This is a genomic window from Pseudoalteromonas sp. C2R02 (assembly GCF_018860845.1).
In the GTDB taxonomy this organism is placed as follows: domain Bacteria; phylum Pseudomonadota; class Gammaproteobacteria; order Enterobacterales; family Alteromonadaceae; genus Pseudoalteromonas.
On the sequence record NZ_JAHKQC010000019.1, the window covers coordinates 1 to 50239 of the forward strand.

The following is a 50239-nucleotide window of genomic DNA, read 5'->3' on the forward strand; positions in this document are numbered from 1 at the left end:
TTTTTTGCTTTTTGGGATTTGAGAATAATATAGTTCGTGGCTAAAGCCAACTCCTACAAATAAGCCCTCTGCATGTAGATTGAATCTGTAATACCGCCTATAGGAGCAAGCTTCAGATGCGAAGGTGGAAATTCAATAGCATCATATTCAACTAAAACTGTTCGTGGCTAAAGCCAACTCATACAAATAAACTTCTGCATGTAGGTTCAATCTGTAATACTAGCTGTAGGAGCCAGCTTCAGCTGTAAAGGTGAAAACTCAATAGAATCATATTTAACTCAGAGTGTTCGTGGCTAAAGCCAACTCATACAAATAAACTTCTGCATGTAGGTTTAATCTGTAATACAAGCTGTAGGAGCCAGCTTCAGCTGCAAAGGTGAAAACTCAATAGAATCATATTTAACTCAGAGTGTTCGTGGCTAAAGCCGACTCCTACAAATAAGCTTCTGCATGTAGGTTTAATCTGTAATATAGCCTGTAGGAGCCAGCTTCAGCTGCGAAGTTGAAAATTCAATAGCATCATATTTTACTCAGACTTTTCATGGCTAAAGCCAACTGCTACAAATAAACCTTCACTGGCTGGTTTAATTTGTAATACAACCTGTAGGAGCAAGCTTCAGCTGCGAAGGTAGAGTATTTGATTTCATCATATTTAACTCAGGCTGTTCGTGGCTAAAGCGGACTCCTAAAAAAGAAGCTTTTATTTGTAAGTTCATGTAATAAATTATAGCAATGGAGTTAAAATAGAAGTTCAGATATTTTTAATAAATATTGAAATGTATCATTCTAAATTTAAATACGTTTGGTGAAATTCATTCACTTTTATACTTGCTTGTTCTAAAGAAAGGGAATTATCTAATACATCATCAGCAAGGCTGAGTTTATCCTCTCTACACATTTGAGAGGCTATTATGCTTTTGACTTGATCTGTGTTGACATTATCTCTTGAAGTTGTTCTTTGGATTTGAACTTCCACAGGCACATCAATTAATAAACAGCGATTACATAGTTTATTTAAATTATTTTCAAATAATAACGGTGCAACTAATATCACATAAGGGCTTGTTGCTTGATTTAATTGATGAACTATTTGCTCACGGATCATGGGGTGAAGTAAGTTATTTAACCAAGTTTTTTTATTATAATCTTTAAAAATGATTTCTCGTAACTTAGCGCGATTAAGGGTTTTATCAACATTGAGAATATCAGAACCAAAGTGGTTACTAATTTGATTTAGGCCATCAGATCCAGTGGCAACCACTTCACGTGCTACAATATCGGCATCAACTATGTTAATGCCTAATTGTTCAAACTTATTGCTTACGGCAGATTTACCTGAACCGATACCACCCGTTAATCCAATAATTATTTTAGGCTTCATATTTAAATTAATGGCCTAAAGCAAATTGATAATAAGCGGATGTGATTTTTTCACCCCAAATCATCGCAATCCAGCCTGCAATGGCTATATAAGGGCCAAATGGAATGGGTGTCGCTTTATCCTTGCCTTGAATACTTAATAACGTAATGCCAATTACAGCGCCAACTAGACTAGATAAAAGTATTATCATAGGTAGCGATTGCCAGCCAAGTAAAGCACCAAATACGGCCATTAATTTAAAGTCACCATAACCCATACCTTCTTTGCCTGTTACCAGTTTAAATATCCAATACACAGACCAAAAACATAAGTAACCGACAGCAGCACCTATAATTGCTTGTGCTGGCTCTATAGTAAAACCTAATACTGATGCAAGTAGCGCTAACCAAAGTAAAGGTAGGGTGATTTGATCAGGCAATAACATGTGATCAATATCAATGAATATCAGTGCAACTAAACACCAAGTAACGATTAAATAAGTAAAACCAAGCGCTGTAGGGCCAAAATAATGGGCAATAGCAACACTAGCAATCGCAGTGAGTAGCTCTATACTAGGGTAACGAATAGAAATACTATTATCACAACTACCACACTTACCTTTTAAAAATAACCAACTGAGAACAGGTATATTTTGCCAAGCTTTAATTTTACTTTTACATTTAGGGCAAGTAGAAGCAGGTGTAGCCAAGTTAAATACTTTTGGTTCATCTTGAGTATAAGATTGCTTTAAATCATCAGTTAATAATAACTTACACTCATGATTCCATTCATTTTGCATCATCACAGGTAAACGGTAAATCACCACATTTAAAAAGCTCCCTATGGATAAACTGACTAAAGCAATAGTAAATAAGAAAAATAACGGACTTTGATCAAAAACTAAATTCATTTCTTGTAATAAATTATCCAACTACAGCTCCTAATTGGAATATAGGTAAATACATAGCAATAATTAAACCACCTACAAGAACACCTAAAACAGCCATAATTAAAGGTTCTAACAAAGATGATAAACCATCAACAGCATCATCTACTTCTGCTTCATATATATTGGCTACTTTCTCTAACATACCATCAAGAGAACCTGACTCTTCACCAATAGCAACCATTTGAATTACCATAGAAGGGAATATATTTGAATTTCGCATTGCAAAGTTCATTTGATTACCTGAGCTAACCTCTGCTTTTATTTCTAAGATGGCATCTCGGTAAACTGCATTACCGGAAGCGCCGGCCGCTGATTGTAAAGCATCAACTAAAGGCACACCTGCGGCAAAAGTAGTGGAAAGAGTACGGGCATAACGTGCAACAGCTGCTTTGTTTAAAATCATGCCTATAACTGGTAATTTTAAAATAGTTTTATCTGTATTATCGCGTACCTTTTTACTGCCTCTATGAGCTTGCCGAAAGGCGTAGCCTCCAGCCCACATTGCACCAAGCACTACCCACCAGTACTCTTGCATAAAATCAGATATACCAATTACGAATAAAGTAAATGCGGGAAGCTCAGCACCAAACCCAGCAAAAATATCCTGAAATTGTGGCACAACAAATATCAATAATATGGAAGTTACTATGCCTGCAATTGTCATAACAGCAATAGGATAAAACATGGCTTTTTTAATTTTAGACTTTAATGCTTCAGTTTTTTCTTTATAGATAGCAACACGGTCAAAAATACGATCTAAAGCGCCTGAAGACTCTCCTGATTCAACTAAGTCACAGTATAAATCATCAAAATAGAGTGGGTGTTTACGTAGACTATCGCTTAAAGGTTGGCCTGATTTTATTTCAGTGCCAATATTGTTAGTGAGCTTTTTCACTGATTTTTTTTCAGATCCAGAGCCTATCATATCGATTGCTTGTACCAGTGGTACACCAGCTAAAAGCATAGTTGCTATTTGCCTTGTTAATAAAGCGATGTCTTTTGCTGTAATCTTTGGGTCTGCAGACAACCCTAAAAAAGGTTTTGCTTTCTTTTTTACTTTAGAGGGAACTATACCTTGTTGGCGAAGTTTTGCTTTAACACGGGCAAGACTATCTTCACTTATTTCACCTTCGAGTTTTTTACCTCGGTTATTTACACCGATCCATTGGTAAATGTCTTGCTCTACTACTTTTGCTTTCTTAGTGGCCATAATTTAGCTCTTTGTATTAGCTCTTTATAGTTATTGTATTTAAGTTCTTAGCTGATTGAAGTTGTATTATAGTTTAATAACTTCAATAATAAGCATGTAAATAAAAATTGGCTGTAATCATTAATATAACATCAGTCATCTCCGAAGTGTTCTATCGGAGATCCTGTTTTAAGGTTCTAAGTCTAATTTTAGAAAGATTCCCGATAAAACACTTCGGGAATGACGCATATTTTTATATTTCACAACACTCTATAATATAGCTTTGGTGATATTAGAAATACTTTATTTATATTAAAAGCTCGTTACACGGTTTATTTCAACTAGGCTAGTTACACCGCTTGCTGCTTTTTTTAAACCTGACTTTCTTAAGTTGTTAATACCTTCTTTTTCGGCTGCTTCAGCTATTTCTAATGAGTTGCCTGCGCGCATAATGATTTGTGCTATTGCGGGAGTTATTGGCATTACTTCATATATACCTACTCGGCCTTTATAGCCTTCGGTACAATGTTCACATCCAACTCCTTTGAAGAGCTTTAAGTTTGGGATGTCATCTTCAAGGTAACCCAAACGAATAAGTTCTTCTTGGGGTAGCGTTTCAGGTTCTTTACAGTGATGACATAAACGGCGCGCTAAACGTTGAGCTATAATTAAAGTTACTGAGCTGGCAATATTATAACTCGGTACGCCCATATTCATTAAGCGAGTTAATGTTTCTGGTGCTGAGTTTGTATGCAAGGTAGATAATACTAAGTGACCAGTTTGTGCCGCTTTGATTGATATTTCAGCAGTTTCTAAATCACGAATTTCACCTACCATTACAATATCGGGATCTTGACGTAAAAAGGCTCTTAAAGCATTGGCAAAGGTCATATCTGCACGAACATTAATTTGTACTTGGTTTACGCCCACTAAGTTAATTTCTACAGGGTCTTCGGCTGTAGATATATTTCGCTCAGGTTTATTAAGTATATTTAAACCGGTATATAGTGATACTGTTTTACCTGAACCGGTAGGACCAGTAACTAATATCATGCCTTGCGGTTGTGCTAAAGCGGTTAAATAAAGCTCTTTTTGTTCTTTTTCGTAACCTAAAACATCTATGCCCAACATGGCGCTTGATGAATCAAGAATACGCATTACTACTTTTTCGCCCCAAAGGGTAGGTAAAGTACTGACACGAAAATCAATGCTTTTCTTTTTATTTATTTTTAATTTTATTCTGCCATCTTGCGGTTTTCGCTTTTCAGCTAAGTCCATTTGCGACATAACTTTTATACGTGCGGATATCCTACTTTCTAAGCCTATCGGTGGATTGGCTATCTCATGTAAAACACCATCTATGCGAAAACGAATTCGATACATATGCTCGTAAGGTTCAAAATGTAAATCAGACGCGCCACGTTTAATAGCATCCATTAATATTTTATTAATATATACAATAATTGGCGCATCATCTTCTTTGCTATTCACATCTGTGGATAAATTACTATTTTTACCACCATCGGGTGATTCGCCACTGAGTTCAGCCATTTGTGCATCAGTAAGCTCTAATGCAGATGTAGTGTCAAATAAAGACTCGATTGCTAACTCAAGTTGATCATAACTAACAACAATAATTTCACTTTGCATGCCCGTATTGAATTCATAATCCTCGAAGGCATCAAAATTTGTAGGATCGCTAGTCGCTAAATAAAGGGTTTTTCCTTTTACTGAAATAGGTAATACATGATGCTTTTTTATTAGTTTTTCATTCAGGATTTTTTCATCAGGTAAAAGCGTAGTATCAAAGTCAGTTAAATCGAATAGCGGGGCGTGAAATAATTGGGATGCACGTTGTGCAAGCTCCGGTGCAGTTAAATTAGACTCCCTGCAAATCAGCTCTGCCACTGATATATTTTCAGTATTTTCAGCTTTACTGATTTTTTCAAAATCAAGTGCACCTAAGTGAACTAATTTTCTGATTAAAGGGGAGTTCAATAACATTATTATCGCTAATTATTTAATTTATAATTCATATAGCCATTTCAATAGAAAAATGCTGTTAAGTCAATCAAATAGTAGATTAATATTGGTCTATAGGCCATAGAAAAGCTAAAAAGGTTTAATTTAGTTTTTATTTAATTAAGGCTCTGTACAGCCTTGAGGGGCGAAACTACTTTCCCAAGTCGTAGGTCGGTCAGCTATATTGCAATTCCAAACACCTGTAATAGCATCTCTAACTAGGTTGATGGTAGCACCATTTACAGGGTTACTACCTTGGATTACTCCTGATATGGTCGTTGCTGTTAAACTATGACTTGCACATGATATTGCACTGGCAACATTTATTTCAGCTAAATTAGCCGCAGCTGAAGGTGGAGTACCTGCGTTTGATTTTATTTCAAATAATACTCTGCCGGACTGTATCTCTTTAAAACAGCTTGAAACATCTGATTTTGCAACATAGCTCTGATATTCAGGTAACGCAACCGCTGCCAATATTCCAATGATAGCAACCACAATCATTAACTCTATTAGAGTAAAGCCTTTTATCGAATTCACCATAAGATTATCCATTAAAAAGAAGCGCATAAATAATGGGCTTCTTTTAAATTATTTAATATTAGTTTGTGCAACCTTTTGGTAATAAATCTAACGGTGCAGTTGACGTACAAGTCCATATACCCGAAGTAGCATTACGTGTTAGCGTAATTGTTTTAGTATCTACTGCTGCAGCCCCTTGAATTGCACCAACAATAGTTGTTGCTGTTAGTGCGTGAGTAGCACATGCTTGTGCACTAGGTAAACCAACGGTTACACCACCTGTTGCACCAGCGGCGACAGCTCCTACTACACCATTAGTACCTGAACCTGTAGCTGTTACGGTTAGTACTTCAAATTGTGTTTTACCAGGAATTATTTCTTTATAACAAGAGCTAACTTGCGAGCCAGCTGTATAGCTTTGGTATTGCGGTAATGCTACAGCGGCCAAAATACCAATGATTGCTACTACGATCATTAATTCAATTAATGTAAAGCCCTTTTGAGCCTTCAGTTTTAAATTATTCATTGTTACTCTCCTAACGGGGGGTGGGGGTAAAATTAGTTAAATTTTTTAATGTACTACTTTATAAATCGCACGATATTCAATCTAAGTGAATTAGCTTGAATTACAAATATACTCTGATCATTTTTCGAGCGTTCATTTCAGTATAGTTAACAATTTTGAATTGAGAAAGGCGGTTTATATTAATTTGGGCTGATTGTTTTATAAGCTACTGAAATAAATAAAATCAAAAAAAAATTATTGTTTGTAATGAGTGTTTTTAAGACGGTTTAGCTAAAGTCTGCATAATTTATGGAAGTACTTTGATTGGCATTGTTTAATGAAAACAGGTGTTTTGTGAGTTATCTCCTATCATCAGGGCATCATTTAAATAATGAAATTGGCTTTAATTAAAAATAAAGCTACTTTATCATTATTTTTAAGTATTAAATTTCGATGCAGTCTGATGGTAAATATTTACTATTCCATGTAGCTGGTCGTTTTGTAATGTTGCATGTCCAAACACCTGTGTTTGAATCTCTAGCTAGATTAATATTTGCACCACTTACGGGGCTACTACCTTGTATTACTCCGGTTATTGTTGTTTCTGTTAAGCTGTGGCTTAAACATGAAGCTGCACTGGCAACATTGATTTCTGATAAATTAGCTGCATTTTTGGGAGGAGTACCAGAGTTTGATTTTATTTCAAATAATACTCGACCTGATTGTATTTCTTTATAGCAACTAGTAACATCTGCTTTTGCAACATAGCTTTGGTATTCAGGTACCGCTACAGCAGAGAGTATACCTATGATAGCGACAACTATCATTAACTCTATAAGAGTAAAACCTTTTACCGAATTCGCCATAAGATAAACTGCCTATAAAAAACAAAAAAGCTCATAAAGAATGAGCTTTTTAAAAAATATAAATTAAACTTTTGTACAACCTTTAGGTAATAAATCAGCCGGAGCAGTTGATGTACAAGTCCAGACTCCAGTGCTAGCAGCACGAGTTAGAGTTATAAGTTTTGTATCCACAGCTGCAGCACCCTGAATTGCACCAATAATCGTTGTAGCAGTTAATGCATGAGTTGCACATGCTTGAGCTACAGGTAAGCCAACGCTTACACCACCGTTAGCATCTGCTGCTACTGTTCCTACTACACCTTTTGTACCTGTGCCTGTAGCAGTTACTGTTAAAACTTCAAATTGTGTTTTCCCTGGGATGATTTCTTTATAACAAGCACTTACTTGAGAACCTGCTGTGTAGCTTTGATATTGTGGTAATGCAACTGCAGCTAAAATACCGATAATTGCAACTACAATCATTAATTCAATTAGTGTAAAGCCTTTTTGTGCTTTTTGTTTCATGTTTTTCATCTTACTCTCCAAACGGGGGCTTATAATATATAAGTAAAAAGATTACTTTATATTATTGAAAATTAAAATTCTCTAATGAGAAAGTGTGTCTTTGAGTTTTTATTTAATTCCGTTTTAACTCATTGATACAATTATAAACTCAGAGTAAATTATTTTTTGACTTTATTACTAAACTCAAGAAATTAATCTAACCCTTTATCATTAGAGGTATCTCCATGTACCCCTCAATTGTTATTAGATGCTATCATGCAAAAATGAATATTGGTAGTTTATTAGTTACCTTTTTATAACAAACTTGTGTTTTAGGCTATATTTAGCTTAAATATACTTTTTAAAACACAAATTATGTTATTTCTGATACTTAGGAGACTCTCTTTGTGGAAACAAAATAGGTATTTTGTATTAGTTGTTGCTAAAGCGCATTGATAAGTCAACGGCGTTTACATGTTTTGTTAACGCGCCGCTAGAAATAAAATCAACACCTGCTTGCGAGTATTGTTTTAAAGTTTCGATAGTCATATTGCCCGAAACTTCTAATTTAGCTCTTTTATCTGTAAAAGTAACTGCTTGTTGAATTTGTTCAACAGTAAAGTTATCTAACATGATAATGTCAGCGCCTGCGTTTATCGCTTGCTCAAGTTCGTCAAAGTTTTCAACTTCAACTTCTACTTTTATGCTTGGGTTATTTTGCTTAGCGATACTTTGTTTAGCAGCTGTTACTGCTTGGTTTATTCCGCCACAGGCTGCAATATGGTTCTCTTTAATTAAAAACGCATCAAAAAGGCCAATTCTATGATTTTGTCCACCACCACATTTAACTGCATATTTTTGTAATTGTCTTAAACCAGGAAGGGTTTTACGGGTATCAAGTAATTGTGTGGTTGTGCCTTCAAGCTCTTTTACACACATAGCTGTAGTCGTTGCTGTACCTGACAAGGTTTGTACAAAGTTAAGTGCAGTACGTTCGGCAGTTAAAATAGCTCTTGCGCTACCAGTAGCAATAAATAATATGCTATTAGCTTTTACTGAGTCGCCATCGTTTACTAAAAATTCAAGTTCTACGTTTGAATCTACTTGTTTAAATACTTCTTCAACAATAGCCTTACCACAAAATACGCAATCTTCACGTGTGATCACGATTGCATTGGCTGTTTGTGTTTGGGGAATTAATAACGCAGTGATATCTCCAGTGGTACTTAGGCCTGATGAAGTATCATCTTTGTTTGTATTTAAATCTTCGTCTAATGCAAGTTTAACAAGTTGGCTGATTAAGTCTGGTGAGAGTGACATTTTTAATTCTCTTTACAAAGTATTGTTTGAATATTGGAGTCAATTACTCAGGTTTATACCTAAGATAAGTTTATGGTTAAATTTTACCTGTATTTAAACTGTGATGCTAGGCTTAGCTTCTAGTTGGTAAATATCTTTTGCGTTATCAAAGCTGATAGCTTGCCAAATGTTATTAGGTAAATTTAAATCATAATAACTCTGCCATAAATCTGCGTAGCTTTTACTAAACAAACAAAGCGGAAAGTTACTTGCTAATATAATTCGGTTTTCGCCAAATTGAGATAATAAATGATTAATGATTTGTTTTAACCATAGCTGTTTATATTGCCTATTATGCATTTCCCAGCCTGAACATTTTATATGGATGTTGTGAAAGGGAGATAAAATATCAATTGCTTGCTGCCACTGTTGGTATTTATTTGCTGTTGGAAAACCACAGTGGTTTATCAGTATGTTTAAACTAGGTAAACTTTTAGTGTATTTAGCTAACTGTTTAGAGGCATTGAGGTTGTGGATTTCAAATTGTGCTTCAAAGATTAAATTGAGTTCAGCCAATAAAGTTAAGTTGGTTAATATGTTCTCATGAAACAATAAATCATTATCAGTACCTTCCATTATGTGTCGAATACCTATTAGCTGATTATTACTTTGTAGCTGAAGCTTAGATAGCTGCAGTTTGAACGTTTCATTAGATAGTGTCATATCAAGAAAAGAAACCGCTTTAAAAGGTATATTGCTAATTGTAGAGCGTAAAAAATTAATCTCTTCAATTGGGGACTTATTATCAAAGCCTGCTTCAATATGTACTATACCTCCTAGGTTAAAGTTATCATTTAACTGGAGATCTTGCTCGGTGAAGTTTTTTTGAATGATGTGCTTATCTGGCCAAAAGGGTGGGTTATTAGTTTGTAGCCATTGATATTGGCCTTTTACTAAATCAAATAAGTGAATATGTGGATCTATTATTTTATGTTTCATTTTTTTTTCATCGCTTATTGATTTGTTATTAAGAGCCTTGAGAGGCGATTATAACTGCCTTGTTTTCAGATGACGATATTCCCGATAAAAGACTTCGGGAATGAGTATGTTGGTTAATCGTGTTTATCCATAAAAATAATAAGAGAGGTCTTACAAATTCAGCTCAAAATAAAAGCGAATGTAATATTCGCTTTATAAAAAGAATTTAAGGTTTGTTAAAATTTTTTAATGGCCACAACCGCCGGCACCGTGTACATGGCCGTGAGATAGTTCTTCTTCAGTTGCTTCTCTTACTGTGCTTATTTCAATCGCAAATGTAAGTGTTTTACCTGCTAATGGGTGGTTTAAATCACAATCAGCATTAAATTTACCTACTTTAAGGATTGTCACTTGGCGGCGGCCTTGATCTGTTTCAACAAAAGCGTTCATGCCCGGTTTCCAGATATTTGCTTTTTTCTTAGTTGGTGCACCAGAACCGTCTAATAAATGTTTTAATGGAATTCTTTGTTGTAAACCATCTTGAATTTCACCATAACCATCTTCTGGTGTTAAAGTGATTTCAAATTTATCGCCAGTTGCTTTGCCTTCAATTGCGTTTTCTATACCCGGTAACATGGCATTATGTCCATGCAAGTATTGTAGTGGCTCAGATGAATGGCTATTTTCAATCTCTACATCATTTTCAGTAAGAGTGTAATGGAATTCAACAACAGAGTTTTTGCTTATAGACATAATATTTCAGTTTATTTATAAATTTTTATAATTGTACTGGAATATATCGCTTTAAAACAAATTAATTAGAAATATCCGTGTTTTGTATGATGATCAAAAAAATTAGTTAAAAATTCAAATACTGCATATAGCGATAAAACAAATTGATTAGAAATAAAGATACTGAATTTTGGGTTATATAAAATTAATTAGGAATAGTGGTATTTATATTTAATATATCTAAAAACTGATTGTTAACTGTCGCTTTTGGTTTGGCTTCAAGTGGAGCGGGATCTTTTTCTAGCCAAATGATCATTTTTTTACCTAGCTTTAAAATTGCATTTTGATCTATTTCATTCCAAACAGCTAAATCTTTAAAAGATACACCATATAGCTGGCTTATATCCCATAAAGTATCGCCTTTTTTAACAATATAAGACGTACTTACTTTAACTTTATCAGGTATCTTTTTACGTTGTAAATAGGGGCTTATATGGTATTCCACTGTGAGCTCTGAGTTTTTATATGCCGGTAATGCTAATACTTGACCTATTTTAATTAAGTCGCCATTTAGTTGATTGATTGCTTTTAACTTATTTACAGTAGTATTAAATTTCTTTGATATTTTAAATAAAGAGTCTTTGGCTTTCACCTGATAACGACCATAAACAAGTTTGCCATCAATTAATTGATAATGAGAGTCGAAGTAATGTGCTTGACTAATGGGTACTAGTAATTGATGTGGCCCATATTTTGGGCTTGAGTTGCTTATATAGCCTGGGTTTAATTGATATAAGGTCTGCATTTTTATTTTTGCAATCTTAGCGGCAATTAACATATCAAATTGCTGGCCTATATCTATATTAATTGTAGTTGCTTGGTTTTTTAATTTAGGCCAAAAGTGATATTTATCTTGTTGCTTTAAAATTGATGATAAAGCAAGCAGTTTTGGTATGTAGTTAGTTGTTTCTGATGGTAGATTTAATGACCAAAAATCAGTTTTTTTACCTAAACGTTTATTTTCAATAATAGCTTGTTTTACACGACCTTCGCCCGAATTATATGCAGCAATGGCATGTAGCCAATTTTTTGAAAACTTAAAATGTAGATACTCTAAATAATCTAAAGCGGCAGTGGTTGCTGCTAGCACATCATAGCGGCCATCGTACCAAGCATTTTTTTGTAAGTTGAAATGTTTTGCGGTAATTGGCATAAGTTGCCAAATCCCCGTTGCACCTTGTGCTGATAACGCTTTTATTTCAAAGTCACTTTCTACTATGGGTAACAAAGCCAGCTCTAATGGTAATTTTCGTTGTTCTATTTGATTTACAATATGATAAAGGAAAGGTTCGCTGCGTTTTGTTATTGTATGCATGTAATAGGGGTGTTTTAAGTACCAAGCAATTTTTTTATCAATCTCTTTATGTTTAATGCTAGGGAACTTAAGTTGCATGGCGATTCTAAGCCATAAGTCAGAAACTTCAGCGGGCTTTTTAATCGTTATTTTTTTTACTTTTGCTTTATTTGCTATTTTTGTAATTACTGGTGTCGGTTCCGCTTTATTTGACTTAGTAGGTGAGTGATTACTTTTAACTTTAAGGCTTGATTTGTTAACCGCCATGTTATTTGATTGACAGCCGATAAGAGCAAGTATTATTAATATTCTAAGCTGCGCCATACAGATTGTAATCCGAGCTGATGAATATTTTGAGTGTAGACTAGTTTAAAAAATAGCTGTAATAAAAAGGTTAACTAATGACTTGTAAAACCATATAAGGAGACTTAATGATTATGAAAGGTAAAAATATAAAAACAACAGCCATAATTAAATAAATTGCTGAATGAATATAATGCGTTTTTTTAATTTTTAATAATGAACAACCCGCTATTAATCCGCCAGCAACAATTAAAAAGCCCCATAACTGTAAAAGACTGGTACTTTGAGTTTGTTGAATTTTAAGTAAGGTTGCAAATACATGCGCATCATTAATTAAAACAGCAAGCAAAGTAATGCTTACTAAAATAAATTTAATGCCTAATATTCTACTTTTTGAAGCCATAAAGTTTTCATGTTTACAAAAGTGGAGTGTATTATGGTTATAAAAGGGTATTAATTACCAGAGGTTTATGCGAAATAACGCACTATTTATTATTGAGTGCGTTATTTACTGTAGAAATTAAGGCATTGAGTTCTTGCTGATTTTGCTCTAATTTTTGATTTGCCAAAGCGAGTTCGTGACTTAAATTTAAAGCTGTCATCAAAAGTGCTCTGTCATTATTTCGAATACCACTACGCTGTTTGATATCCCAAAATAACTTATCTAAATGTTGCGCTGCTTCATTTAAAGCGGGCTCTTGTCCATCTGGGCAAGCAAACTGGTGTTGCTGCCCCATGATTTCAACCTTAATACCTTTTGGGTTGGTTGGAGACATTAATTAGCCTGCTGAACACTTTGTAATTTAGTTAATAAACCTTCAAGAGTTGTTGCAGCATGCTTTTGTTTTTCATCTACTTCTAACGCTTCAAGTTGTAGTGTTTCATTTTCATCAGTAAGTTTGTGGTTTTGATCTTTTAACTCAGAAACAGTTTGTTTTAACTGGTTGTTTTGTTCAATAAGTTGATTGATCAGTTGTTCGAGTTGAGGAAGTGTTTCGTTTAACATAAGGCGCTCTTATAACTGGTTTAATAATAACTGCAAATTTAATCTAAACTTGTACATATTGCTACTGTTTACGCACGAATAGCTGAAATAAGTTAGCTTTTTAAGTAAAATAGCGAAAGCTACCTCTTTATTAAAAGAAAAATAGGATTTTAAATGCTTAGTTATCGTCACTCATTTCATGCTGGAAACCCAGCCGATGTGTTAAAACACTTAGTATTGTTTGAAGTATTAAAGTACCTCACAAAAAAAGATAAATCATTAGAGTATATTGATACGCATAGTGGAGCTGGAATGTATGCGTTTTCCTCAAGTGAAGCACAAAAAACGCAAGAATTTGAACAAGGTATCGCTAAATTATGGGCGTACTCAGGTGATAATCAAGCAATTATAGATTACTTAGATTTAATCAAAGGTTTTAACCAAAATGAATTGTCATTTTATCCTGGTTCTCCTGCGGTTGCCCATAAGGTATTAAGAGCACAAGATAAGTCTTGGTTATTTGAATTACACCCGCAAGATCATGGCCATTTATCTAATAATTTTAGACCAACAAGAAAAAGAAAAGTAAGAAAAGAAGATGGTTTTCAGGGGTTGTTAGGTCTATTACCGCCTTTATCCCGTCGTGCTTGTGTTTTAATTGATCCGCCTTATGAAATTAAATCAGACTATGAATTAGTTGTTAAAACAGTTGCTACTGCATATAAAAAGTTTGCAACAGGTACTTATATGATTTGGTATCCAGTTGTAGATAGAGAGCGAATTGAAAAAATGGAAGCGTCACTGATTGAATCAGGTATTAAAAATGTTCACCTTTATGAGCTAGGCACTTCAAAAGATACCGAAGAACATGGCATGACAGCATCAGGAATGATAGTGATAAACCCACCGTGGAATCTAAGTAATACTATGGATTCAGTGATGCCAGAGTTAGTTGAATTACTTTCAAATGATGATGGTTTTTATCGCTCAGTAGAGCTTGTTTCTGAGTAGGTAAGTATAAAATAACGTGAAATAAATTCCTAAACCATTGACTTATACGATAAGTTTCGTATATTACTACGAGTTCTATCGTATAAGGAGATGGGGAATGAATAAATATAATGTTGTTATCGCCAGTGCAAATGAAAAAACACGCCTTAATATAAAGCAGTTATTAGAGTTTCATTTTGACTTTGAAGCCGTTGCTTTGACAAGTAATAAAGACGATGTACTAGGTGTATGTTTATCTGGTGAGATAGATGTTTTATTTATTGACTCAAATCTGCTTTCAGATGAAGAACAAAGCCATTTAATAGAAAAACTTTCCTCAAACATCAGAATCGTATATTTATCTGAAAATTCAATTCAAGCTGCTAATGCTTTTGATTTAGGAGTTATTGACTATTTAATTACGCCTTTTTGTAGTGAGCGATTCCAAAAGTGCATACGTAAATTGTTAAGAGAATTAAATCGTGTTGTTGAAGCTCCTATGGCACACATTCAAAATTTATTGAGTCAATTTCAATTACCTAATACGGCAAAAGACCCCATCGTTGTTAAAGATACTGGCAAAATTCGCATAATAGATACCGATGATATTTTATGGGTTGGCAGTGCTGGCAACTATGTTGAACTACATTTATCCGATGAAGAAAGACCTATTTTACACAGAGAAACCTTATCAGCTATGTTAGATAAATTAACATCACATGGGTTTATTCGTATTCATAGATCTTCACTGGTGAAAAAACAGAGTATTACTGAGCTAAAACCAACAGATAATGGCGATTATTTAGTAACATTAAAAAATGGTGATTTACTTAATTTGTCTCGGCGTTATAAACAAAGCATGTCAGGCATTTTGACTTAATAGTATTTCCGTTAATTTACCAGTCACTCAGCGTAAATTCAAAGCGCTTTAGGGAATATATTGATTGTAGACAATGACTTTTCTCTTATGAAAATCATGTATTAAGCTTTTTATTCAATTGTTTTCCATTTACTATTAGGTAAATAATTCGTAAAACTTATTGATATTATATGCTGATTGTCTGATGTTCATTAAGCTTATGTTAAGTTTATACTGGGTATCTTAGTTGCAAATATTTTAAGTTGTTTTTTCTCTTGGAGATGGCGTAATGAAAGTAATTAATAAAATAGCAGCAGTATTGGTTTTATCTATACCTCTTCTGGCAAATGCTTCTGATAGTCCTGGTGATTTTAAATCAAAAGTAACTTGGGGTGATTTTAACGACTTTACGGACGTGAGACCAAATGGCGGACCTAAAGGATCTTTTCATAAACAGGTTAAGAAATCATTTGAAAAGCATTTTGCGAAATTAGCTAAAAAATTACCTGATGGATATAAATTAAGAGTTAAAGTTAATGACTTAGATTTAGCGGGTGATGTGCGTTTTGGTGGTATGAACGAAATGCGCGTTGTAAAACCTATCTACTTCCCTAAAATTAAATTTAGCTATGTATTAACCGACAGTAAAGGCAAGTTAATAAACAAAGATGATGTAAAGCTAAAAGATATGGGTTTTATGGATAAAATTAAAAGTGGCAGAGATGGCTCTTTTTACTACGATCATAAGTTAATATCAGAGTGGTTTAATAAACAATTATTAACGCAAATTAAATAAAGCGATACTACAAATAAATACAAAAAAACCTCATTTTTAATGAGGTTTTTTGTTTTGAAAAGGTTAAAGTGTTTTATAAAATAGCAGCAATATCTTTATAAAGTTGTGTTGCTTGTGTTTGCGTTAAATTGCTTATTGATTGCGACTTGCCAATTGTGCTACTTACTCTAACCGATTCATTTGATGTACTGACTGAGGTTTCAGTTAGCTTTTCACTTAACTGTTTTTGTAAACCTAACTCCGATATTTTAATAACATCATCGGAAAACGCACCAAATTGAGAGCTCGATGATTCAGAGCCTTTTTGTTTTTGAAGTGCGCCCGCCTTTTGTATTTCACTACCGGCAGTTAAAGGGAGTGCTATCGACATAATCCCTCCAAATAAATGGTATTAGATTAAGTATAGCTTAAATTAACCGCCTGGTTGAATAATGTACGTTACTTGCTGTTGAAGTTAGCGAGTAATTGGTGAATTTTTTGTAATTTCACAACTGTTGATTCTAATAACGCTGTATCTAAATCATCTTGTTTACTTAATGTTTCAACTGCAGATGCAATATCTAATATATAAGGCTTAAAACGTTTTGCATCAAACGAAAAAGCAGGATCTTTTAACAGAGCACTAAATTTAGCATGGCCATTTTTTTGTAATGTGTCTAGTTGATTATCTGCATCAAGGGCTTGTCTGTATAATACTTTTAAGTTGTTATTTAACTGCTCTATTACTGGATTCATTTTTATCTAAAGGTTTTTTGAAAATTGCCGCTATAATATCATTAATGCTTGATTTCTAAAATGGAGAATTAGATGGATATTTCTAGTGGAGGTTTACCTTCAATTGATAACTCTCAAGGTTCACAAGTATATTCAGCCGCATTGGCAAAGTCACACCAAAAGCTAGAAGGCGAGGCTGCATTAGCTTTAATTCAATCAGCAGCCAGTAGTTCACAAATAGTAAGCAATCAACCTTCAGCTTCTTCTGTGACAGCAACTTTAGGGCAAAATATTAATATACGCGTCTAGTTGTATATTATTGTAATGCTAAATCAATAGGTGTTTTGCTTTTTTCGCCGCCTATTTCTCTTACCAATTTTGGCACTAAAAACCCAGGTAACTCATTTAAGATGCCTTTTTGAATTGTTATAGCGTCTTTTTCTGCAATTTCAAAGTGTGCAGCACCTTGTACTTTGTCTAAAACATGTAAGTAATAAGGTAAAACATGCGCACTAAATAACGCTTCACTTAAATCAACTTGCGCTTTAACTGTATCGTTTATATTTTTTAAAAGTACTGCTTGGTTTAATAAAGTGACATCTGCTAACTTTAATTGTTGTAGTTTTTGGCTTAATGCGACGTCAATTTCATTAGCGTGATTAATGTGGGTTACTAAGATAACTTTTAATCGTGAAGACTTAAAACGGCTACACAATTGATCTGTGATCCGATTAGGGATCACCACGGGAAGTCGGCTATGGATCCTTATTCTTGTTATATGTGGTATTTTTTCAAGCTCTGTCATAAACCAATCAATCGCATCATCTTTTGCCATAAGCGGATCGCCGCCACTTAAAATCACTTCATTAATATTTTTATCGTTAGCGATATATTTTAAAGAATCGATCAGTGCTTTTTTGTTTAAATGATTATCTTGATAAGGAAAGTGGCGTCGAAAACAATAACGACAATTTATGGCGCAACCTGTTTTAAAAATGATAAGTACACGAGATTTGTATTTATGTAATAAACCAGGGATTTGATTGTTTTGTTCAAGTAAAGGGTCGTGATCAAAACCTTTTTTGATTAAAAATTCTTGATGTAAAGGCAGTACTTGTAATAATAAGGGATCATGACTATCACCGACTTTCATTTTTTTTATAAAAGGTAAAGGCACACGCATCGCAAACAGTTTTCTTGCTTTTATGTCTTCAGAAAAAGCTTTTTCATCAATTTTTAGCATTTTTAGCAATTTATTTGGCTCAGATACGGCCATTGCTAATTCTTTTTGCCAGTTAGTATGCAAATTTGCTTCAATTGTTTGTATCATAGCTTAGTAAATAACTCGAATTGATTAATAGAGGATAAGATGGCGAATTATAGCACTAATGAATTCAAGGGAGGCCTAAAATTTATGATGGACGGCGAACCTTGCAGTATTATCGAAAATGAAATGGTAAAACCTGGTAAAGGCCAAGCTTTTAACCGTGTAAAATTACGTAAATTGATCTCTGGTAAAGTATTAGAGAAAACATTTAAATCAGGTGATACTGTTGAAGCTGCTGATGTAATGGATACAGAGCTTGCTTACCTTTATAATGATGGTGAGTTTTGGCACTTCATGAACAACGAAACATTTGAGCAAGTTGCTGCAGACGAAAAAGCATTAGGTGATGCACTTAAGTGGTTAGTTGAAAATGATGTGTGTACACTTACAATTTGGGATGGTCGTCCTATTGTAGTGACTCCGCCTAACTTTGTAGAGCTAGAGATCACAGATACAGATCCTGGCCTTAAAGGTGATACTGCTGGTACTGGTGGCAAACCTGCTACTTTATCAACAGGTGCTGTTGTACGTGTTCCATTATTTGTTCAAGTAAACGAAGTAATTCGTGTTGATACTCGTACTGGTGAATACGTGAGTCGTGTTGCTAAATAGATCTGCTTCGCATTTCTATTAAGGCCACTGCGTGGCTATCTCCGTGGGTATGTAGTTAAATGACTCTCAAAGTCGTTTGGGTACATATCCCACTTATCTGCATTGCTAACTTCCCTATTTTAATTTCCTTAAGGTCTTTTTGTGAATTCTCCTCTTTGGCAGCCAAGCGCCAGTATAAAAAATTTAAAAAAACGTGCTGAAATTATTCGTAGTATTCGAGAGTTTTTCTACCAAAGAAATGTAATGGAAGTTGAAACTCCAAGCCTATCTCAAGCAAGTGTGACAGACATTCATTTAATCAGTTTTAATACTGAGTTTGTAGGGCCAAATTATAGCAACGGTGTACCGCTTTATTTGCAAACATCACCTGAATACGCAATGAAAAGGCTATTAGCTGGTGGCAGTGGCGCTATTTTTCAAATAAGCAAAGCTTTTAGAAATGAAGAGTCGGGCAAGCATCATAATCCGGAATTTTCAATGTTAGAATGGTATCGACCTGGTTTTGATCATTTTGACTTAATGGATGAAATTGATTCTCTCATGCAAGCTATTTTAAAGTGCGAAAAAGCACAGAGAATAACCTATCAAGCTGCTTTTGGCTCTATATTTAATACAAACCCATTAACAGCTTCATTAGAAACACTGAAACAGATTTGCGAACAACATGGTTTTGAAAACATAGCTAAAGACGAAACAGACAAAGATACCTTGTTACAGCTATTGTTTAGTATGGTTGTTGAACCAACAATAGGGCAAGAACAACCCTGTTTTATTTATGACTTTCCTGCATCTCAAGCAGCGCTTGCTAAAATAAACAAAGATAACCCACAAGTAGCTGATAGATTTGAGCTGTATTTTAAAAATATGGAATTGGCTAATGGTTTTAATGAACTAACAGATGCCAATGAGCAGTTAAGCAGGTTTGAAAGCGATAACTTAAAAAGAAAAGATATGGGCTTAGCTCAGGTGCCTGCGGATCTTAATCTAATAGATGCCTTAGCTTCTGGTATGCCTGAGTGTGCAGGTGTGGCTTTAGGTATTGATAGATTAATCATGCTAGCGCTAGAGCAGAGTCAAATCAAAGATGTGATTAGCTTTGATATAGAGCGTGCTTAGATTTATTTAACCGGTTGATTAGTCAGATCTTGAATAATGCCTTTGGTTGTTGCTGGGTAATTAGTAAAAATACCATCAACACCTAAGGTCAGCATGGCTTTGATATCGTCTACTTTATCTAGAGTATAAGCGTAAACCTTTAAACCTCTTTTGTGAGCGTCAGAAACAAAATCCTGATTAATAAAATCTTTATCTAAATGGATACTAAAAGCATTTAATGTGTGAGCAAACTTAGCATACTCAAGTGGGATACTTGAGGTAAGCGCACCTATTTTAATCCAAGGTAATTGCTGTTTTATAAATCTTAATTGGTGATGATCATAAGATGAAATGATTAAATTTTCTTGTGATATTTTGCCTTTTTGAAGGTTGTTTTTAATATCTTCAACAAGTTTAGTTAAATCAAATGTATGTTTAAGCTCAATGTTTAATAAAGTTTGATTATTATTCCAATTTATTAGTTCTTGTAGGCTAGGGATTTGTTCGCCCATGCCAGCATCAAGTCCTTTTAATTGGCTTAAAGTGTAATTACTCACTTTACCTTGGCCATTGGTTGTTCTGTCTAACCATGAGTCATGAATAATGACATAGGCATCTTTAGCACTATGTAAATCGACTTCAATGCCATCTACTTCTATCTCTAAAGCCGCTTTTATCGCACTTTTGGTATTTTCAGGATAATTTCCACTGGCACCTCTGTGAGCAAATACTTTCATTTAACAATCAACTCCTTTTATTTAAACCCGCCTACAGTAGCCTCTGGGGATTTACACTTCGTTGTTATGTTATCTTTTAAGGGAGTAACCATTACTGCGATAACATGCCTAGAATTGGAAAACCCCAATCCATCTGAGTGGGAACTTACTTAATACAACTGGTATTATTACTCGCTTTAGCTTTTTTTGCTTTATTAACCGACCAAGTTTCATAAAAAGCCGCACTGACAACTAGAAAACCACCAATAAAGGTTGTTAAGCTTGGTCGCTCACTTAATAAGATAAAAGATAAAATGCAGCCGTATAGCGGTTGTAAACACGAGATTAAACCTGCGGTTGTTGCAGATAAATTTTGTAAACTTGAAGCAAATAATGAATGTGGTGCTGCCGTAAATATCACGCCAACTAACAGTATTAATAACCAATCAGTTTGTGTTACTTCAGCTGGAGGCACTTCAACAAATAAACATAACATTAAACAAGCCACTAAAGTTTGATAAAGCATAGTGTGCGGGCCAGAATAATGCACAAAGTAATTTTTATGTAATACATTTCTTAAGGCAAAAAATACCGCAGATATCACACCGATTATTATGCCAATTGTTACTTGGTTACCTAAACTGGCTTCTGGGATAAGTAAATAAATACCAAAAACAACCACACACGCTAGCATTAAATCTTTTAATTTAGGGCGCGTTTTATTAAATAATGGCTCTAAAAAAATAGTGAAAACAGGGTAAGTAAAAAAAGCGATAATACCGATGGTTACGCCAGCCTTTTGCATGCCAGTAAAATAAGTAACCCAATGAATGCCAACAACAATACCTAATAAGATAGCAATGCCATAATCTTTTTTATTAGCGAGCTTTATTTTCTTTTTTGTTAGATATAATAAAATGAATAAAGTAATAGCAGCGACTGCTGTGCGATAGACTGTAATATCTAAAGCAGGCATGCCTATTAGTTTAGAAAATAAAGCGGTACCACCAAACAAAAATACGGCAATGTGTAAATATATGAGGCTTTGGTTATGTGAATGCATTAATAAATAAATTTTTTTTCTTATCTTATGGGAGTCTAAATTACATAACAAGATGAAAATTCATATATTTATTTAAATTTTATATCTTTATAAAAAGGAAATTCTTTAAGTAGCCACCAAGCATCTTGAGTAGCTTGTAGATCTTGTTGATCGTTTTTTAATAAAAATAGCCTTTTACCGCCCCATTTACTCAATGGAAACAAGTGACTTGTAATAGGGTGATTTTCAAGTTTTGTTTTAAAGCTACCATCTTTTATTGCTTGCTTGAGACCATAACTGATTTGGCTTGCTAAGGCATAGTTTTTATTATCAACATAAAACCACATATTAAATGGATAAACTAATAAAAACTCGTCAAATATAACCAATTTATTGCCCCACATTATTTGATACTTTTCTATTTCGCTGTAGCCTTCATGTATGCCCCTTGGAAAATAGTCACAACGTCCTTTTTCTAGCATTTTGAAGTTAATTTCAAATTTATTAACCTTTAAAATTTTTAATCCCGCATTTTCTAAAATGGTGGTATCAGGCCAATGCTCTGCTTGGCAGGCGGTTAATGTTTTTAATTGTTCCATAGTAGTGATGTTTGAAAACTTTTTTCTATCTGCTTTTCTGATAATGAGTGCGCGAACACCTAAAATACCACCAAGCAAATCTATTGGAATGGCGGTAAAGCTCTCTTCTCGTTCTCTATTAGCTCCGCCCCAAATGATATCAAGATAAATACTATTTTTTAGCATTCTGAACCAGCGACCCTGAGTCATAGAAATTGTGCTTAATACCAGTTGTGATTGGCCGTATTTGTCTTGAGATTTATCAAGTGCTAATTGGATGATGTCAGTAAAAAATAAGTGGGCAGTATCTGTATCAGATTGAGGTGCTATGGTTCGAACAATATTAAGCTTTTTATCAGCGGCATTATTATTTAAAGGTATTAAAAGCAATAAAGCACATATCAAGGCAATTGAGAATTTCATAATTGAAATAACAAAAGACAAATTTATTATTAAGTATAGGTGTTTTTTAACAGAGTATTACTAGATTTTTTGGAAGTGTATATATTTATTTGATGGAAAGTGGTGGAGCTATGCGGGATCGAACCGCAGACCTCCTGCGTGCAAGGCAGGCGCTCTCCCAGCTGAGCTATAACCCCACATTCCATCATTCAAGGTTACTGGTTGCCTTGAACGGGGCGTACTTTATGTTTATTCATAACTTTGGTCAAGCACTTTTTATTATTATTTGTTTGAATGTTTAAAAATAAAACAAAACCTTTACTTTTCTTGACAGTCCAAGCGTTTTTTACTGTTAAAATATAAAAAAACAAAGGAAATATCATGAAAGTTATATTTTTAAGCTTAGCGGTCGCTATCGTTTTATCTGGATGTTCAACAGCAAGTAATAAAAAAAATGAAGAACAATCTTCAAAAACAACCTTAATAAAAGAAATTGATGTGGATGGCATAGAGCGCTTTTCTTTTTCAGCCGATTTTACGATCCAAGAAAATGACACATTAAAACCAAAACAAGCAAAAAAACGTAGGAGACTGAATCCACAAAGAGTTCAAGGGTCTTCAAAGCAAGAGCCCGTTGAGCAAGAATCTAAAAATCAGAGCTCTTTGGAGCAAAAAGCTTTAAGTATGTTAGATAAAAACTTAAATCAAAAAAAATGGTGCAGTTATGGTTATGAGCTTGATGAGAAATATTGGCAAAATACCACTTTTAGAATATTAGGGCATTGTATAGATTAGCGCTAAGGGTTAATGTAGTTAATGAAATCATAAGTTAAATTTAAAAGGGTTATTCAATGAAAAAGGCTTTGCCGATAATATTATTAGCTTTGTTATCTGGGTGCGCCAGTAAATCAGACATGCCTGCTTATGAAATTAATAATGAAAAGTTTATCGCTTCAACTGAAAATAAACAAAAAGCGTTTTCATATACGGTCTCAGTTAAACCTACGGGGGCAGTTGACCTGACCCCAACAAAAAATATGTCACGCAGTGCTTATAAAAAATTACTGCTCACAGAGAGCTTTAGTGATTCTGGTGCGTTAAAATTAGAGCTAGAAGATAAAGCCGCTAACATGTTAGAAAAAGAACTTAAAAAGCGCCGTTATTGTGATAAAACTCATTCGATAGATGATGTCGTGTGGCGTGATTATAGTGTAAAATTAAGTGGTAAGTGTTTATAGTAAAACAACTCAGCTATTGGTCAAACTGTAGCTGAACCTTTCTTGTAAAAGTTATTCATAATCCAATAGTTGCTTATTTGATTTTAAATAACCTGAATATACTAATCCCAGTCCAAATATACACACCAATAAAATAACCATTAGAAAAGCTGTTTTACCATGGCTTTGATAAATTAATCCGGGTAAAAATGACCCTAGCGCACCGCCAGAATAATAAAAAGAGACATAAACACCATTTGTGACGCTAGCTGGTGCTTGGCTTATTTTGTTTACTAGCGGTGCTGAGATTGAGTGAATAATAAACATAGCGCCGCAAAAGAGTGAAAAAGCGGTAAAAAAGACAGGGAACTGATTTGGCATCATTAATATAATTGCGCTGCAATAAATGATGAAAATAATGCTCAATAATTTAAAAGGTATCTGGAATATTTTAACTAAGAATGGTGTTAATAATGATGCAATAGCCCCAAATAGGTAGCCAATATATACTAAGCCTATGTTGGCAGTATTTTGCATATTAAAGTCATTTTTTAAAATAAATGGTAAATAATTTAAAACTGCAGTAAAACAAAAGAACATACAAAAAATGGCGCTATAAACTTTAAATAGCCCAGGTTTTTTTAAATTTTTAATGCCCGAAAGAATAGAGGGCGTTGCTTTATTTTGTGTCTTATTTTTGGTTGGAATATGTCCTTTAATATTAATTTTAATAAAAATGGCTAAGCTCAATAAGCTAATAGCGATTAGATAATAAAAGCTCTGCCAATTAAAAAACTCAGTAAAGCTAGCTGCTAATAACCTGCCAAAAAAACCGCCAAGAATGGTACTACCAATATAGATGGTCATATTTTTTTGCAGCTGATCATTTTGATATGTTTGACCGATATGGCTTGTCATAGCTGTTAATGCCGCTGGTAGTAATAACCCCTGTAATACTCTACAAAATAACAATAGCTCAAAGGTTTTTATAAAAGGAAATATGATGCAGGTAATCGCTAATAACATCATAGTATTTTTGAGTATTTTCAAAGTATTTAGTTTTTGAAATAAAAAACCATAAAACAGTGGTGCGATTGCTAAGGGGATCATAGTTGCAGTCATTAAACTACCTGCAGCGGCAGGGCTAACATTAAATGTGTTGGAAAATAAGGGCAGCAGTGGTTGTGGTGCATAAAGCACAAAAAAGATGAAAACAGAGCTGCACAATAAGTGAAAAAAATGCATAAGTTAGCTTTTACAATACTTAGAAATTAAACTGTGAATAGCTTAATCCTTTAAAACTTCAATACAAGGCTTTTAATTAATCAAAATGATTATTAAAATAAGCGTATTCCATCTATATAGAGCATGATGATCATGGGTTCATTACAAGACCAGCTATTAAAATCAGGTTTAACCACTGAACATAAAATGAAAGTGGCCAAAACAACTAAACGCAAGCAACAAAAAAAGAAGAAAAAAGGTGCAAGTAGTAATCCAAGCGACTTACAAAAGCATATTGAAAAAAATAAATTAGAGCAGCAGCAAAAAGCAGAAGCGCTTAACCAAGCTAAAGTGGTTGAGCAAAAAGAAAAAGAGCAAATAGCGCGTGTTAAACAGATTTTACTGCATCATAATCAATCAGAGATCAAAGGTGAGTTAACCTTTAACTTTACTTATGAAAATAAGATCAAAGATCTAGATGTAAATGAAGTTACAAAAAATGCACTGGCAAAAGGTCGCTTAGCAATATGTGTACTTGAAGGCATTTTTTATGTATTAAATGATGAACCAGCTCGTAAAATAGCTGAAGTAGACGAAAAATATATCGTATTACATGCATTGCCTGAAGATGATAAAAAAGACGAAGATGATCCATATGCTGATTTTGAAGTGCCAGATGATTTGAACTGGTAATCGTAATCATAAAAAAGCCGCTTTAAGCGGTTTTTTTATTTTAGATCATTGTAACATTCTAAAGCTTGTTTTAGACTTCTAAACATCTATCGTTAGTTTGACTGGCGATCCTAAATTTCAAGAAGAGATCTCATCATGTTTGAATTACCGCAATTAGATTTAAAAAATAAAGTTCCAGATGATGAATGGCAATTACGAATAGATCTCGCTGCGTGTTATCGGCTTGCTCATTCATATGGTTGGGATGACACCATATATACACATATCTCTGCGCGACTACCGGGTAAAAATGAGTACTTAGTTAATGCTTTTGGACTTGCATTTGATGAAATCACAGCTTCCAATTTAGTGAAGGTAAATTTACAAGGTGAGATTTTAGATGACTCACCATTTAAGATAAATCCTGCTGGTTTTACAATTCACAGCGCGATCCACGAAGTACGTGAAGATGCACATTGTGTGATTCATTTACATACTAATGAAACCATTGTTGTTTCAACCTTAGAGGATGGATTACAGCCTATTTGTCAGCATGCAATGTTTCCACTAAGTGCGATTGCTTATCATGACTATGAGGGTTTAGCGGTTAATGCAGCAGAAAAAGCACGTTTACAACAAGATTTAGGCAATGCACATACTTTAATGTTGCCAAATCATGGCGCTTTAACTTTAGGGCCAACAGTGGGTGAAGCATTTATGCGTTGGGCTGATTTACAACGTGCGTGTGAAGTGCAAGTGATGGCACTTTCAACAGGAAAGCCGCTGATCCCAATAGCGGAAAATATTTTAGATACAGTTAAAACTCAGCAAAATAAAGTACATACAGGTAGTACAGGCGGTCAGGTTTCTTGGCCTGCTATGTTACGTAAAGCATATCGTTTAGATTCAAGTTTTGCTAAGTAAATTAAAACTAAGCGCTGTATTGCAGAGCTTGACTCAATAATCAAATTAAATAGGAACAATCATGAAAGTAACTCGCGTCGAAGTGTTTGATATCCATTGTCCAGATAGACCTGCTTGGACACCTGTTTTTGTTCGTATTCATACTGATGAAGGTATATCTGGTGTGGGTGAAGCGGGCCTAGCTTATGATTTAGGTCACAGTGCTGCAGCTGCGATGATCAAAGAGATGGCTGAAGCCTTTTTAATTGGTCATGACCCTTTCCAAACAGAAAAGCTATGGGCTCGTATGTTACGAGAAAGTTTTTGGGGCTTAGGCGGTGGACCAGTTGTTTACTCTGCTATGAGTGCATTAGATACTGCACTTTGGGATATTAAAGGTAAAGCGTTAGGTTTACCTGTTTATCAACTTTTAGGCGGTAAAGTAAACGACAAGTTAAGAACTTATGCATCGCAACTACAATTTGATTGGGATGATGAGTTTAAGGCGCTTGTGCAACCACAAGAGTACGCTGAAGCTGCATTAAAAGCAGTGGCAGAAGGCTACGATGCAGTTAAAGTTGATCCTATTATGTATAACAAAAATGGTGAAACTTACTATGATCGCACTAATATCATTCACCGTTCAGAAATGAAGTTATACCGAGCACGTATGCAAGCTATTCGTGAAGCAGTTGGTGATGAAGTTGATATTATTTTTGAATGCCATAGTTTACCTGGTGCAACATCTGCAATTCAGTTAGGTGAAATTGCTGAAGAGTTTGATTGTATGTACTATGAAGAACCCGTAAATTACTTAAACCACTCGTTACATGCAAAAGTGGCTGATAAAGTAAATGTGCCAATTGCGGGTGGTGAAAGACTTTATAATAGATGGCAAGTTCGCCCATACCTTGAAGATCAAAGTGTAGATGTACTGCAGCCTGATATTGGTTTATGTGGTGGTTTTACAGAAACTAAAAAGGTATGTGATTACGCTGATATTTTTGATGTACGTATTCAAGCACATGTTTGTGGTGGTCCAGTTGCAACAGCTGCATCATTACATTTAGAAACTGCGATCCCTAACTTTTTAATTCATGAACATCATACTTATGCGATTAAAAAGTGGAATCGTGAATTATGTTTACAAGATCCTCAGCCTAAAAATGGTTTCTTTGAAGTGTCTGAAGAACCGGGCATTGGTATCGAACTTAATGATGAAGTGGTAATGCGCTCTCAAAGAGTTGAAATTAAGTAATTAAAGATAAATAATTATCTTGTAACTAAACAGGGCTCTTATTAGAGCCCTGTTTGTTTTTAGATATTGATAATCCAGTGCTTTAGGAATTAAGTTAAATGAAAAATTACTCGATTGATAGAGGTTGTTTAAATGAGGCTGATTTTCATTGCTCAACTCACTTTAATGAACGACCAGATGAGAATGATATCTCTCTTTTAGTGGTCCATAATATTTCTTTACCGGCGGGAACGTTTGGTAATTCGTATATTGATGATTTATTTATGGGAACACTTAATTGCAATGCACATCATAGCTTTTCTGATTTAAAAGGTTTAGAAGTATCGGCACATTGCTTAATAAAACGATGTGGAGAAGTCATACAATATGTACCTTTTAATAAGCGTGCATGGCATGCTGGTGTATCAAGCTTTGATGGTGTAGATGGCTGTAATGATTTTAGCATTGGTATTGAATTAGAGGGCACAGATACGATTGCATATACTTCAATGCAGTATCAATCACTTAGCGCTATAGCAAAAATATTAATAAAGCATTATCCTAAGCTCACTAAAGCGCGTATCGTTGGTCATCAAGATATTGCACCAGGTAGAAAAACAGATCCTGGTGAAAGTTTTGATTGGTCATATTTTTATCAATTAATCGATTTATAATCTCAAAGTAATTATGATTTACTGCTACCTAGGTGAACTATGACGCTGATTTCTATACTAATAGCTTTAATTATTGAACGTTTAGATGCAAAAGGCCGTTATTGGCAAATGCACATATATGCCAGTAAATACTTAAATTTATCAACGGGTGATTCTTCAATTGCTCATTCAGTCACTCAACCTTTGTTAAAAAAAGAAATTGGTTTTTTACTTTGGTTGGTAATACCTGCTGCATGTGTGGGCTTTATTTATACCTTATTTGACTTTGTGCTGTTTCAGTTGGCAATTAATGTTGTCATTTTATTAATTTGCATTGGTTGTATTTATTTACGAGAAAAGTACAAAGGCTACTTAAATGCCATGCAACGTCAAGATAATGAAGCTGCAACCTTATATGCTTTGCAACTAGGCCAAAAGAAAACTGCAGAGCAACTGGATGGTGAAACTTTAGGGCAAACACTCTCTTGGATTAATTTTAGGTTTTATTGTGCGGTATTGTTTTGGTTTGTTGTTTTAGGACCTGCTGGCGCTGTATTTTATGCCTTAGTCCGTACTTATGCTGATTTGGTACGAAAAGACATAGAAGTAACTAAACACAAAAATGAAGATACTGAAGAATTAGAGCAAGTCGACTTTGAATATTCAATTACGCAATATCACAAAGTGCTGCAGTCGTTATTGTTTTGGCTTGATTGGTTACCGGCACGTATCGCTAGTTTAGGTTATTTGATTATAGGTAATTTTAATAAAGGCACTACATGTTGGTTAAAGTACTTATTAGATTTTAAAGTGAGTAATCGAAAAGTTGTTACTCATACCGCATTAGCGGCTGAGCAAGTAGAGCAAAAACATATTGGCTGTACATTCGAAGCTAAATGCATGGTCAGGTTAGTCAAAAGAAATATATTTTTGTTTTTAGCATTGACCGCATTATTAACTTTATTTGCAGATTTGCCTTAATAAATCTGCTTCGCACTTTTATTGTGGCCACTATGTGGTATTTAAAAGATAGAATGATTTCTATCTTTTATTTTTTGAGTGAACCTATAAAGTTGTGTTTAATATAGTGAACCAATCTAAAACATCTCTGGCTATAATTAGAATTAACCTATTGGTCTGACCACTTTGTTTTGTTGATATTTACCTTTCTTTTATTGACATTTTTTCCATAATTTACCTTTTGTTGATATAGATCGGCTTAAATTACAGCCATTGGTCTACGTAACTTTGACTATATTCACTATTTTTGTTAATTTATGCAGAATAATTTGGTATGACCAATTTACCGTTAGGGTTTAGGTACTATTTTTAGCCATGAATTTTAAAATTAAAACAGCAAAATTATCTGACATCATTCTTGAGCAGTTAGAAAATATGATCCTTGAAGGGTCGCTTGCGCCAGGACAAAAATTACCGCCAGAACGAGAACTCGCAAAACAATTTGAAGTTTCCCGTCCTTCATTGCGTGAGGCAATTCAAAAGCTAGAAGTAAAAGGATTAGTTTATCGTCGTCAAGGGGGTGGTACTTATATTAAAAACCAACTTGAAGAAGGCATGACAGACCCTTTATTTGAATTGATAAGTAAACATCCTGAATCGCAGTTTGATTTATTGGAGTTTCGACATGCACTTGAAGGTATATCAGCTTATTATGCAGCATTGCGCGGTACAGATACTGATTACGAAGAAGTGAAACTGAGCTTCAACCAAATTGAAAAAGCGATAGATTTAGAAGCGAAAGCAAAAGCGATTAATGAATTTCATTTTGCAGTCGCTGAAGCATCACATAATGTTGTGTTATTGCACTTAATACGTGGTATGTCTTCTTTACTAGAGCAAAGCATTTTAGAAAATTTAACTGTTTTAGTTGAGAAGGATAGCGTGAAAGCGCAGTTAGCAGAACATAGAAAAACCCTGTTTAATGCTGTAATTGAAGGGCAGCCAATACAAGCAAGAGAGGCAAGTAATGCTCACTTAGCTTTTATTGAAGAAGCTTTATTAAAAGCAGGTAAAGAGAATTCCAGAATAAAACGCAGTTTAAGACGTACACAGCAAAACTAGTATTTCAATAGAATACTTATGATTGTACGAATACAAAAATTTAATATTAAATAGATTAAGGAAACATCCTATGTCTGAAGTCCAGAAACATGATATTGACTCACTTGAAACTCAGGAATGGTTGCAAGCACTAGAATCTGTAGTAAAAGAAGAAGGTGTTGAACGTGCTCAGTTTTTACTTGAGCAAGTACTAGAGCAAGCACGTTTAGATGGTGTTGATATGCCTACAGGTATAACAACTAACTATGTAAATACAATTCCTGCAGATCAAGAGGCTGCATATCCTGGGGATGTAAACCTAGAGCGTCGTATTCGTTCAATCATTCGCTGGAATGCGATCATGATTGTACTACGTGCATCTAAAAAAGATTTAGATTTGGGCGGCCATATGGCATCGTACCAATCATCAGCTGCATTTTATGAAGTATGTTTTAACCATTTCTTTAAAGCTGCAAATGAAATCAACGGTGGCGATTTAGTTTATTATCAAGGTCATATATCTCCTGGTATTTATGCACGTGCTTTCCTTGAAGGTCGTATTAGTGCTGATCAACTTGATAACTTCCGTCAAGAAGTTGATGGTAAAGGTTTACCTTCATACCCGCATCCTAAATTAATGCCTGAGTTTTGGCAGTTCCCAACGGTATCTATGGGCTTAGGTCCAATTGCATCTATCTACCAAGCACGTTTCTTAAAATACTTAGATGGCCGTGGTTTAAAAGATACTAAGAGTCAAAGAGTTTTTGCTTTCTTAGGTGACGGTGAAATGGATGAGCCAGAATCACGTGGTGCTATCTCTTTTGCAGCGCGTGAAAAGTTAGATAACCTGTGCTACTTAGTTAACTGTAATTTACAGCGTTTAGATGGCCCAGTAATGGGTAACGGTAAAATCATTCAAGAACTAGAAGGGCTATTTAAAGGCGCTGGTTGGAATGTAATTAAAGTTGTTTGGGGTTCTGGTTGGGATAAATTACTTGCTAAAGATACGACAGGTAAATTATTAGAGCTAATGAATGAAACAATTGATGGTGATTATCAAACATATAAAGCTAAAAATGGCGCGTATGTACGTGAACATTTCTTCGGACGTTACCCAGAAACAGCTGCACTTGTTGCTGATATGACAGATGATGAAATTTTCGCGCTTAAGCGTGGTGGTCATGAACCTTCTAAACTTTACACTGCATTTAAAACAGCTGAAGAAACTAAAGGTCGTCCAACTGTCATTTTAGCTAAAACAGTTAAAGGTTACGGTATGGGTGAAGCAGCCGAAGGCAAAAACATTGCTCACCAAGTTAAGAAAATGGATATGAGCCATGTTGAGCATTTACGTTCTCGTTTAGGTTTACAAGATTTAGTATCTGATGAAGAATTAAAAGAATTGCCTTATTTAACGCTTGAAGAAGGTTCGGCTGAACATAAATACTTACACGCGCGTCGTGAAGCATTACATGGTTATACACCTGCACGTTTACCAAACTTTACTAAAGATCTTGTGATCCCTAAAGTTGAAGAATTCAAAGTATTATTAGATGAGCAAAAACGTGATATCTCTACAACTATGGCGTTTGTTCGTACATTAAATATTTTATTAAAAAATAAAAATATTGGCGAAAATATTGTCCCTATCATTGCTGATGAAGCGCGTACTTTTGGTATGGAAGGTTTATTCCGTCAAATTGGTATCTACAATCCTCATGGTCAAAACTACACACCACAAGACAGAGAAATTGTTTCTTATTATAAAGAAAGTACTTCTGGTCAGGTATTGCAAGAAGGTATCAATGAGTTAGGTGCAATGTCTTCATGGGTGTCTGCTGCAACATCTTACAGTACAAACGATTTACCTATGATCCCATTCTATATTTACTATTCAATGTTTGGTTTCCAACGTGTTGGTGATATGGCTTGGATGGCTGGTGATCAGCAAGCACGCGGTTTCTTATTAGGTGCAACAGCAGGTCGTACAACGTTAAATGGTGAAGGTTTACAACATGAAGATGGCCACAGTCATATTCTAGCGAGCACTGTGCCTAACTGTATTTCTTATGATCCTACATATGGCTATGAAGTTGCTGTAATCGTACAGGACGGTATTCGTCGTATGTATGGTGAAGAACAAGAAAATATTTATTATTACTTAACTGTGATGAACGAAAATTATCATCAGCCAGCTATGCCAGAAGGTGCTGAAGAAGGTATTCGTAAAGGTATCTACAAACTTAAAACGCTTGCTGGCGAGAAATCGAAAGTTCAGTTATTAAGCTCAGGTACTATCATGATAGAAGTACTTAAAGCAGCAACTATCTTAAGTGAAGAATACGGTATTGGCTCTGATGTATTCTCTGTAACTTCATTTAATGAATTAGCGCGAGATGGACAGGATGTTGAGCGTTTTAACATGCTTAACCCTTCAGCTGAGCAACGCCAATCATATATCAACGAAGTTTTAGGTTCTGAAGCTACAATTGCAGCAACTGATTACATGAAGAACTTTGCAGAGCAAGTACGTGCATTTGTACCAACAGAAAACTATAAAGTACTAGGTACTGATGGTTACGGTCGTTCAGATAGCCGTGATAATTTACGTCGTCATTTTGAAGTGAATGCAGGTTATGTTGTTGTTGCAGCGTTAACTGAGTTAGTAAAACGTGGTGAAGTAGAAGCAAGAGTTGTCACTGATGCGATTGCTAAATTCGACATCGATACTAATAAACTTAATCCTTTATACGCATAAGAGATAAAAACATGACAATTGAAATTAATGTACCAGACATCGGTTCAGATGAAGTTGAAGTGACTGAAATTCTTGTAAGCGTAGGCGACAAGGTTGAAGTTGACCAATCTATTTTAAATGTTGAAGGTGATAAAGCTTCAATGGAAATCCCTGCAGCGACTGCAGGGATTGTTAAAGAAATCAAAGTAGCTGAAGGTGATTCAGTAACAACAGGTTCTTTAGTAATGGTTTTTGAAGGTGCAGCAGAAGTTGCAGTACCGGCACCGGTTGCTGCTGAGCCAGCTGCGGCTCCCGTAGCAACTGCATCAGCAGTACAGGAAGTAAATGTGCCTGATATTGGTGGTGATGAAGTTGAAGTAACTGAAATTTTAGTTGCTGTTGGCGATGTTGTTTCAGAAGACCAGTCAATTTTAAACGTTGAAGGCGATAAAGCGTCAATGGAAGTGCCTGCACCATTTTCTGGTACTGTTAAAGAAATCAAAGTAGCAACAGGTGATGCTGTTTCTACTGGTTCTTTGGTAATGATCTTTGAGGTTGCGGGCGCAGCAACAGCTGCACCAGTAGCTGTTGAATCGGCTCCTGCAGCGCCAGTTGCTGCTGTATCTGCAGTACAGGAAGTAAATGTACCAGATATCGGTGGTGACGAAGTTGAAGTAACTGAAGTTTTAGTTGCTGTTGGCGATGTTGTTGCAGAAGACCAATCAATTTTAAACGTTGAAGGCGATAAAGCTTCAATGGAAGTACCAGCACCATTTGCAGGTACTGTTAAAGAAATTAAAGTAGTTGCTGGTGATAAAGTATCTACTGGTTCTTTAGTGATGACATTTGAAACAACTTCAAGTGCGCCAATTGCTGTAGCGCCAGTAGCACAAGCTGCTGCTTCTTCTGCGCCTGTGGCAAAACCTGCTACGGCACCTGCAGCTAAAGCACCAGTTGCACAAGAAAACTTTGCAGAAAATGATGCTTATGCACACGCTTCGCCTGTTATTCGTCGTTTAGCACGTGAGTTTGGTGTAAACCTAGCTAACGTAACTGGCACTGGCCGTAAAGGTCGTGTTGTTAAAGAAGACGTGCAAAACTATGTTAAAAACCTAGTTTTGCAAGTTGAATCAGGTCAAATTTCTGCTTCTAAAGGTAATGCTGGTGGCGGTGAATTAGGTTTAATTCCTTGGCCTAAAGTAGACTTCTCTAAATTTGGTGAAGTTGAAGAGCAAAAACTATCTCGTATTCAAAAACTGTCTGGTGCTAATTTACACCGTAACTGGGTTCAAATCCCTCATGTTACTCAGTTTGATGAAGCAGATATCACTAGTCTTGAAGTGTTCCGTAAAGAACAAAATGTGATGGCTGAAAAACGCAAACTTGGCGTGAAAATCACGCCGCTTGTGTTTGTTATGAAAGCAGCAGCTAAAGCGTTAGAAGATTTCCCAAGATTTAACTCTTCATTAAGTGAAGATGGTGAAAGTCTAATTCTTAAGAAATACATCAATATTGGTGTTGCTGTTGATACGCCAAATGGTTTAGTTGTTCCAGTATTCAAAGATGTGAACAATAAAGGCATTATCGAACTATCTCGCGAATTAATGGATATTTCGAAAAAAGCACGTGAAGGCAAATTAACATCTTCAGATATGCAAGGTGGTTGTTTTACTATTTCATCTTTAGGTGGCATTGGTGGTACTTCATTTACACCTATCGTAAATGCACCTGAAGTTGCAATTTTAGGTGTATCTAAATCTGAAATTAAGCCTAAGTGGAATGGCAAAGAGTTTGAACCAAAACTGATGGTTCCTTTATCTATGTCATACGATCACCGTGTTATCGACGGCGCATTAGCTGCACGTTTCACTGTGACACTTGCTAATTACATGAGCGATATTCGCCAGTTAGTAATGTAATTGTAAGCGCGAATTTATTCGCGCTTTTTTAGGTCGGGTGATACAATCCGGCCACAAATTTATTCAATATGTCCTTATTCCTGTTATTGATACGATTTTCAGTGATGGGTGACAGGAAAATAAGTGGGCAGAACTGATTTTGTCCCGTTCAAAAATATAAAGGTAAAAGCATGAGTAACGAAATTAAAACGCAAGTCGTTATACTAGGTGGTGGACCTGGTGGTTATTCTGCAGCTTTCCGTGCTGCTGATTTAGGTTTAGAAGTAACTTTAGTTGAGTCTCGCAATACTTTAGGTGGTGTGTGTCTTAATGTTGGTTGTATCCCTTCTAAAGCATTACTACATGTTGCTAAAGTAATTGATGATGCAGCAGCAATGGAATCTCATGGTGTTACTTTTGGCGCGCCTAAAATTGATTTAGACAAAATCCGCTCTTGGAAAGAGTCTGTGATCGGCCAGTTAACTGGTGGTCTAGACGGTATGGCTAAGATGCGTAAAGTTAAAGTTGTTAACGGTTACGGTAAATTTACTGGGTCTAACACTTTAGAAGTTGTTGATGGTGATACAACTTCAACAATCACTTTTGATAATGCTATCGTAGCTGCAGGTTCTCAACCTGTAAACTTACCTTTCATCCCACAGGATGACCGTGTAATTGATTCAACTGGTGCATTAGAGCTTAAAGATGTTCCTGAGAAACTACTTGTATTAGGTGGTGGTATTATCGGTCTTGAGATGGGTACTGTTTACCGTGCGCTAGGTTCTCAAATTGATGTTGTTGAGTTTGCAGACCAATTAGTACCTGCTGCTGATAAAGACGTAATCAAAATCTACCAAAGATACGTAAAAGATAAATTCAACGTAATGCTTTCTACTAAAGTTGTTGGCGTTGAAGCTAAAGAAGACGGTTTATACGTTACTTTTGAAGGTAAAAAAGCACCTGCAGAACCAGTACGTTATGACAAAGTATTAGTTGCTGTTGGTCGTACTCCAAATGGTAAATTACTTGACGCTGAAAAAGCGGGCGTTGCAGTAGATGAGCGTGGCTTTATCAATGTTGATAAGCAATTACGTACTAATGTAAACCACATCTTTGCTATCGGTGATATCGTAGGTCAGCCTATGCTTGCACATAAAGCAGTACATGAAGCACACGTAGCTGCTGAAGTAATTGCTGGTCAAAAGCACTTCTTCGATCCTAAATGTATCCCTTCAATTGCATACACAGACCCTGAGATCGCTTGGGTTGGTGTAACTGAAAGAGAAGCAAAAGAGCAAGGCTTAAACATCGAAACAGCTGTATTCCCTTGGGCTGCATCTGGTCGTGCAATTGCTTCTGCACGTACAGAAGGTCAAACTAAAATGATCTTTGATAAAGATACTGGTCGTGTGATCGGTGGTGCTATGGTTGGTATCAATGCTGGCGAAATGCTTGGTGAAATTGGTTTAGCAGTTGAAATGGGCGCAGACGGTGAAGACCTAGCGCTTACGATTCATGCTCACCCAACACTAAATGAGTCAATTGGTCTAGCTGCTGAAATCTTTGAAGGTTCAATTACAGATTTACCAAACAAAAAAGCAGTTAAAAAGAAGAAGTAATGATTTCTAATTTTTAGCTATAAAAGCCTCGCTTATGCGAGGTTTTTTTGTTTTTGTAGCTGGGATTTTACATCACACGATTTTGTTGATTCCGTAGGTGGGGATTTATCCGCGTAAGGGGTTATTAGGTATGATTTTGTAGGTTGGGCTTTAGCCTGAGTATTTTTAACGTCAAGAAATGTGAAGCTGAGGTTTAATAAACTTAACTTATAGATCAAACACCCATTTCCCTATAAACTAGCAGCCCTTTTAATTGCTCGTTAGATTTAAATGAAAAATTCAGTATTGGTATTAAGAAAAAAACAATTAGAAACATCTAAAAAAGAGTTCAGAGCACGTGGCGCTAAACTTAAACGATGTGATCATTGTTTAATAGATATCAATGAATGTATTTGCGATGGCATTCAGGAAGCGCAGTGTGGTTTAGCTGTATGTATGCTGATGTACCATAATGAAAGCTTTAAGCCTTCAAATACAGGGCGCCTAATAGCTGATGTGATACCTGAAAACTTCGCGTTTCGTTGGGATCGTACCGATCCAGATAAAGAATTTTTAGCGCTTATTAGTGATGAGCAGTATCAACCTTTGATTATCTTTCCATCAGAAGGTATCGAGCCACACAGAGTCGTTGAAACCGTCGGGCGTACAGAAAGTAAAAAACCATTATTGATCTTTTTGGATGGCACATGGCGTGAAGCTAAAAAAATGATCCGTAAAAGTCCTTATTTAGATCAATACCCTGTTTTATCGATTACACCTGATAAGTTATCTGAATATAAATTGAGAGTTGCAGTACATGATAATCATTTAGGTACAGCTGAAGTTGCTATTATGGTATTAGAGCTTGCAAATGAAGTAGATGCGGCAAATAAACTAAGTCAGCACTTTGAAGATTTTAGAGAAGCATATTTAAAATGTAAAAAAAGATAAATCTGCTGCGAATATTTATTGTGGCCACTTCGTGGATAAGAATAAAATAAAAGAATTGGTATTATTAAAAATTTAACCTGAAGATTTATCGAAAGACTGAATATAAATTATTAGTTTTAGTTTAGTCGTTTGTTCGAGGGGAAATTATTAAAATATAGACGAGAAAATGCGTGATATATGAAAACATATACCACGCTGACTGGAATCTTTCTAAGCGTCCTGCTTTCTAGTAATACTAGTTCCGTTAAAACTTTTCCCTAGGCATATTTTTATTCTAATATGACTAACAAATCCCTTGTCATAATCCGGTTCATCACTGAAAAACATCCAATGTTAGCAATCTTTGCTATATATCCTTAAAACAGACATATTGTCTGTTACTCCTTAACTAAATCGTTCCATGATAGCAGTCGTTAAACTGTGAGCATCTTGCTCTTCCTTATCCATTTAGCTCTAAACTAAGAGCCTGTGTAACAAACTTCCTGTTTATTACTCCATAACTAAGTCGTTCCATGATAGTCAGCAATTAAGCTGTGAGCATCTTGCTCTTCCTTTACCTTAACATCCTGTTATTGCATCCATTGCAACTTATACTATCCATGTATGCTAACTCCTGTCAGCATTTCCATTTCTAAGTCGTTCCATGATATCAGTCGTTAAACTGTGAGCATCTTGCTCTTCCTTAACTTGTACTCATCTGAGTAGTTATCAACATCCTGTCAGCTTGAGCATCCTTCTTTCCCTTCAAGCGATGAGTAAATTATAGAGAAATGATGCTTTAAAGGTATAAGTGAGAGATGAATTATTAATTGTTTTACATATGAAATATTGTAATCTCATATGTATTGTATTAAAAATCAATATCTTACCTGGTTTTCATGTGCTTTTTCATCCTTAATTAATGATATGTCTGTCGTATTTGTGGGATATATCTCACAGTATTTATCCGTTTATAGTCTACATTTTAATTTTATTGCTTATCTTGAGTGAGATAGATCATAGAAAAACTTAAAAAGTTTGAATAGTTAACTGATAATCGTTATTATTTATGGCTTGTCATTCGTTTTATTTTAAAAAGATACTGTTCAATAAAGTATTATAAAAATAGGTTCTAAAATGAAAAAAACAATTACCGTATTACCCTTTATATTAGCGACCTTAGCTTCAGGTTTTGCTAGTGCTAAAGATGTCGTCAATATTTACTCTTTTCGCCAGCCATTTTTGATTGAGCCTATTTTAAATGAGTTCACTAAAGAAACTGGCATTGAAACAAAAGTGGTATTCGCAAAAAAAGGTCTTATTGAGCGAATGAAGCGCGAGGGTAAACATACGCCTGCTGATTTAGTACTGACTTCAAACTTTAGCGCTTTATTACAGTTAGAAAATGCAGATCTAACACAGCCAATTCAAAGTGATATTGTAGATAAAAACATCCCTGGACAATTTAAAGATGCTCAAGGTAATTGGGTTGCTTTAACTAAGCGTGTACGTAATGTTTATTCATCTAAAGAGCGTTTAGGTGCGTTACCGGAACTAACATACGAAGACTTAGCCGATCCTAAATATAAAGGCATGTTATGCACGCGTTCTGGTAAACACCCATATAACCTAGGTTTAATAGCCTCTATGATTGCGCATCATGGTGAGCAAGAAACAAAAACTTGGCTGCAAGGAGTAAAAGCTAATTTAGCGCGTAAACCTCAAGGAAATGATCGTGCACAAGTAAAAGCAGTTAAAGAAGGTTTATGTAATATCGCGTTAGGTAATAGTTACTACTTTGGTAAAATGATGCAAGATCCTAAACAAAAAGTGTGGGCTGATTCTGTATTTATTAATTTCCCAAATCAAACCAATCGAGGCTCTCATATTAATGTTTCAGGTGTCGTTTTAAGTAAATATACTAAGCATAAAGCCAATGCATTGAAATTAATTGAATTTATGAGTGATGAAAAAGCACAAAAAATGTATGCTTCATTAAATATGGAATATCCAGTTAAATCAGGTGTCGCTTTATCAGATATGGTCGCTTCTTGGGGAAAATTCTCAGAAGATGCAATTTCACTTGATAAAATCAGTGAAAATCGTACGTTAGCACTAAAATTAATTGATGAAGTGAAATTTGATTTATAACTAATTAAATATGCGAGTTTAAAGTATTATACTGCTTTAAACTCGTAGCATTTCAAAGGTATCAATGCGTTTTTCAATTTCTCGATGGCAGATCATTGCTTGGTCTGCCGGAATTATTTTAACTCTTCCGCTTTTATTTCTTATTTTTGAATCTCTCATTCCCGATCCTGATGTATTTGATCATTTATGGAATACCGTTTTATGGGATTACACTTATAATACATTTGTACTGATTTTTGGTGTATTAGCATTAAGCGCTTTAATTGCTTTGCCTTTAGGTTGGCTTGTTGCTTATTGTGATTTCCCTGGTAAAAAGCAGTTTGAATGGGCGTTAATGCTGCCTTTGGCAATGCCAACTTATATCATAGCTTATGTTTATACTGATTTACTCGATTATGCTGGCCCGATTCAAATTTGGTTGCGAAATACCTTTGGTTGGCAAAATCCAGATGATTATTGGTTTTTTGATATAAGAACACTGCCGGGCGCTATTGTGATGATTGCCTTGGTATTATATCCGTATTTATTTTTGATTTTTAAAACTGCATTAAGAGAGCAATCATTTAAACTTGTACAAGCAAGTCAACTAATGGGTTATAGCGCGATACAAAGCTTTTTTAAAGTCTCTTTACCTTTAGCTCGGGGCTCTATTGTTGCAGCACTTGCTTTAATTGCCATGGAAACAATGGCTGACTTTGCCACTGTAAATTACTTCGCTGTTAGTACGTTAACAACAGCAGTATATGATACTTGGTTTGGATATTACTCATTAACAGCCGCTGCAAAAATATCAGGTATTATGCTGTTATTTGTATTCATGTTTTTAAGCATTGAGCGCTTTAGCCGACGTAATAAAGCTGTACATGAAAGAGGTGGGGTTAATAATGATGCCATGCTTTATAAGTTGTCTAAACGCAATGGTTTTTTAGCAACTTCATTTTGTTGTTTGGTGCTGCTATTTGCTTTTTTCATTCCTGTTTCAATATTAGTGAGTTATGCCATCAGTTATTTTGATCAGGCTTTTAATAGCGAATTCTTTTTATATGCTTGGCAAAGCTTAAGATTAGCATCTATTGTCAGTTTTATTTGTGTTGCTTTGAGTTTATTTGTCGTTTTTAATCAGCGCTTGTCGACAAAATCAATAGATTTAATTCCTGGTCGAATGGCAAGCATGGGTTATGCGTTACCCGGTACCGTATTAGCGATTGCAGTATTATTACCCTTAAGCTTACTAGATAATGCTGTTAATCAATTTGTAGGGCAGTTTATGGAAGAGCCTGGACTGATATTTAGTGGTACCTTAGTTGCTATCACGCTTGCGTATGTCGTACGTTTTTATGCAATATCTCAAGGCACAATAGAAGCGAGTTTTTCGCGTATTTCTCCCTCATTAGATATGGCGAGTCGCTCTATGGGTAAAACACCGGGGCAAACACTCTCTAAGATACACTTCCCATTATTACGCAGAGGCATGCTAACAGCTGCTTTACTGATTTTTATTGAATGTATGAAAGAGCTACCAGCCGCATTACTATTAAGGCCTTTTGATTTTGATACTTTAGCAACACATGTTTTTCAGTATGTGAGCGATGAACAGCTGGAGTTAGCTTCAATATCTGCATTATTTATTGTTTTGGTAGGTTTGCTACCTTTGTATTTTATTACCAGCTCTATGGAAAGTGCTAAATTAGAAGAAGAAACTGCTAATGAGTGATTTGTTGATTGAAAACTTAAACTTTGATTATCAAGGTAATAAAGTGATTGATAATCTATCTTTGACGATAGAAAAAAATGAAATCGTTTGTTTGTTAGGTGCCAGTGGTTGTGGCAAAACAACAACATTAAAAGCTGTGGCAGGTTTGATTAAACCGGCTTCAGGTTTGATTAAAATTTCAAATAAAACATTCAATGATAAAAAATCTTGTATTGCATCTGAAAAACGCAATATTGGCATGATGTTTCAAGACTATGCGTTATTTCCCCATTTAACCGTTAGTCAAAATATTGGTTATGGTTTATTAAGTAAAGATAAAAAGGCTAACTCAGAGCGCGTTAATGAAATGCTGGGTTTGGTTAAGCTTGAAGGTTTTGGTGAGCGTTTTCCTCATCAGTTATCTGGTGGCCAACAACAAAGAGTCGCAATTGCCAGAGCGCTTGCATATAAACCCAGCATATTACTATTAGATGAACCTTTTTCGAATATAGATCATCAAGTGAGATTTCAGTTAATTGAAGATATTCGCCGGATCATAAAAGATCAGCAAGTATCTGCTATTTTTGTTACTCACTCTAAAGATGAAGCGTTTGCGTTTTCAGATCAGCTGGCGATTATGAATGAAGGTAAGATTATTCAGCAGGGCACTGCAAAAGCGTTATTTCATCAACCTAAAGCAAAAATGGTTGCAGAATTTTTAGGGCAGGGGATTTATATCGATGCGCAATATCAAGGTCAGTTGAGTTTCAAAACACCTTTAGGGGCTGTAACATCAACTCAAGATGTTAATGCTGATAATGACCAAGGCGTTTTATATATTAGACCCCAGTATATTAGCTTAAAATCTAAATGCATTAGTAAAACAGATCATAGTGTAACAATATTAAGTAAGCGTTTTATGGGAACGCGTTATATTTATCGCATTAATATTTTAGAGCAAGAGATTGAAATAGCATCAACTGATGATGGTGAGTTTAACCATGGCGATCAAGTTAACTTGAATATTTTGCCACATCCAGTAAACTTTTTTATAAATTAGTCGATTTATACCAACACTATTAAGTTAGTGAACATCTCTTTATTGGTATTACTTATATTTAGGAACTTTAATGCCCCAAGCTCAATCAGGTGTTTGTGCTGAAGCAAACCTACATGGCTTATACCTTTTTTTTAATGTATTAGATGGCCATGATGGTGCGATAAAAAATAAGCTTGGAAAAATTACGGCATTACAAGAAGAGTACAGTGAGCAATTTTCAGAAGCGATGCTTTCAAGTATGGTTGCGATAGGCGCGCAATATTGGCCGCATTTATGTCCTTCATCACTCCCAAGTGGCTTAAAAAGCTTTCCGCATATAAGTCATGATGAACATGCAATGCCGAGTCAGCCAGTTGATTTATTGATTCAAATTAGATCTGATAGATTAGATGTTATTCACTTGTTTGCATCAAATATACTTTCTTTATTTTCATCTGATGTAGAGCTTGTTGATCAAGTTAAGTGTTTTCGCTTTTTAGATGGCCGTGATTTTAATGGTTTTAAATATGGTGGTGATACACCAAGAGGGCGCGCAAAAATGAATATGGCTTTAGTCGCAAACGACTGTGAGTTTGCGCAAGGGAGTTATATCCATGTGCAGCGCTATCGCCATAATTTAGTTGAATGGCAAAAGTTATCGGTTACTGAGCAAGAACAGGTAATTGGACGTACACGTTTAGATAATGAATTAATTATGCCTGTCAATGCCTCAAGTCACGCAAATAAGATTGAATTAAAGAATGAGCTTGGCCAACCTATATTATTACATCAGGGAATGCCATATGGTGATATGCATGAGCAAGGTATGTTATTAGTTACTTGTAGTAATGATGGTGATGCATTTGAGGTATTGACTAAAGCGCGATTAGGGGATGCACACAGTTATGATGCTTGGCTTGATTTTACTCAAGCAGATATGGGGGCTTCATTTTTTGCGCCATCAATTGATTTTTTAAACGCTTTATAAAAGTAAATGAAGTAGGGAGCACAATTTAAAGTTTGCGAGTGCTCCTAATCGAAATGAGAAGTTGATCTATACAGTTTCAAATAAGTTTTTTATTTTTTCTAACGTGACATCAATTTCAGATATTTTTGCTGGTGCTATAAAAATAGTATCATCGCCTGCGATTGTGCCTAATACACCATCTGCTTTACCTAATGAATCAAGTAATCGCGCAATTAATTGTGCTGCTCCTGGACTCGTTCGTATGATGATCATCATTTCGTTATGCATGATATCAATTACTAGTTGGCGTAAAGGGCTTTTGGCAGTTGGCACACCCATTTCAGCAGGTAAACAATAAACCATTTCTTGTTTGGCATTACGCGTTCTTACAGCACCAAACTTACTCAGCATACGTGAAACTTTACTTTGGCTAATATTTGTAAAACCTTGATCTTTTAAAGCATCAACGATTTCACCTTGAGAACCAAAATTTTCTTCTTTTAATAATGCTTTAAAGGCTTTAACTAAAGCTTCTTGTTTATCTTGAATTTGCATCACGTAACTTTTTTTGAACGGGTTTTGTAAAGTTTACACAAATTTTACGATCAAGCCTATATTAGGGCCGATATTTTCATCGGTAATGAATGAAAATGGTCTAAATTGAAATTATTTACAACTATAGTCGAAACTTTGCTTAATAATTGCGGGTTTCATTTGTCTTTAGGAGAGATTTTCTTTATCTTTATGGGCGAAATTGATTACCCTTCTTTAATCTTCGGAGAATACAAATGAAAGTTGCCGTTTTAGGTGCCGCTGGTGGTATCGGTCAAGCTCTATCTTTATTGTTAAAAACTCAGTTACCTGCAGGTTCAGAATTATCTCTTTATGATGTTGCTCCAGTTGTTCCTGGTGTTGCTGTAGATTTATCTCACATCCCAACTGACGTTAAAGTAGCTGGCTTTGGTGCTGATAGCTTAGGTGATGCATTAACTGGTGCTGATATTGTATTAATCCCAGCTGGTATGCCACGCAAGCCTGGTATGGACCGTGCTGACCTTTTCAATGTTAATGCTGGTATTATTAAAACTTTAGCAGAAGGCATTGTTGCTAACTGTCCTAAAGCTTTAGTAGGTATTATCACTAACCCAGTTAATGGTACTGTGCCAATTGTTGCTGAAGTATTCAAAAAAGCGGGTACTTATGATGCTAACCGTGTATTTGGTATCACAACTCTTGACGTGATCCGTTCAGAAGCGTTCATTGCAGAGCTTAAAGGCTTAAACGTTGCTGACGTTAAAATACCTGTAATTGGCGGCCACTCTGGTACGACTATTTTACCACTTCTTTCACAAGTTGAAGGTGCTACTTTCACTGATGAAGAAGTTGCTACACTTACTCCTCGTATCCAAAATGCGGGTACTGAAGTTGTAAACGCTAAAGCGGGTGGCGGTTCAGCGACACTTTCTATGGGCGCAGCAGCAGCTCGTTTTTGTATGTCTTTAGTTAAAGGCCTACAAGGTGAAGATGTTGTAGATTACGCATATGTAGCTGTTGAGAATGGCGATGCGCCATACTTTGCACACCCAGTACGTTTAGGTAAAAACGGTGTTGAAGAGATTCTTTCTTACGGTGCATTAAGCGCGTTTGAAGAGCAAGCTAAAAATGATATGTTAGCAACTTTAAAATCAGACATCCAAGAAGGTGTTGATTTTATGGCTTAATAGACTTGCTTTGCAATGCTATTATAGAAAAAGGGTGATATTTATATCACCCTTTTCTTTTGCCATTAAGTGGCTTTAATAAAGATTGCGTAGAAATTTATTTATGAATTACGTGCCACAGCCAAGCGAGCAAGAGATTCTAATGCAAGTTTATGTTCGCTATCAGGAATAATAGATAAACAGTTAATTGCTTTTTGTGCTTCTTCTTCAGCTTTTTGAGTTGTGAATTCAAGGGCTTTAGTTTGCGCTAAAGTAGCAAGAATATCGTCTAGATAATCCATGCCATCACACTTTTCAATCGCTTGTCTTATTTGTGCTACTTGTTCAGGTGTGCCTTTTTGCATGGCATATATAAGCGGTAGTGTTGGTTTGCCTTCTGCAAGATCATCACCAATGCTTTTACCTAAAGTATCTTGATCAGCATTGTAATCTAGTACATCATCAATAAGCTGGAATGCTGTGCCTAAATGCATACCGTAAAGTCTCATAGCTTCTACTGTTGCTTCATCTTGCTCAGTGATTATGGCTGAAAGTTGTGTAGCCGCTTCAAACAGTTTTGCAGTTTTGCTATAAATAACCTGCATGTAACTTTCTTCAGTCGTATCTGGGTCGTTACAGTTCATTAATTGAAGGACTTCACCTTCAGCAATAACATTGGTTGCATCAGATAAAATCTTCATAACAGACATTTTTTCTAAATTGATCATTAACTGAAATGAGCGGGTATAGATAAAGTCGCCAACTAATACACTTGCGGCGTTACCAAATTCAGCGTTTGCTGTTGGGTTACCACGTCTTAAATCAGATTCATCTACAACATCATCATGTAATAAAGTTGCCGTATGAATAAACTCTATGATCGTTGCTAAGGTAATATGTTTATCACCTTCATAGCCAAATGCTTTTGCTGCTATAATACTCAACATAGGGCGAATTCTTTTACCACCACTATTAACTATATATAGACCTAATTGGTTAACTAAGGCGATATCAGATTGCATTTGTGCATAAATCAGTTGATTTACGTTATGCATGTCGTTGTCAGTTAACGCCTGGATAGTTTTTATATCCATTGAGCTTGAAACCTGCTTCTAATGTGATGGTTATTTTGGCCGCAATTATACATAATAAATGGCCTCTCTTAATAGCTTAATTTTTGCAAAAATATGACTTTATTTATATTTGTGTTTTTATTGAACTTTGGCTTGCTTGTTATTTAAATTTACCGTAGAATTCGCGACCATTGAAAAATATATTAGTTGCGCCGATTTGAGGGCGCACAACGGAGTTAATTATGTACGCGGTTTTCCAAAGTGGTGGTAAACAGCATCGTGTGACTGAAGGTCAAACGATCCGTCTTGAAAAATTAGACGTAGAAACAGGTGCATCTGTTGAATTTGATAAAGTTCTTTTAGTTGCAAATGGCGAAAAAATTGAAATCGGCGCACCTTTTGTTGCTGGTGGCAAGGTTTCTGCTGAGATCGTATCTCACGGTCGTGGCGAGAAAGTTAAGATAGTTAAATTTAACCGTCGTAAGCATTCTCGTAAGCAAATGGGCCACCGTCAGTGGTTCACTGAAGTTAAAATCACAAGCATCAACGCTTAATTAGGAGTACGGAAAAATGGCACATAAGAAAGCAGCTGGTAGTACTCGTAACGGTCGCGATTCAGAAAGCAAACGTTTAGGTGTTAAACGTTACGGTGGTGAGTCAGTTCTTGCTGGTAGCATCATTGTTCGTCAACGTGGTACTAAATTCCACGCTGGTACAAACGTAGGCCTAGGTAAAGATCACACAATCTTTGCTAAAGCAGACGGTAAAGTTAAGTTTGAACAAAAAGGTTCACTTAACCGTAAATACGTAAGCATCGTTTCTGAGTAATTACTCAAATGAATGCTGAAAAACCTCGCTCAGGCGGGGTTTTTTGTTTTAATGAGTATATATCTCAATAATTTAAAAAGTATTCACAAGTTAGCTAGAATATTTAGATATATATTCAAGAATCGATAGACTTGCACCTAATTCACTTCGTCGTTATGAACTTAAGCTATAATTCAGTGATACTTGAGAAGTGAGCGCAAGCAAGATACAAATCTAAGGGTTGTTATGAAATTTGTTGATGAAACTGAAATCCGTGTAGAAGCTGGTGATGGTGGTAGTGGCGCGTCGTCTTTTCGTCGTGAAAAATACGTGCCATTTGGTGGTCCAGATGGCGGTGATGGCGGTGATGGCGGAAATGTTTATCTAGAAGCTGATGAAAATTTAAATACTTTAATTGACTATCAATTTGAGCGTTTTCATAGAGCTGAAAGAGGTGTTAATGGCCGTGGTGCTAACTGTACGGGTAAAAAAGGCGAAGACTTATGTCTAAAGGTGCCTGTTGGTACAAGAGCGCGTGATATTGATACTGACGAAATGCTTGGTGATTTAACTGAACATGGTAAGCAGTTGCTAGTTGCTAAAGGTGGCTTTCATGGTTTAGGTAATGCACGTTTTAAAACAAGTACAAACCGAGCGCCTCGTCAAAAAACGCTTGGCACGCCAGGTGAAGTTCGTCAGCTTAAGCTTGAACTAATGTTACTTGCTGATGTGGGTTTATTAGGTTTACCAAATGCGGGTAAGTCTACATTCATACGTAGTGTTTCAGCTGCAAAACCTAAAGTTGCAGATTATCCGTTTACAACATTAGTGCCAAATCTGGGTGTTGTACGTCCTGCAATGAATAAATCTTTTGTTATTGCTGATATTCCTGGGTTGATAGAAGGTGCTGCAGATGGCGCAGGTTTAGGTATTCAGTTCTTGAAACACCTAGAGCGTTGTCGTGTTTTACTACATATCATCGATATTATGCCGGTAGATGGCTCTGACCCAATTGCAAATGCAAAAGCAATTGTTGGAGAGCTTGAAAAGTACAGCCCTAAATTAGCTGAACGTCCTCGTTTACTTATTTTTAATAAAATTGACTTGATGCCTGAAGATGAAGCTAAAGAAATATGTAACGATATTGCCGAAGCCTTAGGTCAAACAGAAAATATTTATCAAATCTCAGCGATTAATAAGCTGAATACAGATCCGCTTTGTTTCGATATCATGGATCTGCTTGATACAATGCCAGTAGATAAGTTTGAAGAGACAAAAGAAGAAATTGAGTTTAAGTGGGATACTTACCATGAAGGCGCTGTTATTGATGAAAGTGGCTCTTTTGAAGATGATGAAGACTGGGATGAAGACGACTACGATGTAGAAGTTATCTACCAAAGATAAATAAAAAATTACTTTTTAAAGGCGCATTAGCGCCTTTTTTAATATATAAAACTACCTCATAAAGAAATAACAAAAAAAATAATAATTTAAAACAAAAACTCTCTATTTAAAATTAATACTAAAGTACTGGATTTGACTATGAAGATTTCAATGGTAGCTGCGATGGCAAATAATCGTATTATAGGTAAAGACAACCAAATGCCTTGGCATTTACCTGCTGATTTAAAACATTTTAAAGCAGTGACTTTAGGCAAGCCAATAATAATGGGTCGTAAGACATTTGAATCAATTGGACGCCCATTACCAGGTAGAAAGAACATTGTGATTAGTAGAGATACATCCTACGAAGCGCAAGGTGTTGAGGTGGTATCAACACCTGAGTTAGCTATTGAAAGTGCTGGTGATGTGCCTGAGGTTATGATTATAGGTGGCGGACATATATATGATATTTTTTTGCCATTATGTAATAGGTTATACCTTACTCATATTGATTTAGAAGTGGAAGGAGATACACAGTTTCCAGATTATGAATCAGATAGAACTTGGACAAAAGAACAGGTTGAAGAACATAAAAGTGACAGTTTGAATCCTTATAACTATACTTTTATAACATACAGTAATTAAGGGTTACTTTATTGCACATTTTTTAACTTGCTGATAGACTTTAATATAACAAAGTAGTTATAAAGTATTAAATAGGGTACGTTAATGAATTTCAAGACAACACTTGTAGTAAGCGCTTTAATATCAAGCTCTTTTTTAGTGGCTACGCCTGCGTCTGCAAATACGCAGTTGGCAGCTAGTCTATGTGACTATGTTGCTGCTGATGATAAAAGTCGTTTACGTAAAAAACTAAAAGAGTCTCGAGTAAAGTTAAGAAATGTTTTTTCGGGTGTATCATGTTCTGGTAATAACTTACTAAGACATGCGATGCAAAGTAATGCAAATGGTACTGGGCAATTTATTGTTAAAAAATTACCAAAGTCTGATCTTGCTTCAGGCGGTGATGTTGATTGGGCTGCTGCAAATGGCCATTCAGGCTCTCCGATAGTTGCCGATATAAAGGCACGAGCTGGGATTTAAATAATTTTAATATTTGGGGATAAGATATGAAAATGAAAAGTCTTTTTACGCTGTCTGTAATTTGTGCCAGTTTAGTTTTATTTTCGGTCTCTGCTCAAGCAAATGATCAGCTAGCCGCGAGCTTATGTGATTATGTTGCTGCAGATGATAAAAGTCGTCTTCGTAAAAAAATGAAAGAAACACGTATAAAACTGAGAAATGTTTTTTCTGGTATTAGTTGTGGCGGTAATAATTTATTACGTCATGCTATGGCTAATAATGCCGAGGGAACAGGTAAATTTATCGTTAAAAAGCTCCCTAAGAGTATATTAGCATCTAGTGGGGATGTGGAGTGGGCTGGCTCTAATGGCCATTCAGCATCGCCTATCGTTGCAGCGATCAAGGAAAGGGCTGGTCTCTAAATATTAATAATTGATTAGAATTAAAAAAGCGCTAACTGCGCTTTTTTTGTATCTATTGATAAGTACGGTTATTTTAGGTGCTAGGAGCAAGACGCTAGGTTACGAGGAGTAAT

The 50239-nt window shown here is 35.4% G+C and carries 53 protein-coding genes and 1 tRNA gene; 29 read left to right on the forward strand and 25 right to left on the reverse strand.

Features of this window, described 5'->3' with window-relative positions:
- Positions 1-781: 781 nt before the first annotated feature.
- From coaE to zapB, 15 genes are all read right to left on the reverse strand, one after another.
- Entirely contained in the window at positions 782-1381 is a 600-nt protein-coding gene (coaE, locus tag KO527_RS05515; protein WP_216039363.1) for a dephospho-CoA kinase, read from the reverse strand.
- Between the two features lie 7 nt (positions 1382-1388).
- Positions 1389-2270: an A24 family peptidase gene (locus KO527_RS05520; protein WP_216039407.1), complete on the reverse strand. Its 882-nt coding sequence runs from the start codon at positions 2268-2270 to the stop codon at positions 1389-1391.
- A 13-nt stretch (positions 2271-2283) separates the two neighbouring features.
- Complete coding sequence (locus tag KO527_RS05525; protein WP_216039364.1) at positions 2284-3519, reverse strand: type II secretion system F family protein; 1236 nt, start codon at positions 3517-3519, stop codon at positions 2284-2286.
- A 291-nt stretch (positions 3520-3810) separates the two neighbouring features.
- On the reverse strand, positions 3811-5502 hold the full coding sequence (gene pilB, locus KO527_RS05530) for a type IV-A pilus assembly ATPase PilB (RefSeq protein WP_216039365.1): 1692 nt from the start codon (positions 5500-5502) through the stop codon (positions 3811-3813).
- A 138-nt stretch (positions 5503-5640) separates the two neighbouring features.
- Positions 5641-6063 carry a pilin gene (locus KO527_RS26235; protein WP_289847656.1) on the reverse strand — a complete coding sequence of 141 codons (423 nt, stop codon included), beginning with the start codon at positions 6061-6063 and terminating at the stop codon, positions 5641-5643.
- Between the two features lie 58 nt (positions 6064-6121).
- Positions 6122-6568, reverse strand: coding sequence for a pilin (locus KO527_RS26240; RefSeq protein WP_216039366.1), 447 nt, complete (start codon positions 6566-6568; stop codon positions 6122-6124).
- A 422-nt stretch (positions 6569-6990) separates the two neighbouring features.
- Positions 6991-7413, reverse strand: coding sequence for a pilin (locus tag KO527_RS26245; RefSeq protein WP_216039367.1), 423 nt, complete (start codon positions 7411-7413; stop codon positions 6991-6993).
- A 63-nt stretch (positions 7414-7476) separates the two neighbouring features.
- On the reverse strand, positions 7477-7926 hold the full coding sequence (locus KO527_RS05550) for a pilin (RefSeq protein WP_216039368.1): 450 nt from the start codon (positions 7924-7926) through the stop codon (positions 7477-7479).
- A gap of 402 nt (positions 7927-8328) precedes the next feature.
- Complete coding sequence (nadC, locus tag KO527_RS05555; protein WP_216039369.1) at positions 8329-9216, reverse strand: carboxylating nicotinate-nucleotide diphosphorylase; 888 nt, start codon at positions 9214-9216, stop codon at positions 8329-8331.
- A gap of 93 nt (positions 9217-9309) precedes the next feature.
- Positions 9310-10194 carry an amidohydrolase family protein gene (locus KO527_RS05560; protein WP_216039370.1) on the reverse strand — a complete coding sequence of 295 codons (885 nt, stop codon included), beginning with the start codon at positions 10192-10194 and terminating at the stop codon, positions 9310-9312.
- Between the two features lie 225 nt (positions 10195-10419).
- Entirely contained in the window at positions 10420-10926 is a 507-nt protein-coding gene (locus tag KO527_RS05565; RefSeq protein ID WP_216039371.1) for a peptidylprolyl isomerase, read from the reverse strand.
- Between the two features lie 184 nt (positions 10927-11110).
- Positions 11111-12583 (reverse strand): LysM peptidoglycan-binding domain-containing protein, encoded by a 1473-nt coding sequence (locus KO527_RS05570; protein WP_216039372.1) that lies wholly within the window; start codon positions 12581-12583, stop codon positions 11111-11113.
- Between the two features lie 70 nt (positions 12584-12653).
- A complete protein-coding gene (locus tag KO527_RS05575) occupies positions 12654-12965 on the reverse strand; it encodes a hypothetical protein (RefSeq protein ID WP_216039373.1) in 312 nt (103 codons plus the stop codon).
- 82 nt (positions 12966-13047) lie between these two features.
- Positions 13048-13338 (reverse strand): cell division protein ZapA, encoded by a 291-nt coding sequence (locus KO527_RS05580; protein ID WP_216039374.1) that lies wholly within the window; start codon positions 13336-13338, stop codon positions 13048-13050.
- On the reverse strand, positions 13338-13568 hold the full coding sequence (gene zapB, locus KO527_RS05585) for a cell division protein ZapB (protein WP_042147274.1): 231 nt from the start codon (positions 13566-13568) through the stop codon (positions 13338-13340). Before zapB ends, KO527_RS05580 begins: the two co-directional genes overlap by 1 nt.
- Positions 13569-13721: 153 nt before the next feature.
- On the opposite strand from zapB, the gene rlmJ reads away from it, so the two are divergent.
- The 3 genes from rlmJ to KO527_RS05600 all read left to right on the forward strand — a co-directional run bounded on the left by rlmJ (position 13722) and on the right by KO527_RS05600 (position 16192).
- Positions 13722-14558 carry a 23S rRNA (adenine(2030)-N(6))-methyltransferase RlmJ gene (gene rlmJ, locus KO527_RS05590; protein WP_216039375.1) on the forward strand — a complete coding sequence of 279 codons (837 nt, stop codon included), beginning with the start codon at positions 13722-13724 and terminating at the stop codon, positions 14556-14558.
- 97 nt (positions 14559-14655) lie between these two features.
- Positions 14656-15417, forward strand: coding sequence for a LytTR family DNA-binding domain-containing protein (locus tag KO527_RS05595; RefSeq protein ID WP_216039376.1), 762 nt, complete (start codon positions 14656-14658; stop codon positions 15415-15417).
- A gap of 268 nt (positions 15418-15685) precedes the next feature.
- Positions 15686-16192, forward strand: coding sequence for a DUF3016 domain-containing protein (locus KO527_RS05600; RefSeq protein WP_216039377.1), 507 nt, complete (start codon positions 15686-15688; stop codon positions 16190-16192).
- Positions 16193-16265: 73 nt separating this feature from the next.
- Here KO527_RS05600 and KO527_RS05605 read toward each other — a convergent pair whose 3' ends face one another.
- Positions 16266-16562, reverse strand: coding sequence for a hypothetical protein (locus KO527_RS05605; protein ID WP_216039378.1), 297 nt, complete (start codon positions 16560-16562; stop codon positions 16266-16268).
- 68 nt (positions 16563-16630) lie between these two features.
- Positions 16631-16927, reverse strand: coding sequence for a hypothetical protein (locus KO527_RS05610; RefSeq protein WP_042147286.1), 297 nt, complete (start codon positions 16925-16927; stop codon positions 16631-16633).
- Positions 16928-16999: 72 nt separating this feature from the next.
- On the opposite strand from KO527_RS05610, the gene KO527_RS05615 reads away from it, so the two are divergent.
- Positions 17000-17215 carry a hypothetical protein gene (locus KO527_RS05615; protein WP_216039379.1) on the forward strand — a complete coding sequence of 72 codons (216 nt, stop codon included), beginning with the start codon at positions 17000-17002 and terminating at the stop codon, positions 17213-17215.
- Between the two features lie 7 nt (positions 17216-17222).
- Here the strand turns inward: KO527_RS05615 and epmB are convergent, their stop codons facing one another.
- Positions 17223-18236: an EF-P beta-lysylation protein EpmB gene (gene epmB / locus KO527_RS05620; RefSeq protein WP_216039380.1), complete on the reverse strand. Its 1014-nt coding sequence runs from the start codon at positions 18234-18236 to the stop codon at positions 17223-17225.
- A gap of 39 nt (positions 18237-18275) precedes the next feature.
- Here epmB and efp point away from each other — a divergent pair, with 39 nt between their 5' ends.
- Together efp and epmA are read left to right on the forward strand one after the other, a co-directional pair.
- The gene (efp, locus tag KO527_RS05625) at positions 18276-18845 is read left to right on the forward strand and encodes an elongation factor P (RefSeq protein WP_042147295.1); all 570 of its coding nucleotides are present in this window, start codon (positions 18276-18278) and stop codon (positions 18843-18845) included.
- Positions 18846-18986: 141 nt separating this feature from the next.
- Positions 18987-19961: an elongation factor P--(R)-beta-lysine ligase gene (gene epmA / locus KO527_RS05630; protein WP_216039381.1), complete on the forward strand. Its 975-nt coding sequence runs from the start codon at positions 18987-18989 to the stop codon at positions 19959-19961.
- A 2-nt stretch (positions 19962-19963) separates the two neighbouring features.
- On the opposite strand, the gene KO527_RS05635 is transcribed toward epmA, so the two are convergent.
- The 4 genes from KO527_RS05635 to KO527_RS05650 form a co-directional block, all read right to left on the reverse strand.
- Positions 19964-20677, reverse strand: coding sequence for a glycerophosphodiester phosphodiesterase family protein (locus KO527_RS05635; protein WP_216039382.1), 714 nt, complete (start codon positions 20675-20677; stop codon positions 19964-19966).
- Positions 20678-20822: 145 nt separating this feature from the next.
- Positions 20823-21719, reverse strand: coding sequence for a DMT family transporter (locus tag KO527_RS05640; RefSeq protein WP_216039383.1), 897 nt, complete (start codon positions 21717-21719; stop codon positions 20823-20825).
- Between the two features lie 68 nt (positions 21720-21787).
- Entirely contained in the window at positions 21788-22699 is a 912-nt protein-coding gene (locus KO527_RS05645) for a hypothetical protein (protein ID WP_216039384.1), read from the reverse strand.
- 100 nt (positions 22700-22799) lie between these two features.
- Positions 22800-22875: transfer RNA gene (locus KO527_RS05650), tRNA-Ala, on the reverse strand.
- 184 nt (positions 22876-23059) lie between these two features.
- On the opposite strand from KO527_RS05650, the gene KO527_RS05655 reads away from it, so the two are divergent.
- Together KO527_RS05655 and KO527_RS05660 are read left to right on the forward strand one after the other, a co-directional pair.
- Positions 23060-23473, forward strand: coding sequence for a hypothetical protein (locus KO527_RS05655; protein ID WP_216039385.1), 414 nt, complete (start codon positions 23060-23062; stop codon positions 23471-23473).
- 56 nt (positions 23474-23529) lie between these two features.
- Positions 23530-23916 carry a hypothetical protein gene (locus KO527_RS05660; RefSeq protein ID WP_216039386.1) on the forward strand — a complete coding sequence of 129 codons (387 nt, stop codon included), beginning with the start codon at positions 23530-23532 and terminating at the stop codon, positions 23914-23916.
- Positions 23917-23967: 51 nt separating this feature from the next.
- On the opposite strand, the gene KO527_RS05665 is transcribed toward KO527_RS05660, so the two are convergent.
- Positions 23968-25140, reverse strand: coding sequence for an MFS transporter (locus tag KO527_RS05665; RefSeq protein ID WP_216039387.1), 1173 nt, complete (start codon positions 25138-25140; stop codon positions 23968-23970).
- Positions 25141-25272: 132 nt separating this feature from the next.
- Here KO527_RS05665 and KO527_RS05670 point away from each other — a divergent pair, with 132 nt between their 5' ends.
- The 14 genes from KO527_RS05670 to KO527_RS05735 all read left to right on the forward strand — a co-directional run bounded on the left by KO527_RS05670 (position 25273) and on the right by KO527_RS05735 (position 43679).
- On the forward strand, positions 25273-25812 hold the full coding sequence (locus KO527_RS05670) for a DUF2058 domain-containing protein (RefSeq protein WP_216039388.1): 540 nt from the start codon (positions 25273-25275) through the stop codon (positions 25810-25812).
- A 135-nt stretch (positions 25813-25947) separates the two neighbouring features.
- Positions 25948-26715 (forward strand): class II aldolase/adducin family protein, encoded by a 768-nt coding sequence (locus tag KO527_RS05675; RefSeq protein ID WP_216039389.1) that lies wholly within the window; start codon positions 25948-25950, stop codon positions 26713-26715.
- Between the two features lie 61 nt (positions 26716-26776).
- Positions 26777-27952 carry a mandelate racemase/muconate lactonizing enzyme family protein gene (locus KO527_RS05680; protein WP_042147317.1) on the forward strand — a complete coding sequence of 392 codons (1176 nt, stop codon included), beginning with the start codon at positions 26777-26779 and terminating at the stop codon, positions 27950-27952.
- Between the two features lie 98 nt (positions 27953-28050).
- Entirely contained in the window at positions 28051-28605 is a 555-nt protein-coding gene (gene ampD / locus KO527_RS05685; protein WP_216039390.1) for a 1,6-anhydro-N-acetylmuramyl-L-alanine amidase AmpD, read from the forward strand.
- Between the two features lie 39 nt (positions 28606-28644).
- Complete coding sequence (ampE, locus tag KO527_RS05690; RefSeq protein WP_216039391.1) at positions 28645-29565, forward strand: beta-lactamase regulator AmpE; 921 nt, start codon at positions 28645-28647, stop codon at positions 29563-29565.
- 354 nt (positions 29566-29919) lie between these two features.
- A complete protein-coding gene (gene pdhR, locus KO527_RS05695) occupies positions 29920-30666 on the forward strand; it encodes a pyruvate dehydrogenase complex transcriptional repressor PdhR (RefSeq protein ID WP_216039392.1) in 747 nt (248 codons plus the stop codon).
- 70 nt (positions 30667-30736) lie between these two features.
- Entirely contained in the window at positions 30737-33403 is a 2667-nt protein-coding gene (gene aceE, locus KO527_RS05700; RefSeq protein WP_216039393.1) for a pyruvate dehydrogenase (acetyl-transferring), homodimeric type, read from the forward strand.
- 11 nt (positions 33404-33414) lie between these two features.
- On the forward strand, positions 33415-35301 hold the full coding sequence (gene aceF / locus KO527_RS05705) for a pyruvate dehydrogenase complex dihydrolipoyllysine-residue acetyltransferase (protein ID WP_216039394.1): 1887 nt from the start codon (positions 33415-33417) through the stop codon (positions 35299-35301).
- 170 nt (positions 35302-35471) lie between these two features.
- On the forward strand, positions 35472-36899 hold the full coding sequence (gene lpdA, locus KO527_RS05710; protein WP_216039395.1) for a dihydrolipoyl dehydrogenase: 1428 nt from the start codon (positions 35472-35474) through the stop codon (positions 36897-36899).
- Between the two features lie 270 nt (positions 36900-37169).
- Entirely contained in the window at positions 37170-37829 is a 660-nt protein-coding gene (locus tag KO527_RS05715; RefSeq protein ID WP_216039396.1) for a DTW domain-containing protein, read from the forward strand.
- A 1116-nt stretch (positions 37830-38945) separates the two neighbouring features.
- On the forward strand, positions 38946-39959 hold the full coding sequence (locus tag KO527_RS05720) for an extracellular solute-binding protein (protein WP_216039397.1): 1014 nt from the start codon (positions 38946-38948) through the stop codon (positions 39957-39959).
- A 64-nt stretch (positions 39960-40023) separates the two neighbouring features.
- Positions 40024-41673: an iron ABC transporter permease gene (locus KO527_RS05725; protein WP_216039398.1), complete on the forward strand. Its 1650-nt coding sequence runs from the start codon at positions 40024-40026 to the stop codon at positions 41671-41673.
- Positions 41666-42712 carry an ABC transporter ATP-binding protein gene (locus KO527_RS05730; RefSeq protein WP_216039399.1) on the forward strand — a complete coding sequence of 349 codons (1047 nt, stop codon included), beginning with the start codon at positions 41666-41668 and terminating at the stop codon, positions 42710-42712. The genes KO527_RS05725 and KO527_RS05730 overlap by 8 nt, the downstream gene beginning before the upstream one ends.
- 70 nt (positions 42713-42782) lie before the next feature.
- Positions 42783-43679 (forward strand): Dyp-type peroxidase, encoded by an 897-nt coding sequence (locus tag KO527_RS05735; RefSeq protein WP_216039400.1) that lies wholly within the window; start codon positions 42783-42785, stop codon positions 43677-43679.
- 66 nt (positions 43680-43745) lie between these two features.
- Here KO527_RS05735 and argR read toward each other — a convergent pair whose 3' ends face one another.
- Positions 43746-44213, reverse strand: coding sequence for a transcriptional regulator ArgR (argR, locus tag KO527_RS05740; RefSeq protein ID WP_042147352.1), 468 nt, complete (start codon positions 44211-44213; stop codon positions 43746-43748).
- A 233-nt stretch (positions 44214-44446) separates the two neighbouring features.
- On the opposite strand from argR, the gene mdh reads away from it, so the two are divergent.
- Positions 44447-45379: a malate dehydrogenase gene (gene mdh, locus KO527_RS05745; RefSeq protein WP_216039401.1), complete on the forward strand. Its 933-nt coding sequence runs from the start codon at positions 44447-44449 to the stop codon at positions 45377-45379.
- 101 nt (positions 45380-45480) lie between these two features.
- On the opposite strand, the gene ispB is transcribed toward mdh, so the two are convergent.
- Entirely contained in the window at positions 45481-46452 is a 972-nt protein-coding gene (ispB, locus tag KO527_RS05750; RefSeq protein ID WP_216039402.1) for an octaprenyl diphosphate synthase, read from the reverse strand.
- Positions 46453-46673: 221 nt separating this feature from the next.
- On the opposite strand from ispB, the gene rplU reads away from it, so the two are divergent.
- The 6 genes from rplU to KO527_RS05780 all read left to right on the forward strand — a co-directional run bounded on the left by rplU (position 46674) and on the right by KO527_RS05780 (position 50126).
- Positions 46674-46985: a 50S ribosomal protein L21 gene (gene rplU, locus KO527_RS05755; protein ID WP_042147360.1), complete on the forward strand. Its 312-nt coding sequence runs from the start codon at positions 46674-46676 to the stop codon at positions 46983-46985.
- Between the two features lie 16 nt (positions 46986-47001).
- Positions 47002-47259: a 50S ribosomal protein L27 gene (rpmA, locus tag KO527_RS05760; RefSeq protein ID WP_042147362.1), complete on the forward strand. Its 258-nt coding sequence runs from the start codon at positions 47002-47004 to the stop codon at positions 47257-47259.
- A 225-nt stretch (positions 47260-47484) separates the two neighbouring features.
- Positions 47485-48642, forward strand: coding sequence for an Obg family GTPase CgtA (gene cgtA, locus KO527_RS05765; protein WP_216039403.1), 1158 nt, complete (start codon positions 47485-47487; stop codon positions 48640-48642).
- 138 nt (positions 48643-48780) lie between these two features.
- The gene (gene folA / locus KO527_RS05770; protein ID WP_216039404.1) at positions 48781-49266 is read left to right on the forward strand and encodes a type 3 dihydrofolate reductase; all 486 of its coding nucleotides are present in this window, start codon (positions 48781-48783) and stop codon (positions 49264-49266) included.
- 84 nt (positions 49267-49350) lie between these two features.
- Entirely contained in the window at positions 49351-49725 is a 375-nt protein-coding gene (locus tag KO527_RS05775) for a DUF3718 domain-containing protein (protein ID WP_216039405.1), read from the forward strand.
- 26 nt (positions 49726-49751) lie between these two features.
- Positions 49752-50126 carry a DUF3718 domain-containing protein gene (locus tag KO527_RS05780; protein ID WP_216039406.1) on the forward strand — a complete coding sequence of 125 codons (375 nt, stop codon included), beginning with the start codon at positions 49752-49754 and terminating at the stop codon, positions 50124-50126.
- The last annotated feature ends 113 nt before the right edge of the window (positions 50127-50239 follow it).

Bases quoted from the DNA above. Each gene is read 5' to 3' on its own strand.
- coaE (WP_216039363.1), bottom strand. From the start codon at position 1,381: ATGAAGCCTAAAATAATTATTGGATTAACGGGTGGTATCGGTTCAGGT.
- KO527_RS05520 (WP_216039407.1), bottom strand. From the start codon at position 2,270: ATGAATTTAGTTTTTGATCAAAGTCCGTTATTTTTCTTATTTACTATT.
- KO527_RS05525 (WP_216039364.1), bottom strand. From the start codon at position 3,519: ATGGCCACTAAGAAAGCAAAAGTAGTAGAGCAAGACATTTACCAATGG.
- pilB (WP_216039365.1), bottom strand. From the start codon at position 5,502: ATGTTATTGAACTCCCCTTTAATCAGAAAATTAGTTCACTTAGGTGCA.
- KO527_RS26235 (WP_289847656.1), bottom strand. From the start codon at position 6,063: ATGGTGAATTCGATAAAAGGCTTTACTCTAATAGAGTTAATGATTGTG.
- KO527_RS26240 (WP_216039366.1), bottom strand. From the start codon at position 6,568: ATGAATAATTTAAAACTGAAGGCTCAAAAGGGCTTTACATTAATTGAA.
- KO527_RS26245 (WP_216039367.1), bottom strand. From the start codon at position 7,413: ATGGCGAATTCGGTAAAAGGTTTTACTCTTATAGAGTTAATGATAGTT.
- KO527_RS05550 (WP_216039368.1), bottom strand. From the start codon at position 7,926: ATGAAAAACATGAAACAAAAAGCACAAAAAGGCTTTACACTAATTGAA.
- nadC (WP_216039369.1), bottom strand. From the start codon at position 9,216: ATGTCACTCTCACCAGACTTAATCAGCCAACTTGTTAAACTTGCATTA.
- KO527_RS05560 (WP_216039370.1), bottom strand. From the start codon at position 10,194: ATGAAACATAAAATAATAGATCCACATATTCACTTATTTGATTTAGTA.
- KO527_RS05565 (WP_216039371.1), bottom strand. From the start codon at position 10,926: ATGTCTATAAGCAAAAACTCTGTTGTTGAATTCCATTACACTCTTACT.
- KO527_RS05570 (WP_216039372.1), bottom strand. From the start codon at position 12,583: ATGGCGCAGCTTAGAATATTAATAATACTTGCTCTTATCGGCTGTCAA.
- KO527_RS05575 (WP_216039373.1), bottom strand. From the start codon at position 12,965: ATGGCTTCAAAAAGTAGAATATTAGGCATTAAATTTATTTTAGTAAGC.
- KO527_RS05580 (WP_216039374.1), bottom strand. From the start codon at position 13,338: ATGTCTCCAACCAACCCAAAAGGTATTAAGGTTGAAATCATGGGGCAG.
- zapB (WP_042147274.1), bottom strand. From the start codon at position 13,568: ATGTTAAACGAAACACTTCCTCAACTCGAACAACTGATCAATCAACTT.
- rlmJ (WP_216039375.1), top strand. From the start codon at position 13,722: ATGCTTAGTTATCGTCACTCATTTCATGCTGGAAACCCAGCCGATGTG.
- KO527_RS05595 (WP_216039376.1), top strand. From the start codon at position 14,656: ATGAATAAATATAATGTTGTTATCGCCAGTGCAAATGAAAAAACACGC.
- KO527_RS05600 (WP_216039377.1), top strand. From the start codon at position 15,686: ATGAAAGTAATTAATAAAATAGCAGCAGTATTGGTTTTATCTATACCT.
- KO527_RS05605 (WP_216039378.1), bottom strand. From the start codon at position 16,562: ATGTCGATAGCACTCCCTTTAACTGCCGGTAGTGAAATACAAAAGGCG.
- KO527_RS05610 (WP_042147286.1), bottom strand. From the start codon at position 16,927: ATGAATCCAGTAATAGAGCAGTTAAATAACAACTTAAAAGTATTATAC.
- KO527_RS05615 (WP_216039379.1), top strand. From the start codon at position 17,000: ATGGATATTTCTAGTGGAGGTTTACCTTCAATTGATAACTCTCAAGGT.
- epmB (WP_216039380.1), bottom strand. From the start codon at position 18,236: ATGATACAAACAATTGAAGCAAATTTGCATACTAACTGGCAAAAAGAA.
- efp (WP_042147295.1), top strand. From the start codon at position 18,276: ATGGCGAATTATAGCACTAATGAATTCAAGGGAGGCCTAAAATTTATG.
- KO527_RS05635 (WP_216039382.1), bottom strand. From the start codon at position 20,677: ATGAAAGTATTTGCTCACAGAGGTGCCAGTGGAAATTATCCTGAAAAT.
- KO527_RS05640 (WP_216039383.1), bottom strand. From the start codon at position 21,719: ATGCATTCACATAACCAAAGCCTCATATATTTACACATTGCCGTATTT.
- KO527_RS05645 (WP_216039384.1), bottom strand. From the start codon at position 22,699: ATGAAATTCTCAATTGCCTTGATATGTGCTTTATTGCTTTTAATACCT.
- KO527_RS05655 (WP_216039385.1), top strand. From the start codon at position 23,060: ATGAAAGTTATATTTTTAAGCTTAGCGGTCGCTATCGTTTTATCTGGA.
- KO527_RS05660 (WP_216039386.1), top strand. From the start codon at position 23,530: ATGAAAAAGGCTTTGCCGATAATATTATTAGCTTTGTTATCTGGGTGC.
- KO527_RS05665 (WP_216039387.1), bottom strand. From the start codon at position 25,140: ATGCATTTTTTTCACTTATTGTGCAGCTCTGTTTTCATCTTTTTTGTG.
- KO527_RS05670 (WP_216039388.1), top strand. From the start codon at position 25,273: ATGGGTTCATTACAAGACCAGCTATTAAAATCAGGTTTAACCACTGAA.
- KO527_RS05675 (WP_216039389.1), top strand. From the start codon at position 25,948: ATGTTTGAATTACCGCAATTAGATTTAAAAAATAAAGTTCCAGATGAT.
- KO527_RS05680 (WP_042147317.1), top strand. From the start codon at position 26,777: ATGAAAGTAACTCGCGTCGAAGTGTTTGATATCCATTGTCCAGATAGA.
- ampD (WP_216039390.1), top strand. From the start codon at position 28,051: ATGAAAAATTACTCGATTGATAGAGGTTGTTTAAATGAGGCTGATTTT.
- ampE (WP_216039391.1), top strand. From the start codon at position 28,645: ATGACGCTGATTTCTATACTAATAGCTTTAATTATTGAACGTTTAGAT.
- pdhR (WP_216039392.1), top strand. From the start codon at position 29,920: ATGAATTTTAAAATTAAAACAGCAAAATTATCTGACATCATTCTTGAG.
- aceE (WP_216039393.1), top strand. From the start codon at position 30,737: ATGTCTGAAGTCCAGAAACATGATATTGACTCACTTGAAACTCAGGAA.
- aceF (WP_216039394.1), top strand. From the start codon at position 33,415: ATGACAATTGAAATTAATGTACCAGACATCGGTTCAGATGAAGTTGAA.
- lpdA (WP_216039395.1), top strand. From the start codon at position 35,472: ATGAGTAACGAAATTAAAACGCAAGTCGTTATACTAGGTGGTGGACCT.
- KO527_RS05715 (WP_216039396.1), top strand. From the start codon at position 37,170: ATGAAAAATTCAGTATTGGTATTAAGAAAAAAACAATTAGAAACATCT.
- KO527_RS05720 (WP_216039397.1), top strand. From the start codon at position 38,946: ATGAAAAAAACAATTACCGTATTACCCTTTATATTAGCGACCTTAGCT.
- KO527_RS05725 (WP_216039398.1), top strand. From the start codon at position 40,024: ATGCGTTTTTCAATTTCTCGATGGCAGATCATTGCTTGGTCTGCCGGA.
- KO527_RS05730 (WP_216039399.1), top strand. From the start codon at position 41,666: ATGAGTGATTTGTTGATTGAAAACTTAAACTTTGATTATCAAGGTAAT.
- KO527_RS05735 (WP_216039400.1), top strand. From the start codon at position 42,783: ATGCCCCAAGCTCAATCAGGTGTTTGTGCTGAAGCAAACCTACATGGC.
- argR (WP_042147352.1), bottom strand. From the start codon at position 44,213: ATGCAAATTCAAGATAAACAAGAAGCTTTAGTTAAAGCCTTTAAAGCA.
- mdh (WP_216039401.1), top strand. From the start codon at position 44,447: ATGAAAGTTGCCGTTTTAGGTGCCGCTGGTGGTATCGGTCAAGCTCTA.
- ispB (WP_216039402.1), bottom strand. From the start codon at position 46,452: ATGGATATAAAAACTATCCAGGCGTTAACTGACAACGACATGCATAAC.
- rplU (WP_042147360.1), top strand. From the start codon at position 46,674: ATGTACGCGGTTTTCCAAAGTGGTGGTAAACAGCATCGTGTGACTGAA.
- rpmA (WP_042147362.1), top strand. From the start codon at position 47,002: ATGGCACATAAGAAAGCAGCTGGTAGTACTCGTAACGGTCGCGATTCA.
- cgtA (WP_216039403.1), top strand. From the start codon at position 47,485: ATGAAATTTGTTGATGAAACTGAAATCCGTGTAGAAGCTGGTGATGGT.
- folA (WP_216039404.1), top strand. From the start codon at position 48,781: ATGAAGATTTCAATGGTAGCTGCGATGGCAAATAATCGTATTATAGGT.
- KO527_RS05775 (WP_216039405.1), top strand. From the start codon at position 49,351: ATGAATTTCAAGACAACACTTGTAGTAAGCGCTTTAATATCAAGCTCT.
- KO527_RS05780 (WP_216039406.1), top strand. From the start codon at position 49,752: ATGAAAATGAAAAGTCTTTTTACGCTGTCTGTAATTTGTGCCAGTTTA.